Source organism: Paraglaciecola sp., assembly GCF_051252315.1.
GTDB lineage: Bacteria > Pseudomonadota > Gammaproteobacteria > Enterobacterales > Alteromonadaceae > Paraglaciecola.
This window is the reverse complement of sequence record NZ_JBPOFP010000013.1, coordinates 1-57,671: the sequence shown is the minus strand read 5'-3', so window position 1 is coordinate 57,671 and position 57,671 is coordinate 1. Positions and strand designations below refer to the sequence as shown.

The window sequence follows — 57,671 nt, the reverse complement described above, 5'->3', positions numbered from 1 at the left end:
TAAAAATATATCTAACCAATCTTGGAAATAGACACCGAAGTCGTAAGTGATAACTGCGTGCAATTGCCCTGTATATGACAAACTATTTAAAACAAAACCTATTAGGTAAACACTGTAAAGGCCATATTCAGGTTGCTTGATAAAAATGTACAAAACGAGGTTATATAGGGCGAGGGCAAGCATAATTCCGTACAAAAAACCGTACTGATAACTTGCTGAAATGTCCCTTTTTATCGCATTATCTTGTGAGTTGAAGGCAATCGGTATCGCCATAGGCCCTTTAGATTCAACACGTATATAGATTTCGGTAACTCCGGGAGAAAAATCATATTCAAAAGCATAGAATTTATACGCCATGGGTCTTTCTTCGAAGGGATAACCATCACCCCCTTCAATATGTTGAAGAATATTTTTATCGTTTAATAACCAAGTATCGATATAATCTAACCAGGGAGTTTCAATGGACAAGCGGTATTTCTGTAGGTTGGTTTTGTTATTCAACACAGTGAACTTCAACCAAACTGGGTTAACACCAATACCCAAAGATATAGAATCACTTGCCCCAGTCTTTGTGGTTGAACTATTGAAACGTTTTTGAGCATCAGTCAGCGATAGTTTTTTGTCAGTTTCTTGAAAATACTCAACACTTTTGCCAACCGTTCCTCCATGAAATTCTGGTATAACGACAGGTGAGGCATTCAGGTTAAAGCTAAAAATAATAAAGAGTAAAGTTGAGATGAAGCGTGATGACTTCAAATTTAATCGTGGTATTAAAGACATTTCTTGATGTAACTCAGCAACAAATTGCAACGGTAGAAGAGTGTTTTTATTCATTGCATTAATTATAGCAGTTAATTATAAGTCAATCGATACCTGTGTTTCATGGGTAAAACATATACTCGGCGAGGATCAAGTTTGTTAAAATTATGCGAGATGTGATTGATCGTGCTTTTACAAAGAATAAAGTTACTGGTTAACTTTATTCTCAGAATCAAAAGTTTTTTAATCAGAAAAGAGGCGTTATGAATAGAGTTAATAGGGTTAATTTTAAAGCGACATATTTATTATTGTTCCTTATGGCCAACTCAGCATTTGGCAGTGAAAAAAACATATTGCTTGACGGTGATCTATCAGCTATTCACAACGATGCACAAGTAGGTAAAACAATTGATAAGCCCAAAGCCGCGGTGTTAATGATCCATGGATGGGCTAGTCAAATGAATGAAGTCGGAGATATGTATTTACACCTAGCTAATAGGTTAGCCGTTGATGGTTACGCCTCTCTGCGAATTAATGTCAGAGGTGAAAGTGAAGGTGTTAAAACTAATTTCAGACTCACTAGTTCTTTTAGTTCTCGTTTAGCAGATGCACAGGTTGGGTTTAACTACTTACAAAAAATGTATCCTGACACTCCCATCGCATTGGTAGGGTTTAGTTTAGGCGGCGCCACTGCTTTAGCTTTAACAAGTAATAATCCAACTAAAATTGATAGTATGGTTTTATGGTCGAGTGCGGGGAACCCTTCAGAATTGGTTGATTCGCTGCCTAAAGACGTCGTGAAAAAGGCCATGGATAAAGGACAAGCCAAATTAAAATTATGGACTGAATTAACCCTAACTCGTGAACATATTGAAGGCATGTTAGGCCACGATATTTTCCATGGGTTAACACAATATAATGGTGCATTATTATCTATTCGCGGCAGTGACGATTATCTCGAGCCCCAAGAATCAATCATTTTTAAACATGCGAATGCGACTCCAGAAGAATTTATATTGATCAATGGTGCCGATCATATTTATCATTCCCTGACTGCCGACGCTCCTTATGTTGAACAAGTGTTAAAACATACTGTTAATTGGTTCAAAGATACAATGCCTGTCCGTCAATAATCCCTTTTAAAGATAAAGAGTAGTAAGTGATATCAAAAAAAATACGTGAGCTTTTTTCATCCCTCATGGAAGCTCAAATAGATTCAACCCCAGTGACTTATGACCCAGAAACAGAGCAATACACTGGCTATTTTAATTCAACACTCGTTAATAAGTTTATTAGTGAAGGAGTGTTTGAGCTAGTTGCCAACGACGATGGTTTAATTTGTTTAATAATGAACAACCGAGATGATTTTTTAAGTGGATTCTCTTCTGGAGTAAACGAAGCTCGTCTTGGCCGAGATCAGTCATATGCCGATTACAATGCTAATCCATTCGCTTTCTCAGTGGGTTATGAACACTTTTTGTATCTTAATAAAAAACCCCGGTTATTAGTCGGTTACATTTGCCATGGTTTTATAAATGACGAAACGGGTGAGCTACATGTGCAATAGTTTTTTCGTGTCTGGCAGAAAGCGAAAGTTGGTTCAATTGTGCTAAACCAAACAAGTCAGTGGGCAGGGCAATATGAGGAACAAGGTTATTTTGTTGTTCGAAATTATTTCGAAAAAGGTGAATTGTCACTGCTTCGACAGACCATTTTAAAATTTCATCAAGGGTGGAAGCAGGCCAATCTCACTTTTTACCAAGAAGAAGCCTTTAACTCCTCGTTAATTACCGGTAGTGAGTTTCTAAAAAGCGAAGATAGGGTGAAGTTATTTAACTTTATTAGTTCAGCTAAAATGATGAAGGTGGTTCACGCATTAATTCCCAAGTCTCCTGCATTCATGAATACTCAGCTGTTCTTTAATCCAGTTCGTCCTGAGCAGAAAGATTTTTGGCACCGAGATTGTCAATATGATCATGACCTTGAAGGACAAAAAAAAGCGATTAAAGAAACCCAAGTCGTGCACCTGAGGGTACCTTTATTTGATGAATTAGGCATGGAACTGGTGCCTGGCACTCACAAACGCTGGGATAACCAAGAAGAACATAATGTTCGTCAAGAAGAAAAAGGTAAATTGAGTTGTGACGATCTGTCTCTAGGGGAAAAAATACCATTAGCAGCAGGGGATTTGTTAGTCTTTTCTGCAGATATGATCCACCGCGGATTATACGGTATGGATAGATTAGCCTGGGATATTTTAGTATTCGATCCATCAGGAGACTTTGTTGATTACGTGGATGACGACTGTTTGCCCAATGCCGAAATGCTTAGTCAAATTACAGACCCAAGCTTGTTCAATAATATTCTGCGATTGAAGTCTTTAGCGCAAAACTCAGGTTAGTTTTCGCTAGATATATTTTGTTTAACTCTCAATTATTTTTGGCGAAGTTTTGGATTAATTGTATTTTTCACATACGATACTCGCTGGCTTAGGTGCGCTTTTAGCAGAAAGAATGTGCTGAAAAGTATCTTGTATATTCGCATCTTCAGGGGTTAACGTTAACGCTTGACCAATTACCCTAAGAGCCGCTTGATGGCATCCTACATTAGACAAAGCGTAACTATAATTATTTAGATAATCTGGTTGGTTTTGTCCGTATTTAGCCCCTTTGTAAAACCATTCAACCGCTAAAGTAGGGTTATTTTTTAAATAATAATTCCCTAGCAAGAAGTAGCTTAACCATTTTTCTGGCCATTGAGTGATGGCACTTTTTAAGCTGGTTATTGCCATCTGGTGTTTGCCTACTTCCATCAAGTCGTGGGCTGCTTTTATATAAATATGAGGCTCCAAGTTGGAATTGGCCATGTTTGTTGGCAGTGGCACTAACATCCAGTATCCGCTGCGTTGCCAGGTGCGTTCAAATAATTCAAAACTCATACTATGATTTTCCGTCACTCCGGTATTCAGTATCAGTTGTGATTTAGCTAAGTTGTATCCTTTTACTACTGCGTAATGCCACATAGGAAACAATGGGATTGAGTTATTCTGTAAAACGATGACGGGGATGCCAGCAGAGACTAAACGAATAACTTGTTCTAGAGACCCTCGTTGTGAGTATGGAACAAAGCCAAATTGACGGGTTGTGGAAACCATTTCTAATTGCAAACTGCCTTCTCTGTCAGGTATAAAAATATTAGGTGCAACAGACTCTGGTGTGACATTTCTACCGAAGTAATTATATACCTCAGCTAAGGTTGTTGGACCACAATAAAACTGCTCTTGGGGATAAAAAGGCAGTGTTTTAATACTCATTACTGGTGGAATGTTTTGTGGTGGATATAAGTGTAATTTTTGTGTTTGAGGGAGAGACTGACAAGAATGTAAAATGAAAAAAGAGCTAACGATGAGAACGCTTTTTAAGACATTAAAAAAGTTTTTCACTCATTAACTCTGTTGTGGTTTATAAATGCGGTTTAATTAAATAGGGCGAATAAATGGATATACGTCCGTTAATCCCATTAAATCTAACACTGCAACAACTACTAAAACAGTGACTACCGTACCTACAATACCACCGGCTGGGGCTTCGTTTAACTGTGTGTTTAGGGATTGAATTTCTTCTGGTGTCATATTATTAATTCGATTGACGGCATCGACTTTATTCACTCCTAGCTTAACCAGTTTGTCTTGGACTTCTACAGTATCGACCATCTTTAGTATTTGATGTTTTTGATAAGTGGTATTTTGAATTTGCATAACACTTTCAGATGACACCACTTTCGCTGACACAAAGGTAGAATTAACCAATAAAAATAGTGTGGCTAGACTTAATATTTTAATAAATTTCATAACTGACCTTAATAAAATTGAGCATTGTTAATTAACATTAAACTAGAATTACGAAGTTAAATGTTATGTTCACCATAACAAATATATGCACATTATTGTGCAATTAAAAATATAAGTGAGTAATAGCCGTAAACTTGAGCGGTAATTTAACCTTAATAATTCCACATGGTACCGTCTTGTAATCTAACTACTGGATGATACCTGCGTTCATAACTATAACGTTGTGCTTGATTCTCATCAAAATCTACGCCTAATCCCGGCGCGTCGCTTATATGGAACATGCCATTTTTATAGTGATGGTCAGAAGGGAATAATGCATCGCATTCTGGTGTACCTAGTACCAAATATTCCTGAATGCCAAAGTTCGGTGCCCACGCATTTAAATGTCCTTGAGCAGCCATTGAAATAGGTGAGTGACTTGGAGCGCCATGAAACCCCGTTCTTACATTGTGGATGTGAGCTAAATCCACAATTCGTTTGGTATGGGTTATGCCACCAGCATAGGTTGCAGAAATACGGATGAAGTCGATAAGTTCATCTTGGATCATTTGTTTACAATCCCACAGTGAGTTGAATACCTCACCAATGGCTATGGGGATCGTTGAGTGCTGTCTAATTAATTTTAATGCGGATTGATCTTCGGCAGGCGTCGGATCTTCGAGCCAATACAGATTGTATTGTTCGAGCTCTTTAGCAAATGCTGCGGCTTCCCTGGGCAGTAACCTGTGGTGAACATCATGCAGTACTTTTAAATCATTTCCGAAACGTTCTCGAATTTTTTCAAAAACAGTGGGCATAAAGCGTAAGTATTTATCTGTATCCCAAATTTCTTCTTTGGGTAACTCTCCATATTGAGTAATAAAGTGATTTGCATCTTCACCGTCACCCGCCACGCCATATCCATCTTTAGGCATACCAGGAATACCACATTGCACTCTTACTGCTTGGTAACCTTGCTCCTGGTGATGTGCAATAGAATCTAATAGTTGTTCAATATCACCGCCCGTTGTATGGGCGTATACCATAGCGCCTTCGCGGCTTTTTCCGCCAAATAATTGATGTACCGGCAAGCCTGCTATTTTTCCTTTGATATCCCATAAGGCCATATCGATGGCACCTATGGCTGTCATTGCTATTGGGCCACGGCGAAAATAAGCTCCGCGGTAGAAAAAATTCCAAATATCTTCACTGTTTCGCGGATCTTTACCAATAAGGCAAGGGATCAAATAATCTTGTAAATATTTGGCAGGTAAGGTTTCTCTATTATTTAGTGTGGCATCACCTAAACCATAGATACCTTGATCGGTCATTATTTTTAAGGTGACATAATTTTTACCGGGCCCGCCAACAAAGACTTCTGCACTAGTGATTTTCAATGTGATTCTCCGCTTATAAATAACGTAACGTTAGGACTTTGATCTGGCTTAGTATTTGCCATCAAACAACCGGTTTAAACCTAGCTCGTTATCATCTCTTAACTCATTTGGTAATAGTGCTGCCGGCATATCCTGATAACTGACTGGACGTAAATAACGCAAAATGGCTGCACTGCCGACTGACGTCGTGCGACTGTCTGAGGTCGCAGGAAATGGGCCGCCATGAACCATGGCGTGACAAACTTCAACACCTGTGGGATAACCATTGCAAAGGACTCGACCGGCTTTTCGTTCGAGTATTGGGAGTAACTTGTGTGCTAATTCAGTATCTTCGTCATCTAACTGCATAGTTGCGGTTAATTGACCTTCTAAATGTTCAGCAACACTTAACATTTCTTGTTCAGATTGGCAGCTAATTACTAAAGACGTAGAACCGAAAACTTCATCTGTTAAACCAGGGTCGGCAAGAAAGCTTTCAGCAGTAGCTTTAAATATTTTTGCCTGACAGCGGTTGGGTTCATCGGATTGAATACCGTTAGCAACAGAGCTGACATGTTGGTTTGTTTCGAGTTGATTTGTTCCAGATGTGTAGGCTTTATGGATACCCTCTGTCAGCATAGTTTGGGCGGGTGCATTCGTTACATCAGATTGGGTTTGTATAATAAATTGATCAAGGGCATCACTGGCTAAACCTATGACTAAACCTGGGTTGGTACAAAATTGGCCGGCGCCTAATGTTAACGAGCCAACAAAACCAGTGGCTAAGCTAGTTGCGTTTTTCTTTAATGCATTAGGTAATAAGAATACAGGGTTTATGCTGCTCATTTCTGCATAAACAGGAATCGGTTCAGGACGATTAGCAGCAATATTCATAAGAGCTAAACCACCGGCACGGGATCCAGTAAAGCCAACTGCCTTAATTGCAGGGTGAGCAACGAGTTCGGTCCCAATTTCATTGCTACTGGCAAATAACAAGGAAAAAACGCCTTCAGGCATGTTGCACTTATTTGCTGCTTTAATAATAGCTTTACCGACTAATTCACTGGTACCGGGGTGGGCAGAGTGCGCTTTCACTACAACCGGGCAACCAGCGGCTAATGCCGAAGCAGTATCACCACCTGCTACGGAGAATGCTAAAGGAAAGTTACTTGCACCGAAGATTGCAACAGGTCCTAAGGGAATATGGCGTAAACGTATATCAGATCTTGGCAACGGAGTGCGATTAGGAAGAGCTGGATCAATGCGTGCGTCAACCCAATTACCTACTCGAACAACGCTCGCGAAAAGCTTTAATTGGCCCATTGTACGTCCGCGCTCTCCTTCAATACGCATTTGTGGGAGACCACTTTCTGCCATGGCTCTTTGCACGAGTGTGTCACCTAGAGCCAAGATTTCATCGGCGATACATTCTAAAAAGTTCGCACGTTGCTCCAGAGCAATATTTCTGAAGGTATCGAATATGCTTTCAGCCAATTTACAGGCCTCAATAACGTCTTTTTTAGAACTGCCATTAAATGCAGGTTCTATTTGTTCGCCGGTTGCTGGGTTGGTTGCATAAATTGCAGAGTTGGAACCTGATAACCTTTGGTTACCGATCAACATTTCGCCATTAATGTTCATATTTATTTCACTTTTCTTAAGTTACTTATCGCACTAAATATATACTAAGTGCAAATCTAATATATTACAAGTGGGTGTATCATTATTCATTTATCACTTGCGCGATAGTAGGCTATTTATAAGCCTTTAGCAGTTTCATTAGGTAGTTTACAATTTGTTATTAGTGCTAATTACGTAGCTAGGTTTAGTGCTTCGGACATAATATTTTTAAAAGATAAACTGGTATATTAGTTTTGTTTGTAATATATTTTAATGTAGGTGGTGAATTATTGTTCACTCTATGGTTACGCATTATTTAATAAATTTACGAACTAAGACCTCTTTATAGGAACGCAAGATGAATTCTGAAATCAAACAAATTCTTATCAAAACCAGTACGGCGTCAATTGCCACATTGCTATATAAACGTGGTTTACGAAACCAATTCATACAAGGTGTTTCTCGTCTTGGAGAGAAAGCCAAAAGAATGGTTGGCCCCGCTTTTACCCTGCGATATATCCCCGCTCGTGAAGATTTAAACCCACTAACCGTATTTCGTGAACCTGATCACCCGCAACGTGTAGCGGTAGAACAGATCCCAGAAGGACATGTGTTAGTTATGGACTGCCGTCAAGATGCCAGTGCGGCATCAGCGGGCTCTATTATTGCGACACGCCTTCAAATTCGTGGTTGTGCAGGTGTTGTGACTGATGGCGGTTTGCGAGATGCTGATGAAATCGTTTCTTTAGATATGCCTTCGTTTTGCGCAAAACCATCGGCGCCAACGAATTTAACCAAACATCAAGCTTTGGACCTAAACGTACCGATTGGGTGTGGAGGAGTGGCTGTTTTCCCTGGAGATATAGCAGTAGGAGACGGTGATGGAGTGATTGTTATTCCAGCTGAGTTGGTTGAAGAGATTGCACTAGAAGCAAAAAGTATGGAGCGTTATGAAGCATGGGTTATTGAGCAAGTTCATGCAGGCGAGCCCATAATAGGTTTATACCCAATGAGTGATGAAACGCGTGCTCGTTATGACGCCATTGTTGCCAAAGAAAATGTATAACTAGTAGAGAGGCTCAGCTATAAAACTGCAGTTTTGTTTATATTTATCAACACATTTAGTGAAAGCAAACGGCAAGTGATTAAGCTTGCCATTTTCGTTTATTGCGGCCTTTTCGCTGAGCATTTAACAGTAAGTTGAAAGACTCAATGGATTGCAGAAATAACGGATTTTCAGAAATGGCAACCATCTCTTCGTCAACCCCACCAATATGATAAATCATGGCGGCTTCGGCTTGTTCAGGTTCGCGGTCGATAATCGCTTGAAGGATTTTCGAATGTTCTTCAATCACTGCTTTACTTCTGTGAATGCCAAGCATTTTTTTCAAATGCCTGACGCGATCAATTTCAGCTTTAGCACTGTTAAGTAATGACCACGCTCCAGAAAGACCGGCGTATTCGAAGAAAGTTTTGTGAAGTAACTCATCGACCATAAAAAACGGTTGGTAATCTGTAGTGTTACCATCCAGGATTTGTTGTTGCTGGGTGATAATAGAACGCAAAGTGACTTGTTCGGTCATGCTTAAGCCTTTTTCAGCTAAGCGTTTTACGCAGCCTCCTTCAAGACTCACGCGAATGAAACAGGCTTCTAAGTAGCGCTCAATACTAATGACGGCTACATAACTGCCGCTTTTGGGAACGATAGTAACAAGGCGGTCGTTGGCTAAACGTATTAACGCTTCTCTTACAGGAGTTTTACTGATGTTAAAAATCGCTGCAATTTCTTTTTCTACCAGTGGCATTTCTGGTGGCAAAGTAAGGTTAATGATTTGTGCTCGAAGTACAAAATAAATACGTTCAACTAAGCTGCCTTCATCGCCAAGATCAGCGCTAGAGATAACTTGGTCGATACTTTGTACTTTAAAATCGATTTTTGTCATTAGTTTCGTATTTTAGTTGCGTAATAGATATATTAGATTGTATTGTCACCGGCATTGCAAGTTAAAGTCGCTTAAAGCAAAAATTATATAAGCCCGAATAAAGGATACCTGTGAGTCAAACGCCCAATTCTTATCTACGTGTTAATTTGTCATTAGCTTGGCCTTTGGCGGTAAATGCATTACTGACTCAGGCCATGATCATTATCGATACTTTGCTCGTGTCGCCCCTAGGTGAAATATCTCTTGCTGCAATGGGCATTGCAGGCACCATTCTTAGTTTCTTTTTAGGCCTGCAGCTGGCTTTGGCGAATGGTAGTCAATTGGCAATGGGAAAAGCTTATGGCGCTAATGACCAAAGCAAACTAGTACGCTGCTTTTATTATGGTCTGACGATTAATATAGTTGCGACCTTAGCGTTTATTTTAACTCTTTCACTGTCTGGAAATTATCTCGTCTCGCTGTTAACCGATGACGCAATACTTGCTGACCAAGTACAAAATTATCTGAGTATTAGCCAGTACATATTGCTGGTTAATGCCATTACGCAAACCATTACCGCTTTATTAAACGGACAAGGTAATACCAAAACCGCTTTACATAGTTATCTGTTAGAAGTGCCAATTAATATTGTGCTCAGTTATTGTTTGATTTTTGGTGTTGATGGTTCTGCATTTGGATACGAACAATTTTCATTCTCTGGGCTAGGCTTGGAAGGGGCGGCTTTTGGTAGTTTGTTTGCCGTTATTATTCGCCTCATTTATTTGTCTAAGTACTTAAAAAAACAGAAACAATTATCTCGGCAACATGAAACACAACTGAAGGATTGGAATGGATTAAAAGCGCATTTTGTAGAAGTGTTACCCATTGCCACTAATTACCTAGTGTTGGCTATAGGCAATACCATTTATCTGTTGTTGTTTGCTCAGTTAAATATTTATTCATATGTGGCCATAACATTAATTTTTCCTTGGTTACGTATTGCCACACAATTCATTGTTGCTTGGGCTCAGGCGAATGCCATTACGATTACCCAAGCCATGGGTAAACAGCAGTATGGAGAAATTAACCCTATCATCAATAGTTGCATTAAGGTCGGCATGTTAATGGCCTGCTGTGTATCGTTAGCCCTGTATGGTCTAAGTCTATCCTTAAGCATTATCTATCCTAACATTGAACCCCCCACAATTATGGCGCTGGCGAGTATTATGCCGCTTTATGTGTGTTTACCTTTAGTGAGAACGTACAACACTATTGCCGGCAATTCGTTACGAGCGGTAGGTAAGAGTGTGGGTGTACTCAATGTGCATTTTTTTACTCAGTGGTTGGTGGTTTTACCCTTGTGTGCTCTGTTTGTGCTTGTATTAGAGTTACCTGTTTTTTGGGCCTTTGCATTATTACCAATTGAAGAATTAATTAAAGTGATCCCCTTTCATTTAATGTTGAAAAATATCAAGTTACCCGTGTCTCAGGTAAAGAAGTTCAAAGAAAACTCTAGTTAAAACGTGCTTATACAAGCCTAAAACTAAAATACCAATAACCAGTCTAATATATTACTTTATTGTTTGCTATATTTGAGCTAAGTTATACTTATGTCAAAAAGTCATTCAGTTTGTTCGTGTATTTTTTTAAGTATGTGAGCGCGAAAAGGTAATTTGAGTAGGTTATGGATTTAAATACATTAATAGTCATTGTTTACTTTATCTTCCTAATTGTTATTGGTTGGGCATTTAGAAATCTAGCGACCAATACCAGTGATTACTTTCGAGGTGGAGGTAATGTTCTGTGGTGGATGGTCGGTGCTTCTGCTTTTATGACCCAATTTTCATCTTGGACCTTTACCGGTGCAGCAGGAAAAGCTTATACCGATGGCTTAGCAGTCGCGTTTATCTTTGTTGGTAATTCAATAGGCTTCTTTTTCAATTATTTGTATTTTGCTCCTAGGTTTAGGCAAATGCGGGTTGTGACCGTAGTTGAAGCGTTACGTTTGCGATTCGGCAACAAGAACGAGCAAATCTTTGCTTGGGTCAATATGTTTACGACTTTGATCAGTGCAGGTATCGCCTTGAACGGCTTAGCGATTATTACCTCAACGATTTTCGATTTTGATATGGAAACCACCATTATTGCCACAGGATTGGTGGTGCTAATCATGTCTGTCACAGGTGGGGCTTGGGCAGTAATTGCATCAGATTTCATGCAAATGATAGTGATTATGGCGGTAACCATCGCCTGTGCCGCAGTGGGTATTTATCAAGCTGGTGGCATCATGCCTATCGTTGATAATTTTCCAACGGATTTTGTTTCGGGAACAGAGCTTAACTATATGTCTATCTTCTATATTTGGGCATTTAGTATCTTTTTGAAACAAATTGGATTGACCAACAATATTTTATATTCGTACAGGTACCTCACCGCAAAAGACTCTGAACACGCACGAAAAGGCGCATTGTTAGCCTGCATTTTGATGACCCTTGGACCTATTATTTGGTTTATTCCTTCGTGGTTTATGGCAAGTTCAGGCGTTGACTTAGCGGCCATGTACCCTGAGTTAGGAGCTAAATACTCAGAAGCTGCTTATCTTGCCTTTGTTAAAATATACATGCCAGCGGGTATGATTGGCCTGCTGATCGCAGCTATGTTTGCCGCGACAATGAGCTCAATTGATTCAGGTTTAAACCGTAATGCCGGTATTTTTGTCAAAAATTTTGTTCAACCAATTATTGCACCTAATATTTCTGAAAAGAAACTTATGCTGGTATCGCGTATTGCTACCATTGCTTTTGGCACCTTGATCATAGGCTTAGCACTGTTTTTAAACTCTTTAAAAGAATTAAGTTTATTCGACGCCATGCTTTATATGAGTGCACTTTTGGGCTTCCCTCAAATGTTACCCAGCTTTTTAGGTTTCTTCGTACGAAAAACACCAGACTGGGCAGCTTGGGCCACGTTTTTAGTTGGGGCCTGTGTGTCTTATGTGATTGCTGTGGTATTACAGCCTGCACATGTAGAACAATTGTTGGGATTAACAAACGAGCTAACTAAAAGGGAGTGGACTGACTTAGTGGTGTCTATTAGCTTAATTAGTCACATTGTAATTACCGGAGGCTTCTTCTGTTTAACCACCTTGTTTTATAAGGGGTTACCAGAAAAACGAGAAGAGTCGGTTGAGCGCTTCTTTACTAATATCAATACCCCCTTAGTGAAAGAAAAAGGCAGCCATGTTCACTTGGATAATCGTCAACGTATTTTGTTAGGAAGAATGATCGCTATTGCTGGTATTTTAGTCATGGCAATGATGGCATTGCCTAATCCATTGTGGGGTAGGTTGGTCTTCTTAATTTGCGGAGCCTTTGTTTTTGCAGTTGGTTTTATGTTGTTTTCTGCAACAGAAGTCGCTTTGCCAGACCATGATGATGATAATGATGACATTGATGACGGCAGTGACTTGTCTGTTAAATCATAGTATTCAATTATTGAGTGCCTTGAAAAAGGTGCTCAATAAAACGTCGTATATTCAAAGCTTAACCTATGGCTTTAGTATTCCAATTAGATCTGTTTTTCTTCTTATTTTTATAATTTATATCGTTGACTAAAATCAGCGGCGCTTTATATTTTAGTCAGCAAATTAATTTCGTTATTTTTAATACAAAGTGATACAAATGTTTGCTAACAAATTGGAATGTATTGGCAATACACTGTGTAAAAAATAATAGGAAGTTATATGAAAAATATTATATTGGTCATTAGTTTATTTTGGGCTACCTGCGCGGTATCAGCTAATAAACCACTGTCAATTCAACCTGATGTGCAAACGGCGGAGTGGGCAGTGAAATGGTGGAAGCCACGTCACCAAGAAAAGTTACAGCTCAAAGAGCAAATGAAGCAAGTTGATTTGGTGTTTTTAGGTGATTCCATTACCCATGCGTGGGATAAAAAGGGTAAAGAGGTTTGGCAACAAAGATATGCCCCACTTAATGCACTCAACATTGGTTTTAGTGGTGACAGAACTGAGCACGTTTTATGGCGCTTACAACATGGTGCAGTTGATGGCATTGATCCCAAATTATTGGTGTTGATGATAGGCACAAATAATACTGGGCACAGACAAGACAAACCGGAAGATACCGCATTGGGTATTCAACATATCTTGGATCTTTTAGAGACTAAGCTGCCCAATACTAAGATATTGTTATTGGCTGTTTTCCCTCGTGGCGCTACTGAGGACGATCCATTACGTCAGATTAACACTAAGGTGAATCAGATCATCAAAAACTACCATGACGGTAAACGTATTCATTATCTGGATATCAATTTTGTCTTTTTGGATGAAAAAGGGAATTTAAGCCCAGCAGTGATGAAGGATTTACTGCACCCAAATAAAGATCAGTATAAAGTCTGGGCTGAAGCGATTGAGCCTAAAGTTTCTGCGTTAATGCAGTAATATCATTTAATTTAGTGTTCATTAAACCACCTTTAGGCTCATTCGTTTTAATGGATCTTTACTCGTATGATTCTATTAGTACTACTTTGATGGATAAGTAAATCACCATTTAGGGCGGGGCGCATGTGTCGAATAATACCAGCAAACACACTGCCTGAAGGGATTGGCCAACTTTGAAAGGTTTCAGTTTTAGGATCAAATCGTACTAATGGGTCAGGGCGCATGCCAGACTCGTTGTACCATACAATATCGTTCACAACCGCAATCGCATATGGGTGAGACTTTGAACCACTGGGCGATGGCCATTCTTTGATGTCACCAGTTTTAGGTGTATAGCGCCCAAGTTTTCCTTGTGAGGAATTAACGTACCAAATGCTGCCGTCGTTCGCTATGTCTAAACGGCGCACTCTAGTGGCTGAATTGGGTAAAATTATTTCAGTTAACTGCATAGTATTTGGGTTAACTTTGATTAAACAGTTGTTACCGTTACATGCCACCCAAGGAAACCCATTCGCATCTATTTTGATCCCGTAAGGTTTGGATTTGGCTCTGGGCAAGGTTACCAACTTAACCATGCCAGTAGTGGGATCTAATCGGCCTATAAAGTTACTGTGTTGAGCGGTAAACCAGAGTATTCCTTTGGCATCAAATACTGCTGTATGAGGATCTCTAGCATTTTTATCTGGCATATTAAATACTGTGACATCGCCAGATACAGGGTCGACTTTTCCAATCGAGCCATTTTTATTACCTGTGTACCAAATATTTTGGTTAGGGCCTACTGTCACGGAATGAGGCATAGAATTAGCAGGTAAAACATACTCACGCATTTCACCTGTTTTGGGGTCGATACGGCCAATTAAGTTTTTTCTTTGCCCTGCCCACCAAATACTTCCGTCTGCAGCTTCAACCGGATCACGGGATCTTTGGCCTAGTGTAGGGGTTTGCCACTGTGTAAAGCTTACTTTTACATCACCAGCGATTAGCGTTGGCACGCGTCGAATATTGACGGGATAATTAGCTGCTAGATAGCTCATTATTTTCTGTTCGATGTCAGGTTGAGACGACAAATCTAGCATGGTTCGGGTTAATGATTTCCAACCAGCAAAGTCGTAGCCAGAACTTCGGCTAATTTGGTTTAACCCATGACAACTTACACACACTTGTTCAACTAACTGTTTACCTTCCATATTTTTATGATCAGGTTTTAATTGAGTGGCTGATTGTTGAGCAAAAACATTGCCAGACAACACACCACAGGCAATTATTAAGACAACCGAATAAAATTTAAGGCAACGCATAGGAAAATTCTCTACCAAGAAGAGTAAAAGTGCTGTCTTGATGGTAGCAAATTTTAGTTAACCTGAGTACTGGATAAGAAGTATCGACTAAGTGAGATTATAACATTGTAATTCAATGGCTTAGTGACACCTGGCCAAATTACTCCGCTGAATTATTAGGCATAGTATAAATCAGCTTATATCTGTCTGTTACAGTTACAAGCCTACTGCTCATTCTTGACAAAGTGACATCATTCCAGTCTTTAGGACTATCTTTAGTGGGGCCTTCTACCCAAAACTCTAACTGGTCAACTGCGTTAATCGCTTACGTACATCAAATAATATTTTTATGGGAAAATTTATGACACATGTGTATTCTAGCCATTGGTTATTAAAACAATAATCTTTTCGTAAAAATTATTATGTTCAAGGATCGAAACTTCATGAAGTTCAAAAGTATTATTTTCGCATTGCCTCTCATTCTTAATTCTAACGTTTTTGCTAAAAATCTTGTCAATATAGATGATTTTCCACAGTGGTTTAAAGACTCTGTTCAGCGTTCAATTGAAATTGAGCAAACAAGCAAAATTAAAATTAAACCTTTTAATGTAAATAGTGAAATGTTGGGTGATGCCAAACTAATTTCCGATGAAGAAGGTACTTGGTATTATCAAGTCGATATAGGGACTGCTTCTCCAGTGGAGTGTTACGTTTTTAGTGAATTTGACGGCACATCCAATTCTCTCTATTCCGTCGTAGATTACAGTTTATCTGGAGTGGAGACTCTAAATAAAAAGTCCCTTTCAGGTAAGTTCAATTATGCCATTGATGGTGGTGTTATCGAAAATACTCCTTACATGTTGCTTGATACTCTTTATACACTTGGAGAAGGTGACGAAAAAATATCTGGCATTATTAAAGCCGTTTCAGCCCAAACGAGTGATAGTTTACAAATGTGTTTGCACAATGAAACAGGCTACTCCAAGGCTTTTTTTAGAGTGTTTGAATCTTTTGTGAAGGCTTTTCTCGTGAATGAGGAAAAACCAGAATTTTTTGAAGTTGTTTATCAAATGACACTGAATGAAATGCCCATTGGCTTCGCTAGAGAACAATATGTAGTAGACGCGGAGGGAGACATAAGTATTAAACAAACCTCGGCTATGTTAGTTCCGGTTGACGCCAGCTCTGTGTCACGTAGCGATGACGCTTCAACTTCATGGGGCAGAGCAGACGGTTCATTGATTAACGGCACAAAATATACAATCGAAAATGGAGTGATGTCGTCAAATTTCTCTATTAGTTCGAAAGAGGGAAAATGGCATGTTGAAGGAGAGCTGCAAGGAAAAGCGGTCACTAAAACGTTAATTCATGATACTTGGTTGCAGAGTGACTACGGTTATTACATCGACAGTAAAAGTTTACTTGAGTCGCAAGATAAATCTAAAGAGTTTCATATGTGGCTTCCAGAAGCTGACCCTACGTCTGCCATTAAGGTGGTAATGACTAAAATTGAAAACGATCCTAAGGCTAATCTTGAATTTGATATGGGCCCGCTTAAATTAAAATCTTTGTCTGATAAAAATGGAGTTTTAAAACGTGGGGTTGTGCAGCAAGGCGCACTAGAGATACAAATGAAATCTGTCTTTGTTAAAGGGCTACCGAGATTACAATGAGGGCGTTCTTATTAGTTTGGGTATTGACTCAGGCAACAGTTTGTTTTGCTCAAGAAATACCCTCACTTGCCTCTATTCCTATTGAGTTAGAAGAAAATGTTACTTTTCCATTAAACGCTCAAATTCGCTTGGAGTTTTCATCTTCTCATGTGAATGATGTTGAACAAGGGTTAATAAACTGGAGCGACATTGCAGCCAAAAAAAGCGATAAAGAAGTGTTAACGATCGTTATGCACGCCCAGCCTAAATTTAAAGGTAGTGTTAAGTCTGATTATCTACAACATAGTTTTGTTATTGATATTGAAGAAGATAGTACTCAAAAATTTATCGATGGGTTTGTGGGCGAGATTGCGAAATCGTGGAAATTAGACCATCTAGTAGAATATGTTAATACCTATATTGAAGACCCAACCTATATTCATGGGTTTAGTATTGCTTCTGTAGTGGCCAATCAGCGCAGCGGAGACTGCACAGAGTATGCTGTTTTAACAACTACCCTTGCCAGGGCATTAAACATTCCAGCGCGAATAATTCTTGGAACCGTCATATATGAAGAACACCAGCAAGTGTCTGCTGTTGGTCATGCATGGACTGAGGTATGGAAAGACAACCAATGGCACATTTTAGATGCAGCATTATACAGTTCTGAAGTGGAACAATATTTCTATTTACCCGCTTCAGAGTTGAATAACGAAGGTCCAGGATTTTCTTGGGGAATGGCGCAAGCAATAAAATTAATGCCAAAGAAATTAAAATTAATGTCAGACCTTTAACTGGCTAGTGGTTCTTAGTTAATATTATTTGGTGATTGGGAGATGACACTTTACCTGCTACCATGCCTCCGCTCATAAAGTCAGAGTTTAACAATTTACAAATAATAAAAAAGGAAATAGTAATGACCGCAGTGTTTTTTCGAAAGATTAATTTTAATCCTTTTAAAGCATGTGTTTTTATCTGCTTGATAAGTCTCATTCAGGTGGCCAAGGCAGAGCAAGATGTTTATTTTGGTACTGGCTCTAAATTAGGTGATGGTATTTACCATGCTAAGTTTGACGATGCCAAAGGCAAAATGTCTGAGCCTAAAAAAGTGGCAGATATAAAAGCTCCGGGGTTCTTAGCTAAACATCCTAAACTTGACGTTATTTATGCTGTGGCTTCAATTAATAAAAAGCCTGTTGTAGCTGCTTACAAAACTGTAAAAGACGGCGGATTAACCTTTATAAATTATACAGAAATTGGTGATGGTGGCGGTGCTCATATTGCGGTCCACTCATCGGGTAAGTTTTTGTTAACGGCTCAGTATGGTGGTGGTTCGGTAGCGGTATTTCCGTTAGGAAAAAAGGGGGCCGTTCAAAAGCGCAGCCAATTAATCGACCATCAAGGTGGCTCAAAAGTTTATTTAAATCGTCAAAATAGTCCTCACCCCCATTGGGTTGGATTTTCACCAGATAGTCAGTTTGCCTTTGTTCCTGATTTAGGTATGGATACCATCATGATTTATCGTGTTTTGGCAGATGAAGCAAAATTAGTAGAACATAGCCGAGCTGATACCGTACCAGGTGGTGGCCCACGTCATATGCGTTTTTCAACTAATGGTGATTACATCTATTTGTTAAATGAATTTGCATTAAGTGTGAGTTCTTTTGCCTATAACAAAGAATCTGGCACGGCTGAATTAATCAGCGTTACCCCAACTTTAGATGAAGGACTAAAAAGACAAGAACTGTTTAATTCAGCGTCTGAAATATTAGTGCATCCTAATGGGTTATTTGTTTATTCGGCTAATCGAGGCCATGATTCTGTAAGTGTTTATCACAATAATGAAGTGAGCGGAAAATTGGCACTCCAAGAACATGAATCTATTCGTGGTTCTTTCCCTCGAAACATCAATATGGATAATAGTGGAAAATGGTTGTTTGCTGCTGGGCAACATTCCAACACTGTCTCTGTGTTTGCCATTGATCAAACCAATGGTTTATTACAGTACCAAACGGGTAACACGGTAAACGTGCCAGAGCCGATTTGTATTTTGTTTAAAGACTAGCTCCCCTTTAAGTACAAGAAAGTACAAGGTAAAAGTAGAGTGAGCCGAGAATACTCGGCTCTATTTTTCTTAACTTACTTCCGTTTATTCTTAGGCACATAATTTAAAATAGAAACGGGTACCGTCTTTTTAACCTCAAAACCTTCAAATGTTTTTCTGTTAATCACATGGCCAAGACGACTTTCGATGGCGCATAGGTTTCTAAAGTTGTCTTTTGCGACTAATGAAATGGCTTCTCCGCTGGCACCAGCACGACCTGTTCTGCCTATTCTATGAATATAATCTTCAACTTGGTCGGGTAAGTCGTAATTAACCACACGTGATAAGTTTTGAATATCTAGGCCACGGGCAGCCACTCCGGTTGCGACTAAGAACTTGATTTGACCTGATTTAAAATCAGCTAATATTTTTTCACGCATGGACTGGGTTCTGTCGCCGTGAATGCTTTCGGTAGGGATCCCGCGTTTTTCTAATTGGCTAACTAATTTAGCCGCACCTTGTTTAGTTTCAATAAAAATAAGCGCTTGATCCCATTGCTGTTCTTTAATCAGGTGGCTTAGTAAAGCTGATTTATTGCTTTTATCAACTGTGACTAACCACTGTTCAATTTTGGCTGCAGACTCTTTATTTTGTTTTATTGAGATTTCAACAGGCTTGTAGATCGAACGTTTTGCTAGCGCCCGTACTTCGTTTGAAATCGTCGCTGAAAATAACAGGTTTTGACGGTGTTCGGGTAATCGTTCAATGATTTTATTAATATCGCCAATAAAACCCATATCTAACATTCTATCGGCTTCATCGAGTACTAATATTTCAAGCTCATCAAAATGTAATGCGCGCTGATGGGCCATATCGAGCAATCTACCTGGCGTTGAGACTAAAATATCGACCCCGTCGATTAAACGTTGTTTTTGTTCAAAGGATTGAGTTCCGCCATACATTGCCATAGAGCTAAGAGTTAGATTTTTTCCATATTCGGTAATGCTGGTTTCAACTTGAACCGCTAACTCTCTGGTTGGCACTAAGATAAGTGCTCTGATACGTTTACCACGCAGTTTGCGATCTGTGTTCAGCAATTGCAGGATCGGCAACACAAAACTTGCCGTTTTACCTGTACCTGTTTGCGCAGCGGCAATAATATCCTTGCCAGACAACACCGCTGGTATCGCCTTCTGTTGGATTGAAGTTGGCGTTGAATAATTTAAATCGGATAAGGCATTGAGCAGAGGTTCGCATAAATTAAGGTTTGAGAATGACATGTATGGACTCGTGCTGATTGGCTGCAAAGCGGCAGTGTATAAAGGCGTGAAGTATAGCAGTAATCCATTTATGGATGTGGCATTCATTAACGTTTAAATAAAGCGGTTACGACTGTTTTTCTCCCTAGGGATTAACATAAACTGTTAATAATATTGGTAAGTAACCCGAACTCTGGTTAAGCTGCGCCTCTCAATAACGCTCTTTTTCTTCCTAACTGTGTTGGTTTTCCTAGTAATCGCCAGCTATTACTTACGAAAAACCGTCTTGTTAGGTACAAAAATTTCGTCACTGAGTAATAAATTATTTAAACTTCAAAAGGAAATGCAAAATAACCTTTTGATATTTATATAAAAATCATAGTTAAACGACACCTCTTACCCAGAGTTCGGGTTAAGTATTAATCGGTTAAATGTAAGAATGAAAAATAAAAACTCCCCCGAGCTAGAAGCTGATGCCTTAAAGGTCGCTAAAAGCACCCAGAAACCAGGGCAAACAAAAGAACAAACTAAGCTCATTGCTAAAGGAATAGAGAAGGGCATTGCTGAATATAAAAAACAGCATAGTAAAAAACTGCGAGAGATGGACAAACAACGTAAACAAAAGCTTAAACAACGAGAGTTGGATAATGGTGATCAAGAAAATGAAATTAGAGACACCAATAATGTCTTTAAGCTTTATTTACCTTGGGTATTGTTATCTGTGAGTTGGTTAGGCTTTATTGGATATACTGTTTTATAAAATTATTGGGAGACAATTTTGAAAATTGAACATTTTGCGTTTAACGTTGAAGATCCTGTGGCTCAGGCTAAGTGGTTCTGCGAACATTTAGACTTCACAATTAAATTTGCGATGTCACAACATCCATTTACACACTTTATTGCTGATCAAACAGGTCAAGTCATGTTAGAAGTTTATAACAACCCTGTAGATGAAGTGCCCGATTATCACAATCAAAATCCATTGATTATGCACGTAGCGTTTGTTTCTTCTGAACCCTACGAAGATTGCGCTCGTTTGGAAAAAGCCGGGGCCAAAAAAGTAGATGAAGTCAATCTACCCGATGGCTCATTATTGATCATGATGAAAGATCCATGGGGTGTATCACTGCAACTATGTCGCCGTGGAAAACCCATGATTTAGGTCTGGTGGGGCAATTATGATAGGTAACTAAGACAAGTGGACAAATTGCCCTCCTCAACCCGTACATACTTACTTTGCCAAGTTACTAAGTTGACTTGGTTTGTTTAGTATTATTCTGTTCAAGACATAGCCCCAAGGTACTGCCAATATGGGTAACACCACAAGTGAAAAGGCAAAAGCAGTTTGCTCTACACCAGAGCCAATCAATTTGTCTTTCTGCCATAAAGGGTAAGCCACTAATATAAGCCACAAAACTTTATAGACAATTTCTAACAATAATAGAGGGATCATTTGGATCGTTCTAAAAATACCTAAAAAAGCCAAAACCGAAAATGCAGCCCAAACACTCCATGCAACAGCTTCGTTTTGTTGCCAGACTGCACTGTAAGAAAATATGTAGCCCCATACATCTGCGCCTAATACAAACGCCATTAACACGTAAATCAGACGCATAAAGTAGATATTAATCGGCCGAATGCCATCGTATTTACTATTTGGGATAAACAAGCTTTTAATCACAATACATACCTTCTTAGCGAATTAAGATGAATGGTATTAAGTATTCGTGGCGCAGACACGCCAGGCAAACATCAAAGTGTTACCAAATTTGAATTTTGTAACATACTTGCGTGAGTGATTAACCATAACTCCGGTTAATTAGGCATGGCCCATATAGATTTAACGTCTAGTGGGCCACTATTCACTATTGTTGAATCGAGATCCGTCCTATCAAAACTTGAAGCTGAAAATATCAGTTCAAAGTTGGATTTGTTTTTTACCAATTTTTCATAATGTTGCAAAAACTCTGCAGATTCGAGTTTGTTGATGTTGGTTAGGTACTTTGCCATTTGAATAATTGAAGCATCAGAAAATCCTGCTAATAAGTAAACCTGATTTCCACTTGGCCCAGCAAATTTAGCAAATGATCCAAAGTCGGTATATTCCTGCTGTAAGTTGCCAGTCATGGCATAGCTTATATCGCGAGTATTATGTTTGAGTGATGGTGGAGACTCTATTATATGGAAGTTCGAACCTTGAAAATAAGCATCTAATAAACCAAGGGATTTATACAAACCAAGATAAATTAAATTGTAGTCACGCAAATCAGAAGGGGAGAGGTTGCTTGCTAGTCTAATTGTGACCTCGTGCGGAGAATTAAATAAAGGCAGAATATGTTGCAGTGAAAACACGCTATTTTTTAGCAAAAAGGCGCTGGCAGATTTACCAACCGTATCCCGTTTTTGCGGATAATTAACAAAGTACTTTTTTAAGTCAGTCTCGTTGTTAATGCTAAATTCTCGTATCGCTCTAGGCCGATTCGTTTGTGGATCTTTTTCGGTGATCATATATAAGTCACCAATCACAATGAGTGTAGGTTTTTGATTAGTAAATAGAGGCTGCCAAAATGAATGCTGTCGAATAACAGCTTCTTGGTTAGTAGTTTGGCTTACAAACAACCATAAATTTAGTAGTAAAGATAAACTCAATATTGCCACTATCCCAATGGCTGATCTTTTTGATAACCAGTGATTTGTGCTTGGTGAAAATGAGGTCGTTAATGTATTTTGGGGGGGGGACGTCAATTGTTGCTGTGGAATTTCTGAAGCCACTGTAGCCGTTACAATATTGTCAGTTACTTGTTGTTTTTGAACAACGAACTCAAGGCCATAACCACCAGGTGGGATGGTAATTTGAAAATCTTCATCTATCCCTTCAGTTTGATAATAGACATCCAGTTTTTTTCGTAAATTAGATATATATACCCGAATCGATGCGTCTTCTGCAGGATTGAAGTCTTCACTTTTATCTAAAGCCTTAGTGGCAATCTCTATTTCCTTGGGGGCTTTAGCTTGTCCATCTTGCGCTAGGTTGTCTAAATAATAGTCCACTAAATAGTTAATTAGTTTACGATTAATTTTAGAACGGCCTAAAACATGACTTTGATTGATCCGTTCTAATTGCTCAAGAATGCTAGATTTACTGGGGTAAGTATCTGATTTAAGTGGGTTATTCATGTTTTATAACAGTTATAAACTCTCCGATTTACTGTTAAATCTTTATTTTTACTTATGCTGTACGATTCATTAGCTTAAGATTTCCTTAGTGTATTGAATTTCTGCTTTATGGGATAGGTGTTTATTGTGAATAAAAAACCTTTGTATTTAAGTATTTTGTTTTGGGTAGCTATGAGTTTGCTTTTTGTCGCGTCTGCTAACACTGCATTTGCTAACATCGTATCAGGCAAAAACGCCGGGGAGAAAGCATTTAAGGCTAATTGCCAAGCGTGCCACTCCATTGACCGATTTAGCACGGGTCCTTCCCTTGTGTACATTCGTGATAATTACCCTTTAAGTCATCGCCAAGCATTTTTAAATTGGTCAAAAAATCCTGGTAAAAAAAATCCTGACACCATTCAAATGCCACCTATGGGTCATGTTGGTGAGCAAGGATTAACACAAATTCATGATTACATTTTGTTTGTCAGTAAACATATCATCGAGCGAAAAGCTAAACCTAGGTTTAAACCGTTTCGGGCTCCTTCTAAGCCATACCCTTATGTTAAACGTACCTATTTACCTTTCACGAGTCCAGCGTCTATCAGTGTGTTTTTAAGTAAAGAGTTAACGGTTGTTTGGGATACAACAATCGGCTCGGTGCGTTTTGCCTACCCAAGCCATTTGCATTTTAATGGTGAAAAAAAACGTGAAGAAGTGCGGCCAAAAATTTTGTATACCGAAACGGCTAATCAACCGCTTTCGTTGATGCAGAATAACAAAGTTGATTACCTAGGATATGACTTAGTGCAGGGCAATCCTGAGTTTATTTATTCTGTGGGTGAGGTGCAAATTCGAGAAAAGATTACTATTGGTGAAAACAAGCGTAGTTTTGTCCGGCACTTTAAAATCAAAGGTTTATCAGAGCCGCTGACGCTAGATTTTAGCCATCATACTCAAGCTGGAAAAACTGCAGCCATCAAGGTGAGCCAAGGCACGCTAAGCAATAACAAATTGACATTGTCTCCAAATCAAACTGCAAAATTTTCTGTTGAGGTGAGCTTGTAATGACTATCTTAAAATTTACCTTGTTAATTACGTTAGCAATGACTCTTGTCAATGCCAGTAACAGTTTTGCTGACCCAACTAAGTGGCAAGATTATTATAATATTGAAAAGGTTGAATACCCAAAAACCGTAGACCCACAAATTGGCGGGTTAACTGCCATGAAAGACGGGCGTCTTGCCTTAACTTTGTATAACGGCGACTTAGTGATTTTTGACCCAGATAAAAATACTTGGTCTACCTTTGCAGAAGGGTTACATACACCACTAGGTATTGTACAAGACAGTGATAACAGTTTTGTTGTGATGCAAAAGCCTGAATTAACTCGCATTGTTGATAAAGACGGTGACGGTAAAGCAGATTCCTACCAAGCCCTTTATGATGAGTTTGGTATGACGGGGAATTATCATGAATTTGCCTTTGGACCGGCTGTGGATAGCAATGGTAACTATTATATTGGTCTAAACGTGGCTTCAAACTTTGCCGGAATCTACCAATACATTCGTGGTGAATACAGCAAATTTTGTGCACCCGAAGACAAAATGCGTGAATGGCACGATTCACCTAAGTGGCGAGCTGGCTATCGCAAAAAAGTTACACGTATGTTTTCTTGTGCGCCTTATCGAGGCTGGGTGATGAAAATTACTCCAGATGGACAAGTCACTCCTTTTGCTTCAGGTTTCCGTTCACCTGCTGGACTACATATCGATCCTCAAGACAAGTTATGGGTCACTGATAACCAAGGGGATTGGATTGGCACCAGCCCGCTTCATCAAGTTAACCAAGGGGACTTTGCCGGTCATCCCGCTTCTTTACATTGGCTAAAAGGTTGGAATAAAAAACATTGGGACGTGACTCCCGCAGATCTTATGGATATTCGTAAACCTGCAGCGGGTTTATTTCCTCAAGGCGAGCTTGCCAACTCTCCTACGCAACCTTTAGCAACCATCAGCCCAGATTTATTTGGATTACCTGAAGGCGAACTCTTGGTGGGCGAAATGAATACTCACCATCTTATTCGATTTTTACCTGATAACGAGGGAGACACTGCCCAAGGTACGTTTATCCCATTTATAGCTGGGCAAGACTTAGGTATCGGAAATTTCCGTATGGACTTCTCTGCTGACGGCGCCTTGTGGGTGGGGAAAATTCACCTCGGTTGGGCGGGTGATGAAGGCCTAGTTAAAATTACCAAAAAGGATAAGCCGATTTTTATTGTGGATGGTGTTAGCCAAGTGAAAGATGGCTTTAAAGTAAGCTTTAATCAAAGCTTAGTATCTATTCCATCTAACATCGAAATTACTCGGCATACTTATCACTATCATGCCAAATATGGATCTGAAAAAGTGGATTTAACCACAGTTCCGATTAGTAAAAGCGGGTTAAATCAAAAGGGAGATGAACTCATTATTCATTTGCCTGAGCTCAAACAAGGACAGTTATATACCATCAATTTAGCCAATGTCACCGACCAAAGCGGCCGTCCATTAATGGGGCATATATTGCGCTACAACTTAAATAAAAAGAACTATAAATAAGGAAAGTAAATCATGAGTAAAACCTTTGTAAGGCTTATCACTGCAGTAAGTTTATCTGCCAGTTTGTGTGGTATTGCCCAGAGCGCTAATCAGCAGAAACAAGATGTGTTTGGTTATACCAATACGCCCATCATTCCGGGGACTCAATGGCATGTGCATGACCCAAGACGCCCGCAACCTGAAGTGGTCACACCTAAATCAGCGGTTGTGCAACAAGCACCAGCAGACGCTATTGTACTGTTTGATGGCTCCAATATGGATGCCTTCGAACGTAGCAAAGACAGTAAACCCGTGCAGTGGTTAATAGAAGATGGTGTAGTCACGATCCAAAAAGATCCTAAAACGGGTAAAAATCAAAGCATACGCACTAAAGAAAAGTTAGGTGATATGCAGTTACACATAGAATGGCGCTCCCCGGTAAAAACCGACAAAAAACGTCAGCAAAAGGGTAACAGTGGGCTGTATATTATGGGCCGTTATGAAGTGCAAATTTTGGATTCATATCAAAACCCTGTTTATCCAGATGGCCAAGCCGCAGCACTTTATGGGCAGACTCCACCACTAGCCAATGCGTCTTTACCTCCAGGAGTATGGCAGTCTTACGACATAGTATTTGAAGCACCAAAGTTTGACGACAAAGGAAAACTGACTAAAAAAGCCCATGCGACTGTGTTCCACAATGGTGTACTGGTTCAGCACAGAACTCCTCTGAATGGCCCGACCGGGCATAAATCAGTGAAAGAATACCAAGCTCATGGCCCATCACCACTGGTGATCCAAGATCACAGCTCTCCAGTATCTTTTAGAAATATCTGGGTGAGAAAGTTAGGCAATTTGAACTAATACTCAGCTTTTTGTGGAAAACATGCAGTTACCCCAAGTAATTTTGTGGTAACTGCGACTGATTTAAAACCGCCACGATTAAGATGACCCCTTTTTCTTTGGTGAAATAGGCCATATGTTTCCCCACGGGAAAGTAAAACCCGTTGGCATATATTTCAAAGCAGAGCCTTCCAACGCTAGGGTTATCAGCTAGCAACTGAAAACCAGATAGTAGTGTTGCTTTATAAGCTTGCCATTGCGGTTCACTAAAGTTTTCTATCCTATTGGCTTTTACTTTGCGTAAATGTTCCTGAGCCAAGCTACTCAGTTTGTATTGAGTGGATTTCATCTTGATGGTTATAAGGTTGATGGTTATAAGGAGCTAAGAAAGCTTTTACCGTCAACGACATTTTCTTTATATAACTAAGTGATAATTTCAAACTCACAATACCTAGGGATTATATTTGGGGTTTAAGGCAAACATCTATATCTGCCGAATGAACCTGAGTTAACTACCAAGGTCTGTTTTGCGTTTATTCGAAAAAGCTTTGTTTCAATAAGTTTTTAAAACAACGGGTGAAGCGTTACACATTTTACTTTACAATTCTCGGCCTTAATTTTTAGCACATCACTTTAGGTAGAATTCACTAACAATGGCTGCAATTGGTATAGATTATGGCACCTCAAATTCAGAGGTGGTTTATTTTGATGGTCAAGAGCACCATTTTATTAAGTTAGATCCCACCTTAGAAGACGCAAATAAAATTCGATCTTCGGTGTTTATTTATTACGAACATGAGTTACCTAACCCTCCTGTTGCAATAATTGAAGCTAAAGTCGCTCAAATAAAACGCAGCATTACCGAGCAAATTGATAAAGCTAAAGACAGTTATTACGAGGCAAAAGATCCTCGTGAGCAGAACATTTATAGCGACAAAATATCAGATCTAAGGTCCGAGTTTCATAACTTACCTGAGCTACAACGCCGAGCGATTCAATTGTTGCTAAAAGATATGACGGTACAAGATTTGTCTTTGCAGCAGTTAGCAGAAACAGGCAAATTTGCCTTTGGCGAAGAAGGATTTAGACGATATTTAAAAACACCCGAAAAAGGTCGTTTGATTTATTCGCCTAAAAACTTTTTGGGGGCCAGTTTAGTGGCCGGACAACAACAAGCCTTTGTTGGCATTATTGCCAAACAACTGGCCTTTTTTAGAGCCAGTGCAGAAACTCAATTGCAACAAAATGTGGATACAGCTGTTATTGGACGACCTGTAAAGTTTCACGGAACTAGAGGTGAAGCCGGTAACAACCAAGCCATTGAAATAATGACTCAAGCTGCTAAAAAAGCGGGGTTTGTCAAAGTTGAGTTTCTTGAAGAGCCTATAGCAGCAGCTTATAAAATTGAACAAACATTGGATAAACCGACCAATACCCTAGTCGTAGATATTGGTGGTGGTACCACAGACATCTGTTGTATCCGTTTGTCTGCAGATAAAAATATTAGTCTTGATCGCCAACAAGATGTTTTGTCGGTGACAGGTACTCGATTAGGTGGAATGGAATGTGATAAAAATCTAATCGTTAAATCTATCGCTCCTACTATGGGAATGGGGCAATTGATGTCCAATAACTTGCCTGTTCCACCTACTTATTTTTCAGATATGTGTGCGGTAGATAATATTCCTAAATTGGATAACTTTTTCTCAGATGATTATGGTTTAGAAATTGCGCAAACCAGATGTATGATGAAAGATCCAAAATTATTATCGCGCCTGCAAACGGTTCAAGAAGAAAAACTCTCAGCCAGATTAGTCAACTCGTCTCGATTAGCCAAAGAAATGTTGTCGTCAAAGAAACAGATTACGCTGCCATTACACTACATTGAAGCTGATTATAATGTAGACATCAGCTTAGAAGACTTAAATCGTTCCATGCAATCTTGGTTACGCCGAGTAAAAAGTTTAGTGACTGAGTGTTTAGATAACAGCAGCGAACCGCCAGAAATGTTATTTGTGACAGGAGGCATGAGTTTGTCGCCAATTGTACAAAAAGAAATTCAGCAAATTATGTTAGCCGACCTTCCTCTATTAGAAGGCGATGCCTTTAATTCGGTATGTGAAGGCTTGGCAATTCAAGCGTCTAATTTAGCTAATTCATAGGCTGTCATTGTTAGTTTTTAGACCTAAAATTTACCACGACTAATAAAATTAGGGGCTTAGTCCCCTACGTAACCAGATGTGATGGCATTTCTGCTTTAGCATTTATCAAATCCATATTTCTTGCACATTGTTTGCACCTTCTATTTATAGGATCAGGGCCTAGTTAATTATTTATGCAAGGCAGGCCTATGCAAACTCATCTTCTTTTTGTTGCTTTAACCCTTATTGGCGGGACATTACTTTCTGCTTGTGGCGGCGGAAGCAGTGACAACTCTTCAAATGACACGCCTGGAGAGGTCACACCTACCGAACCTTCAACACCAGTAGTAACTACTTCTAAAGTGGTGGTGAACGAGATTGTTGCCAAAGCAAGCGATGACCAAACCGACTGGATTGAACTTTACGTGGTAGACGGTGAAGTTAACTTGTCGAATTATAGTTTGGTGGATGATAGCGAAGGCCGAGAAGCCCAAGCCTTACCGGATGTCACCGCCAATGCCGGTGATTATGTGGTGGTGCAAGCCATTGATGAAGAAGACACACCTCCTGAAGAAGGGTATTACGTAACCTTTAAATTAGGCAGTGAAGACTCTGTCACCTTATTTGAAAATAACGTGCAAGTTGATCAATTAGCTTGGACTGATGGAGACGCGGCTGAAGGCAGCAGTTACGGCCTGTATACCGATGGTAGTGGTGAGGCTCAAACGTTAATGCCTACCCAAGGTGCGGCAAACCAATTGGCCAGCGAACCTGTTACGCTCGATCAAATTGTGAATGAAAACGCTGAACTGCGCATTAATGAAGTGGTCGCAAAAGATAGTGCTGGTGGAGCGGATTGGATAGAGTTTTACGTGACGGGCACTGCATCTGTGTATTTAGGTGATTACAGCATTAAAGATGAAGATAGCGAACTCGTTTCGTTACCCGAAGTCACTATAAATTCAGGCGAGTTTTACCGTGTATTTGCCACTAATGATGAGTCCGAATTAGCTAACATTGTTGCATTTAAATTAGGCGCAAGTGACGAGCTGAGTTTATTTAAGGCAGACGATTTAGTTGACACGCTTAAATGGAATAAAGGACAGGCGTTAATAGGGCATAGCTACGGACGTTTCCCTGATGGCAGTGATGGCACACATATTCTAACACCATCAGTAGAAGCTCAAAATAGCCAAGCAGAACATGGTCCACTGATTATTAATGAAGTTGTGGCCAGCGATATTGATGGTGGCAATGATTGGTTTGAACTGTATAACGTTGGAACAGGCAGTTTGCAATTATCTGACTACCAAGTGATTGACGAAAGTAACGATATTGACCCCGTTAGCCTACCTGATATTTCGTTAAACCCAGGAGAGTATGTGGTGATCTATGCCACTGATGAAGATCCTGGTGATTATTACGTCCCTTTTAAATTAGGAAAAACCGACGAGTTGAGTTTGATTTTGCAAGACGAAACTGTTGATTTTATTGACTGGGACGACAGTGACGTGATTGCCGGTTTTAGTTACGGTATTCAATCAACCTCAGACATTGCCAATGATTGGGATAAAGGTTTCTTGTCCCCCACACCCGGAACAGAAAATACACTTGCCAGCGCTTTTGATCCCCAAGTTGTGAGTAATTTGTCAATTGCTATTAGTGACGAAAACTGGCAAAACATTTTAAATAATCCTCTTGATGAAGAGTATCACCAAGCGGCTATTAGTTTGAATGGTGTATCGTTAGACAGTGTGGCTATTCGCACTAAAGGTGGTTCGAGTTTGCGCAGCGTGGCTCAATCGGCAAGCGATAGATACAGTTTTAAAATTGATATTAATGAATATGTGGACGGTCAAAAGTTTTTTGGTTTAAAGAAGTTTACTCTGCAAAATTCGTTTAACGATCCTTCGTATATGCGTGAAGTAATTGCATATCAATTATTAGATGAAATGGGCGTGGCTACACCCGAACATGCTTATGTAAATGTGTATATCAACGAAGAACTATTCGGCTTTTATTTGATGGTAGAAGCAGTGGACGGTGAGTTTTTAGAAAAACATTTTGCTAATGAAAATGGTGATATGTACAAGCCAGATGGCGTAGGCAGTGACTTGAATTGGCTCGGTGACAACATAGCGAGTTATAGCGATATTAATTTACAAACTAACGAAGACACTACCGACAATGGTGCTTTCATAAACTTTGTTGAAAAGTTAGCTCAAGGTTCAACAGACGTGATTGAAGTGGACAGTTTACTGCGTTATTTATCGGTAAGTGTGGCCTTGTCTAACTTGGATAGTTTTCACGGTACCTTGGCGCATAATTATTATATTTACGAACAAGATGGTGTGTTTAGCTTATTACCTTGGGATTTGAACGAGGCATTTGGTTCGTTCGCAATGGGTTGTCGCTCTGATGTGCGAGAGTTATACATTGATGAACCAACAATGAATGCACTGGCAGACCGCCCTTTAGTGGCGAATGTGTTCGCCCATCAAGCATATCTTGATACTTATCATACCTACTTGTGGGAGCTGATTAACGGACCTCTTACATCTGTTAATTTTGCGGCTAGAGTGGCTGGCATTGCTGACTTGATCCGTGAGCATGTAGCCAACGATCCTAGTGCTTTTTATGGCGTGTCTAGTTTTGATACCAACCTCGATTCAACGTCTAACCGTTTCTTTGGTTTGACAGAATTCATCAATTACCGCGTAGACAACATGACCAAACAATTACAAGGCACATTACCTTCTGCCGGTAATGGTTCTGGTTTTTGTAATTAACCAAATCTGAGAAGTTTTATGATCTGCCAAGAAGTTAACCATTCAAATCGAGTTTATGCTGCTAGCGGTTTAATCAATCATGCAGCAGGATTTGAAGATATCGTTAAACGTTACAAATTGACTGCTGAACAGAGGCTTGAAGACGCGTTATCTGGATTTGAAAGCTACCGGTTAGATGAACTGAATAACGCTAATTTAATGGATCGTGTAGATAGTAAGTTTTTGTTACCTATTAGCTTTTTACCCACTTTATTAGAGCAGCTGCAAGGGCATTACAAAGTTTTAAATATTGCGGGTCAAAGGTGTTTTACTTATCACAATCAATATTTGGATACACCAGACATGGCTATGTACCAAGCCCACCATAATGGCAAGTTAAACCGTTTTAAAGTAAGACGAAGACATTATGTGGATACGGCGACCGAGTTCTTAGAAGTTAAATTTAAGAACAACCAAAAACGTACCATTAAAACCAGAATTAAGTTGTCTGGCGAAGAAGAGCAACAACCTGATATTCATGAATTTATTCAAGACCAAATGGGTGATGAACAGCTTGATCTTAAAGTGGTACAGCGCAGTGGTTACAAACGCATCGCATTGGCAAACGAAGAGAAAGCTGAGCGATTAACCTTGGATTTTTCTCTTTGGTATCAAGACGAACAAGGTCAAAATGAAGTGACTTTGCCCAAGTTTTTTATTGCGGAGCTAAAACAACAGAAAAAATCTAAACGTTCTGTTTTTTACCAATTAATGAGCGCAAACAATATTTTTACCACCTCCTTTAGTAAATATTGCATTGGCTGCGCTTTGCTTTTCCCTACTTCCTTGAAATCGAATCGGTTTAAATCTGTGTTAATGCAGTTAGATCGCCTTCCTAAACCCTTTTCTTATTAGAGTAATTATTATGACTGAGTTAGATATTGCCTTTGTTATCCGTTTTATTGTGAACATATTTTCAATCAGTGCGCTTTGTTATGGCTGTTATTACCGTGTGAGCAAAAATGCATCCGTAGCAGGGGCTTTTGTATTGTTTGGCGTAGGTGTGTTTATCATTACTCACTTACTCCACGGGGTAGACATGTCCATGGAGTTTGCCTTTGGTTTGTTTGCAGTTTTTACCATGCTTAGGTACCGCACTGAGTCGATTTCTATTAAGGAAATGACCTATCTATTTTTGGTTACCGCGATTGCTTTGTTAACCTCAGTAGGACAGATGAGTACTGTTGATTTGATTACGTTGAATTTAATTATTTGTGTGATTGCGCTGGTTATTGATTCTAGATTAATTGGCAACAAGTACTGTACGCAAAGTGTCTGTTATGAACGTATCGAAAATATCAAACCAGAAAACAGAGATAACCTGATTGCAGACCTAAAATTACGTACAGGCCTTAATGTGGTTGAGGTTGAAATAGAACAAATTGATTTTTTACGAGATACGGCACAACTTAATGTGAGTTATTTGCCCTACGAACAAAACAATTCACTTTCTCAGGTTAAGTCTAGCCATAAAGTAGATGTACCATCATGATCCCGCGGAATGAGGCATTTATATGCCGAAAACTGATTCTATTGTCACTGGCCTGCTTAGTGGTCAATACCAGTGTTTTAGCTGAATCCTCATCAAGTAGTTTTGATGTCAGTGGTTACCTGATGCTGGATGCCGATGCTTATGAATCTGTGTTTTTGGAAAATGGTACAGAATCCGATTCTTCAATTGATGTTCGCAGGGCGAGAGTCAGTGTAAAAAGCAAAATTTCGAAAAACTGGAAAGCTAAAGTTCAACTCGCTTTTGAAGATGGTGATATCGAGTTAAAAGATGCCTACCTACAATATAAGGGCTGGAAAGGGTTTGATGTCACTTTAGGACAAGAAAAAGAGCCATTTGGTTTAGAAAATCAAATGAGCGCAAGAAACTTACTTCAAATAGAAAGAAGCCTGCCTAGTAACGCTCTGTCATTAGGGCGCTCGTTAGGCGTAAGTTTGGCCGGAGAACAGTCTGCTATTAATTGGAAGCTTGGTTATTATCAACCAGATGAAAGTGAATCAAGTAAAGCGATTACTGGCCGCGCTACGTCGGTCTTGTGGAAACAAAATAAAAACTTACTTCACCTTGGTTTGTCTTTTAGTCAACGAGATTACGCTGGCAGTGATTTTCGGATTAACCAACCGTTAGAAGTGCAGTTTGCAGATTCGTTATTTGAAGGCGAAAAACTAAATCTTGATCGTGCATCATTTCAAGGTGCTGAGTTATTGTGGAAGCAAGGAGGGTTTACCTTGTTAGGCGAATGGATGCAGTCTGACATGGTTGATATAAACCAAACTAAATATACTTATGAAGGCGGGTATATTTCGGCGAGTTACTTGTTATCTGGTGGTCATAGAAAATACAAAAATGGCGAATTGGGCGCACCTTCTAAAAAGGGATGGGAGTTCACTAGTCGATACAGCCAGTTCAACTTAGATCAAGAGAATGTGCAAGCTAAACTCTTTTCTGTGGGAGCCAATTACACCGTAAATAAACAATTTAAGTTGATGGCTGACGTGACCCGTGCGGACTACTCAGAAAGTCTTGAAGATTCTCATACAGGCAATGCAGTTTCGTTACGGGCTCAGTATTCTTTTTAATTTGTTGAGGTTAATTAAGTGATGTTAATCGAGTGATACGGCGACAGGCGTTTAACTCTGTCGTCGTATTGTTGAAGGCAATTTGGTGCTAAGACTAAGATTAAGAGTTAGCGACAGGTCAAATTGGCAGTCAACGCCTGTGTTACGGCTAGGTATTTTTGTGCGGAATTTTTCACTTTTTCTTCGCTCATGGTTTCAGAACCTTTATGTACTTTTTCTAACTCTACGGCTGCGGTGGCCAGTTCTGTTTGCACTCTTTGCACCGCAACTTCCAAGGTATAAGTGAGTTGATGAATTTTCGCCATAGCGTTGGGGCTTAGTGGCTTGCTAGTGATTGTTTTTAATTGGGCATCAAATTTTTGTAAGTTACACAATGCTGAATGCAAATCCGGTGAAGGCTGACCTTTAAAGTGACTGACGTCACTCGCTTCACTATTTAAGCTGGTTAATGATATTAGTAATGCGACGGATATGAGTATTTTTATACTTTTCATTTTTTCTACCATGTTGTTTTTATTGATTTGAGTTGTAGCAAATCTCACTGAAAATAGCGAAATTTGACTGCTATTTTATTCTGGGTTCACTTCTAATGTGGTGAACAAAGCCCAGCGGTCTGTGTCGATACCTTCTTCTGTTGAAGGTAAGACTAACTCAGCTTCAACTAGGTACATGCCTGCTTTAGCAAAGTCGACCTTAAATTGATTCGATCCTTTTAAAGCAAAAGTTTGTTGCTCTCGTTCGTTACGATAACGGGTTCCACCGCGCACTACTTGTACTTCTAGTTCTTTATCTAGCGGTTCACCATTAAACAAAATATTGAATCCGGTGGCTTCACCTGCAAATAAATCATTAGGGTGACCATCTGCTACTAACTCTAACCCAACTCCGACACAAACATTGTTCCTGTTGGGCTAAGTCCGTATGATTGATTTTACGACTCTTCTAAATGAAAATTTTATGTCAGATACTAATTTACCAACCGCTGATTTTATGGCTCACATTAAAAGCACCCAAACACTGTGGGCATTACAGGATAAAACCAGTGATGGCTGGGTGATCCTCGATTCAATAAATTTTGAAAATGCTGATGTGATGCCTTTGTGGTCTAGCTTAGAGTTAGCTAAACAACATTGTATAGACGAATGGGAATCATACCAGCCAATGGCCATCAGTCTTGCTGATTGGTTAGAGTTTTGGGTTGAAGATCTTGCTCAAGATAACGTTATGATAGGCGTGGAATGGTTAGATGGTGGAGAGTACTTAGAGGTAGAGCTCGCCGACTTTAGTCAGATGTTGGCTAAAATAGAAATCTTGTAATTTCATTTAAGCTATTGATGAACCAAGTTGACCTACTGGTACTACCTGTGAAAGTATGTGTTTTTGAATTCGACTAAAAGTTTGGTTCTATGGAATTTTCAGAAGCATTAAAATCTCGCCGTAGCATTCGTGCCTTTTCCGATAAACCTGTGCGTCAGCAGGTTATAGATGAAATCTTATTAGATGCGCTCGAGTCACCATCAAGTTCAAACACTCAGCCTTATAAAGTGGCTGTGGCCCAAGGTGATGTTTGCCAACAATTGGGACAAGAGTTGTTAAGCCGATATTACAAAATCAACAAAATTCAACGCCAACCATTACCCATTAAATTATTTAAAGCGTTAACCAGTAAGGCTATGCCAGACGGAGACTACAAGCCCATTCTTGGCAAATACCCAGGGATATTTCAAGACCGCAGAATTGCCACTGGTAAAGGTTTATACAAATTGTTGGGTATTGGTCGCGGAGATAAAAAGGCTCGTGACGAGCAAATGGCCAAAAACTTTACTTTTTTTGATGCGCCTGTGGCCATTTTTATCTTTATTCACCCAGGAATGAAATACACAGCATTGGTGGATTCTGGGATCATGATGCAATCGTTAATGTTGGCCGCCACCGATAAAGGTTTAGGGACTTGCCCACAAGGCGCATTAGGCATGTGGCGAACACCACTAGAAAAACATTTTGATATTCCTAATGGGTATAAATTGGTGTGTGGTTTAGCTTTAGGTTATCCCAAAGAAGATGAAATCGTGAATCAATATCGTCCAGATAAACTCGATTTAAATGAGTTTATTATTTCCACTAAAAAATAAGTAATTTTCTTATTGAGTAGAAGAAAATTGCTACAGAAGTATTAACTTGTATTTCGCCTTTACTGCCGATATAAACTGATAGGAACTTGGGAGTCCTCAGTATACATAGTGCCTTGTAAAACAGTACCGTTGGCATTTAAGGTTAAGTCGGCTTCAACATCTAAGGTCATCACAAACAAGTATGGTTCAGTCCAGTTTAGTTCTACTTGATTGCCGTTAATATAACCAGAACCATTACCCACATTATTATTAAAGCTATCGTATTCTTGTATGGATAATTGATTTTCGTTTTGTTCAATCACAAAGACGTAGGTGCCAACTTGGTTGGTTAACGTCCAATTACCCGATACGTTTGGCGTGGCATTTTGATAGTTACCTTGCTCTTGTGAATGAGAGACAACAGGATTTTTGTTCGTTTGATTTAATTGGGCTTTAAGTTTTGCGATTTCTTGTTGTGCTAATAAATTGTTTTTTTCTTGTTGGATACGTAGGTCGTTAATTTCTTTTTGACGTTTTAGGCTTTGTAATTGCTCCAATTGATCTTGTTCCGAAACGATTGATTTTTGGTTGTTTGACGGTTCAGATTGCCCAAAATTAAAACCATCAGTTGCGGCATATAAGCCGGTTATGGCGACGATAAGTGAGGCAATGGCGGTAATCATGCCTGTAAAAGTATGAAAAAAGGATTTAGGGTGCTCGCTCATAATTTTCCGTTCCCTCGTTATTCACTAAATATTGGGATAACAAACAAGTGTATAAAAAGTATACACTTGATACGTGGATCAGCAAATAGCTAGTGTTTATAATGTTGATCCTGTTTAATCGAAGCCAACATAAAACATTCAAAATACTAAACTAGAAAATAATACATTGTCTGTTATATTAAAATTTATGATATTGAAATATTATCTAGCGGCTATTATTTTTGCCTTTATGAACGTCAATAATTGTCTTGCAATAGACAAGGTTATTTCCATCGGCGTGGCAAATTTTCCTCCCTACAGCATTGTAAAGGATGGCAAAATCTCTGGTGTTGAAGTCGACATTGTTCACGAAAGTTTATCTAAGATGGGTTATAAGGTTAAGTTTCTAAGTTACCCCTACGGCAGGTTACCTTTTGCGTTTAGTAGTCAGAAAGTTGATGGTACCATCGTTACCTTAAAGAATTTCCCCAAACTTGACGTGTATTATTCTGAAATAGTGTTACCGGAATACCAAACCATCGCGGTTCATCTTAAGCAAAATAAACTGCAAATTTCTGCCATTAAAGATTTAAAAGATAAGTCAATTTTGGCTCATCAAAGAGCTAGTTTATTTTATGGTGAAGAATATCGAATCATTTCAGAGGCCAACCAAAAACATTCGAAGTATCAAGAAACTGCACGACAAGAGTCGCAAATATCTATGTTATTTAAAGATAGGGTTGATGTGATTGTCTTAGCTCACGAAATATTTGCTTATTATAAAGCGCGTTCAGATTATAAAGATACAGCCCAAGAGTTTGTCGTAGCTAAGATATTTGGACCGAAATTTGGTTTTCATAATGTGTTTTGGGACAGGGAAGTGCGGGATGCATTTGACAAAGGGCTAGTCGAAATTAAAGAAAATGGCACGTACAATAAAATATTAGAAAAATACCTTAAATACTTTGAACCGGTGATCCAACTAAATACAGAGCATAACTTACCTTCTAGTTAATCAGATTTCTGAATTTAGAGAATCTAATTCTGTCCTTGTCTACGTATTAAATCTCTGACCAAAAATCGATTTGGATTAAGGGCATCTAACAATGTGTTGTTTAGTGGTAGAGCTTGATTTGTAATTTGGCTGGCTAATATCTCAGCACACAATGGTGCAGTGCTTAAACCTCTAGATCCTAAACCACTCAATACATACAGGTTGGAATGATCGATTGGCTGTGGGTAGCGATGTTTTGGCAAGGCTTTATATAATTCTTTGTATTGTTGTTTTTGTTCATCAACATTAGGTACCGCTCCTACCATGGGCAGGTGGTCTGGCGTGCTAGCACGTGTAGCCGCGCGGCCTAGTTCTTTAGCCTCAATTTGATGTATCCAATTACACTTTTCCAATGACTTTTGATGCATAGCCAAATTGAGTGCTTGTTCGGATGGTCGATAAACACAATTTCTATCTTCTTTTATGTAAGTTGAGCCTAATGCATGTTGCCCTTGCCAAGCAGGTGTTAAATAACCTTTATGACATAACACGCTAGAAAGTTTACTGAGGGTTTCATTTGTAGGAATGGCCTCAACTTGCCCCCTTACCAATCGAAATGGTAAGTCTTGTAAATGAGGCATATCGACACTGTCGCTGCCGGTGGCAAATATCACGATATCGGCGTAACTCGTTGACTTATCTTGCCAGTTTAATTGCCATTGTTGGCCTTGTTTTTCGATGCAATCTAGTTTGTGCTCAGTATGCACCTTAGCCTTGGCTGCAGTGGTAAGAGCTTGGGTTAATTCAGGAGGGTTTATCCAACCTGCGCTTGGCACAAATAAACCTGGGTAGGGGAGTTCTATATTCGCAATTTTGCTTGCTTGCGTTGAGTTAACCCAGTGGATTAATGAGTCAGGCCAAGTTTGATTGGCTACCATTTTTTGGTAACGTGCAGTGACCTTTTCATTAAAAGCAACGAGTAAAGTACCGCACCAATCGTGACTAAAATCAAATCCGTCAGCGAGTAACTTTTTATAAAGTCTAGCGGCAAAAGTGAATGCGTTGACATGAATTTGACTAGACACACTTGCTTCGGCATTAAGCTGCGGATAAAAACCGCCTTGAGGATTACCTGATGCCCCTTTTGCCAAACTAGCCTCTTTACAGTAAATCTGTGCAGACAGTCCTTTTTTAGCCAAAGCATACGCTATATTAGCGCCCGCTATGCCACCACCTATGATGGCGACACTTGGGCTGACTGAAGAGTTTTTTTGAAATGCCTGAGCTGAATGTCGCAGAAAATAAGGTGTGCGAATAGGGTTGTTAGCGGTTTTTGAAATATGTCCTGCTAACATCTCTCTTTTGCGCCCATGACCCGGACGTTTTTGTACTTCGAAGCCGGCTTGAATCAGTCCTCTGCGAACAAAACCTGCAGCAGTAAAAGTAGCAAAGTGACAATTATGTTTCGCCAAATTAGCCATGTGTTCAAATAAATCTTGAGTCCACATATCTGGGTTTTTACTCGGCGCGAAGCCATCTAAATACCAAGCGTCGACTAAACCTTGGGGTGTATTTTCAATCTGTGGTAACACTTGATGAACATCACCTAACCATAAATCTAAGGTCACACGATTATTTAAAAAGTTGAGCCGATGGCAGCCTGCTATAGGCTCTGGGTATTGATTGAGTAACTCATCACTTAAGGTTTGTAATTCGGGATAAATACTTAAGGCTTGTTTAAGATCTTTTTCACTAATTGGAAACTTTTCAATTGATATAAAGTGCAGGTGGAACTGACACTCTGGGTGCTGTGTTATAAATGTGGCGAAACATTTTAGCGTAATTAAAAAGTTTAAACCGGTACCGAACCCGGTTTCAGCTATGGTGAAATTGTTTTTCTGCCAGGTTTCCCAGCGGTGTGGAATAGCATTGTTTAATAAAAAGACATGGTGGGTTTCTTCAAATGCACCAGCGTCGGAAAAATAAATATCAGCGAATTCAGTAGCAACAGGGGCTCCTTGTTCGTTAAATTCAATGTTTGCTTGTTTAATGCTCAATTCGAAACCTTATCTTGCCAATACCAGCACGGATGCTTTGTTGGGCGTATTTTGAAGTGGCTTTATTTTGATTGCAACTAGTGGTATCTCAAAGCATTTTAATTTAAGCTAACACCTGTACGCTCAAAGCAGACCAGTTGAGTCAATAAATTCATTAAAATGTGCGCAAAATTATCTTTGAAGGGTAAATCATGAGAAGAGCGGTAATTACTGGACTAGGCATTGTATCTAGTATTGGTAACAATAAAGAAGAAGTAACAGATTCCCTAAAAGCAGGGCGTTCAGGTATTACATTTTCTGAAGAGTTTTCAGATGCAGGCATGCGAAGCCAAGTTTGGGGTAAAGTTGATTTAGATATCAAAGAACACATCGATCGTAAAACCTTACGTTTTATGGGAGAAGCAGCCGGTTACGCCTATATTGCTATGCAACAAGCGATAGAAGATTCAGGTTTAACCGACGATATGGTGTCAAATGTTAGAACCGGTATTATCGCAGGTTCTGGTGGTGCATCATCAAAAAACCAAGTCGATGCGATTGATATTTTACGCGAAAAAGGCGTTAAACGTATCGGTCCATATATGGTAACTCGCTGTATGGGTAGCACTGTATCTGCTTGTTTAGCGACACCGTTCAAAATTAAAGGTGTGAATTATTCAATTAGTTCAGCTTGTTCTACTAGTGCTCACTGTATCGGTAATGCTTTAGAGCAAATTCAATTAGGTAAACAAGATATTATTTTTGCTGGTGGCGGTGAAGAATTGCATTACACCTTATCAGCAGAATTTGACGCTATGGGCGCCATGTCTACTAAATATAACGATGATCCTACTAAGGCTTCTCGTACCTATGACAAAGACCGTGACGGATTTGTTGGTGCTGGTGGTGGCGGTATGGTGGTTGTTGAAGAGTTAGAGCATGCTCTTGCTCGTGGTGCTAAAATCTACGGAGAAATAGTAGGTTATGGTGCTACATCTGACGGAGCAGATATGGTTGCTCCTTCTGGTGAAGGTGCAGTGCGTTGTATGCAGCAAGCTATGCAAGGCGTTGATGCTCCTATTGAATATATTAATACTCACGGAACATCTACTCCTGTTGGCGACGTAAAAGAGTTATGGGCCATAAGAGAAGTGTTTGGTGATAAGACGCCAGCTCTTAGTGCAACCAAAGCTATGACAGGTCACGCTTTAGGTGCTGCTGGAGTAAACGAAGCGATTTATACCATATTGATGATGGAAAATGACTTTATTGCTCCTTCTATCAATATTGAAAACCTTGATGACGAAGCGCAAGGCATGGATGTGGTGACTGAAACTCGTGAAGGTGCAATCACTACTGCTATGTCGAATAGTTTTGGTTTTGGTGGCACAAACTGTACCTTGGTCATGCAAAAATATCAGGGTTAAGCGATAAACCTGTTTATAATTTAGAAGCCAGCAATTGCTGGCTTTTTTGTTCCTAACTTTCCGATGCTCAGGTAAACATATGATAAAAATTCAAAATAAAGCGAGTTGGTGGCAGGTGTTTAAAAGTGTTGCTGCCAGTATGTTGGGCGTGCAAAGTGAGGCAAATTATAAGAGCGACTTTGAGCAGCCTTCCATTCTGCCCTATATCGTTGTAGGTATTATCTTTGTACTGGGTTTGATTGGGCTGTTAGTGCTAGTGGTTAATTTGATTTTGTAAAAACAATAAGGCTAGCTATTCCACACTAACCGTAAAATTTTTACTCCCGCTTTGAAGTGGAGGTGGATCTAGGTTTAGTGAAACATGAATAACCCTAACTATTGGTACCAATTCTGTATTTAGGTTTACCTTCACAATAGGCTACTCCACTTGCACTCGGCCATTTTGTGTAATTACGGATCTTTCTTTGTTTATAACTTGCTCGTGGAATTGCGTAATGAGTTTGATTAGTACTACTATCCGAAGCATATGAAAATGTGTGACTCTTTTCCGAGTAACTAGTGTAATTGCTAGGTCCTCTATAATAACGATTATTACTTATTTTGATTCTTTTGGCAGAGCCTTGATAACTTCGGGCTTTCGCAGTAGAAAAATAGTTTGAATGGCCACATAGTTCAGTTGCGCGCAGGTGCCATAAGTCTAAAGCTATGTGTTCTGGTGTCGCTGCATTTACCTTGTACAAAATTTGAAAAACCCCAGGTTTCAATTTTTTGTCTTGGTAACCTAAACCGTCTAACATACTTTTGGCTCGGTATGAGGTTTGACAACTCGATAAAATAAATACTACCGATAAACACAAAGTAATAGTTTTCATGGATGATCCTTCAACAATTATTTAATGGAATGGTATTAATAGTATTTTGAATATAAATTCTCTAAAAGAATATTATAATATAATTAATATGGGTATAACTTTAGATTAAATTTTTTACCTAGTAAAGGTGAGTGTTATTTTTCATTATGTCAGTTTTATTTACAGTTATGTTCTTACGGTAAACTCAGTAAATTATAAGACCTTAATAACCATAGGGATTTATTTTATGGCATAAATTATGCTTTTGATAATCGTAGTTGTTTATTTAAGGAAGGGAATAAAATGAATAAAATTAAATTTACTAGCACAATATTGGCTTTGATAGTTTGTAGTTTCAGTCATGCAAGCCAAATTCCGGTTCTAAGTAATGACAATTGTTCAATGGATAGTGTCCAAATAACGAGTATCACAGACATCGCACCAGGTGGAGTGAATGTTGTAGCTTCCCCTATTAGCTCTACTTCCTGTTTGGGGTTTGTTACTACACCTGATAATGACTGGGGAAATAATCCTAACCCGAATATGGGGGGACTTTATGATGGTTTGTTAAATGGTCAGATTGTGGAAGGTCAGGGTCAAGATAAGGATAATAGCTATTATGTACCTGGCGATTATTTTTTAACAAACGATAAGGACTCTATGGTTGATCTGGATGGTAATGGTGAAGCCACTGACCCAGGTTGGATTCGTCTGGGTGGTTCGGAAACAAAAACAAATGGAGAATGGGATTTCGACTTCGACTCTATTGGAGGGAATGACCTAGGATCAGTACTTAAGATAAAGTTTTCTGATGATGGAACTTGGTCATTAGAAATGGATCCTTTAGCCATTGATTTTGGTACAAACGCATTGGGTCGTCCAGTTATTTTTGATCACTTAGCTTTTGTATTGAAAGGACCGAATAATACAGATGAATCATGGGCTATTTTTGATTTCAATTTCCATGATTTGGTTGATGATGGTTTAGATATTAGCTTTGGTGATACTCTATATAAAATTGAAGGAGAGTGGGATACAGATCTCTTTGTAAACGACGATGCTCTGTCACATTTTAGCATTTGGGCTCATGATCCACCATTAACTCGCGATGTTCCTGCGCCTTCAACATTTGCTTTATTGATATTGGGTATGTTGGGTTTGGCGTCACGTAGGTTTAAGAAATAAGCTAAAAGCAGCTCCACTGTTAAATTCAGTTGTTGATTGCAGTGAACCTGACTCAATCTACATGACTAATACCGTAAAGCATCCACCTATTAAGTGGATGTTTTTTATATCTAAAAGCTAGATTAAAGTTGTAGTGTTCTAATATTGGTAACATAGATGTGCAATATGCATTAAATCTATACAATCTAAGTGTAGATAATTTAGGTTTAATCGTAATGTTTTGCTTGAAGTCAACGGTAGCGCTTTGACTTTATTGCACAAAGTTTATCTTCACTATTGTTAAAAGTTATCAGCTTTATTACCTTGCTAATAACTTTATTTTTCACTCGTACTTTGTCGTTAATTCCAGCCTTCGATTCCTTTCATATTGGGTAATTGGTGGGCAATACCTTTATGGCAATCGATGCAGGTTTTATCGCCGCCGGCCAAAGAAGTTGAATGTTGCTGAACAGCTCGTTTACCTTGGGCCGTAAAGTCCATGTATTCAAAGTTATGGCAGTTTCTACACTCCAAAGAGTCATTGGCTTTTAATCGTGCCCATTCATGTTGCGCCAATCGTAACCTGTGTTCTAAAAACTTATCACGTGTGTCTATAGTACCAAATATCTTTCCCCATACTTCTTTACTGGCCTGCATCTTACGGGCGATCTTATTGGTCCATTCGTGTGGTACGTGACAATCTGGACAAGTGGCCCTCACGCCTGAACGATTGGTGTAATGAATAGTGGATTTAAGCTCTTCATACACGTTGTTTTCCATTTCATGGCAGCTGATACAGAACTCTTCTGTATTTGATACCTCCAGTGCTGTGTTAAATCCTCCCCAAAAAATGATGCCGGCTATAAACCCGCCTAAGGTTAAAAAGCCTAAGCTAAAATGCACGCTGGGCTTTCTAAATATATGCCAATACTTAACTAAAAATTGTTTCATGGCTTTTCCTTATTTGGCACTTTGGGCTTTGATGGCGATGAGCTTTTTCATGTCAATAAAATCATTCTCAATCAAAGGTTTAGTATCTTTCTGCGTCACGTGGCACTGTGTGCAGAAATACCGCCTTGGTGACACGTCGGCCAAAAAGTTTCCGTCTCTGTCCATATAGTGGGTCACGCTCACCATTGTGGCTTGGCTTTCACTCACCCGGTTTCGGCTGTGGCAAGAGAGACATTTATTTACATTCAGATCCACCTGATAGTCCCTAATATTATGAGGAATAATCGGAGGTTGCATCGGGTAGTTACGACCTACCTTAATGTCGTCGGTAATAGGTTTAGGAATAGGCTGAGATTTTTCTTGAGTAGAAATATCTTGGCCATTTCTTAAGGTGCCAATGTCATTGGCAAGGGCGATGTTGGTTGTTAATAAACATACAAAAATAAATAGAGCCTGTAGTTTTTTCATCTTGTTATGCCTTCTCTAATTTAACAGCGCATTTTTTAAAATCTGTTTGTTTAGATATGGGATCCGTAGCATCTAGAGTGACTTTATTAATCAAACGGCTGGCGTCAAACCAAGGTACAAAGACTAAACCTTTAGGTGGTTTATTACGCCCTCGGGTTTCGACTCGGGATTTCATTTCACCGCGTCGAGAAATGACTTTCACTTCGTCTCCCCGTCTAAAACCGCGTTTACGTGCGTCATCAGGATTCATATAAATTAGCGCGTCAGGTACGGCTTGATACAACTCAGGAACACGTTGGGTCATGGAGCCTGAATGCCAATGTTCTAATACTCGGCCAGTAGATAACCACATATCGTATTCTTCATCAGGAGATTCCGCAGGTGGTTCATAAGGCAAGGCAAAAATTACTGCGCGGCCATCAGGTTTGCCGTAAAACTCCCAGCCAGAACCTTCTTTAACATAAGGGTCTGAGCCTTCTTTAAATCGCCACTGAGTTTCTTTGCCATCGACTACAGGCCAGCGTAAGCCCCGTTCTTGATGATATCTGTCGTATGGTGCAAGGTCATGGCCATGGTCGCGACCAAAGGTTGCGTATTCTTCAAATAAGCCCTTTTGAACGTAAAAGCCAAAGTGTTTGGCATCATCATTCAAATGCTCTTGGCTGATTTCATCAATACCAAATTCATTCACTTGACCGTTTTCAAATAATACTTGGTACATGGTTTTATTTTTATATTCAGGTGATTTATCTAGTAGCTCTTGAGGCCAAACCTCTTCCATTTTGAAACGTTTAGAAAACTCCATTAATTGCCAAAGATCAGATTTTGATTCACCTGGGGCACTCACCAATTGATGCCAGCTTTGAGTTCTACGCTCGGCATTTCCATAGGCACCTTCTTTTTCAACCCACATAGCAGTAGGCAAAACCAGATCGGCTGCTTGTGCGGTGACAGTGGGGTAAGCGTCACTGACCACTATAAAATTATCTGGGTTACGGTATGCAGGTAAACCCTCTTCGTTGATGTTTGCCGCTGCTTGCATATTATTGTTGCACTGTACCCAATACACATTCATGTCACCGTCTTTCAGTTTTCGGTGATGTTGTACTGCGTGAAATCCAGGTTTTGGCGGCACTGTTCCTTCTGGTAACTTCCAAATTTTTTCAGCGTACTTTCTGTGTTTAGGATTGGCCACAACCATATCGGCAGGAAGGCGATGACTAAAAGTGCCCACTTCACGAGCAGTACCACAAGCAGAAGGTTGGCCTGTCAAAGAGAAAGGACTATTGCCTGGTTCTGATATTTTGCCGGTTAATAAATGGATGTTATAAACCAAGTTGTTTGCCCACACTCCGCGGGTGTGTTGGTTCATTCCCATAGTCCACAAGGACATGACTTTTACCTTAGGGTCTGCATACATTTGGGCTAACTTCAGCAGGCGACTTTCTTCTACACCACTTATTTTGGATGCATATTCTAGTGTGTAATCGCTAACAAACTTGGCATATTCTTCAAATTTAATCGGGGTTGAACCACCGGCCTTATCGGCATTTTTTGCTTGTTTTTGTTTAGGGTGATCATCTCGCAGGCCATAACCAATATCGGTGTTGCCTTTAACAAAATTGGTGTGTTTATTTACAAAGTCCCAATTAACTTTGTCATTTTGAATAATGTAATTGGCAATAAAGTTCAAAATGACCAAATCAGTTTGTGGTTCAAACACCATAGGTACATCGGCCAAATCAAATGATCTATGGGTGTAGGTAGACAATACCGCTACTTTTACATGTGGAGCGCTTAGTCGGCGGTCTGTTAATCGCGTCCATAAGATGGGGTGCATTTCTGCCATATTCGAACCCCATAAAACAAATGCATCAGCCGCTTCAAAATCATCGTAGCAACCCATAGGTTCGTCTATGCCAAAGGTACGCATAAATCCACCAACGGCTGAGGCCATACAATGGCGAGCATTAGGATCAATATTGTTTGACCTAAATCCGGCTTTCATCAATTTTACTGCGGCATAGCCTTCCATTACAGTCCACTGGCCCGAACCAAACATGCCGACAGACGTAGGGCCTTTTTCTTTCATGGCTTTTTTATATTTTTCTGCCATCACATCAAAAGCGGTGTTCCAGCTCACTGGCGTAAACTCGCCGTGTTTATCAAACTTGCCATTACTCATACGTAACAAAGGAGTTTGTAATCTGTCTTTGCCATACATGATTTTAGATAAGAAATAACCTTTTACACAGTTAAGCCCTTTGTTTACCGGGCTTTTAATATCCCCGTGAGTAGCAACAACTTTGTTGTCTAGTGTGGCGACATTTATGCTGCATCCCGTTCCGCAGAATCGGCAGGGTGCTTTGTCCCACTTTAAGCTAGTTAATTTACTATCTGTGACTAGGTTACTTGCCTGAACTGGAATATTCATGCCCGCTGCAGTGGCTGCAGCAGAAACTGCACTGGCTTTCATAAAAGCGCGTCTATCAAGTGTCATTTTCTTGGTCCTTACATTTCTGCATCTGGGGTATATTCGTGATATACCGCGGCCACATCGACTACCTGAGGCATATCTCTTATTAATTCTGTAATATTTGAAACAGCTCGGTGGGAGAATCCCTCCGCGGTCACTATCAATTTTCCTGTAGGTTCAAACTCATGGACTTCAGCGCCTTCAATTTGATTAATTTTCTCTACATTCTTTGTAACGTGTTCTTTATGGCAACGTACAATAAAGCTTGAAATGTGATATTCACTCATCTGCTTGATCACTTATATGTTTGTCAGAAATTTGGACTTTGTTTAATGAAATGGCATTGGCTGGGCATGCTGAAACACAAGCACCACATTGTGTGCATAAAGCTTCATCAAATTCGGGTTTAGGTATTGTGGATTGCCTGAAATTGAATTTTATGGCTTGAGGCTCACACTCATCACGGCAAGTTTGGCAAACGATATTACGTTCAGGAAAACACTGATTGTTTATGGTTAATTTTAATTCCCAAGCTTGTTTTTGTGCTGTATCAAACAGGGACTCTGGGCAATGTTCGGCGCATTTTTGGCAATAGGTACATTCACCTAACCTAAAGTCTACGGTGGGATATCCGCCATCTCCTTTATTTATGACGGATTCAGGACAATGTTCGATACATTTTTCACATTGTGTACAGTTATTTAAAAAGTGATCTGCACTTTTTAAATAAGGTAAATGAATATCTGAATTTACTTTTTTAGTTTGCCCCGTCATAAAAAAAGCACGGCGCTTAAAATCTACTGCCATGGGAAATCTATTGTCCAGGTAATCCAAATAACATTTGGCTGATCCAAATTGTGAATCCTAATCCACCCACAATAACCACAGACAAAATAGGAAAAAGAAATACAGCGATTAATAAAAACGCTTTAAATTCTTCTTTTTTCGATGTTTCCATCACTAATTCCAAATAACCATTTATATAATGTGGTTATTAATAACAGCAATAAAGGATAAATACCAATACTTTTAGTAAGGTTATTTTAGTTTGCAAATAGATGCAGGAAATAGGGCAATAAAAGTGCAGGGATGTAGTCAAATAAAATGGAGTTAGCACAAAACTGACAATTTGTGAGCACTGTTGAGAAAAGTAACGAATTAGAAAAAGCTAAGCAGCTAATTAACCTGAGCTAGGGTTAATTTTTAACTAACCCAAACTCAAAGTAAGAAGTTGTTTTTTTAAAGCTCTAATAACCTTAAAGAAATAGCTGCTGCAGACGTGCGATTATCGACGCCTAATTTTTTAAATATTTGTTCTAAATGTTTATTCACTGTGCGCGGGCTCATTTCGAGGATCTGTGAAATTTCCCAGCTGGTTTTACCAAAAGATACCCAGTATAAAACCTCGGATTCACGTTTGGTAACAGGTAGGTTTTCTTGTAAACATTTTGCTGTTTTTTTCTGCTTGTTTTCAACTATATGTAATAGGTGCTTGTCTTCCTGTTGGCTTTCATAAAAAACTTCAATAGGTTGAGAAAAGCAGTTTATAGTCAAATTTTTTGAGGTATCAGCTTGTAACCATTTTTCTAATTCTGTGGCGATGTTCGCCCAAGGGATCGGGTTGTCACTGGCAATCTTATCGACAATTTTATGTACTTTTGGGGTTGCCCAAGAAAGTCTGCCTTTAGTACTGACACAGAATACGTTGGCACCAGAATGATCTAATGCTTCTTGAGCACTGAGAGCTAATTTAGCCGTTTCGATATGAGTCTTAATTCGCGCAATGACCTCGTTAGGCGATATCGGTTTTGTCACATAGTCAATGGCGCCCGCTTCAAATCCTCTGACTACGTCTTCAGAATCACTTAGGCCAGTCATAAAAATGATTGGCGTATTGGGCAGTTGTTCTTTCAATTTATGGCAAGCTTCAAAACCATCCATTTGAGGCATCATGGCATCTAATAAAATCACTGCAGGTTGGACTTTTTCGATAATGGCTAAGGCTTGCAGGCCATCAAGGGCGACTAAAGCTGTATATCCTTGGCTGTTTAATGCGGCATTTAACATGCCCAACGACTCTGGAGAATCATCCACTACTAAAACTACATCGCCTAGGTTACTGCTCATGACATATCTCTTCTAAAAATTTTATAATCTGCGGAAAATTACACAGTTCAACATACTCGGATAACTGAGAGAGTATATCTGCTGGAATCGTATAGTTTTCAGTAATTTTAGATAATTCTTGGTTAAAGCCAGACAAATAGCCGATTTCTGCTAATGCAGTTAATGCCTGGTATTGCTCTGAACCTGCTAGAGGTTTACTGCTAATAGTCGTTACTTTACTATTTTTATTAGTGGGGGACGTTGCCCCTTCAACTTGAGCCGGTTCTTCTTCTAAATATTGCCAATGAATTGGTAATAGTTCACCAATTTTTCCTAATAATGCATCCAAGTTAACCGGTTTGGCTAGATAGCCATTATGGTACCCCTTAGCCGAAAGGCTTGCGTCAGCGTCTCGCGCATTGGCTGAAATCATTAATACAGGTAACTTGTATGACTGTTTACGTAATTGTTCTACCATCTGCCAGCCGTCGGTTTCTGGCATGCGCACATCTAACAACATTAGATCCACATGGTTATTAGCCAAAATGCCTAATCCTGTTGACGCATCTTGTGCCTGTAAAACCTTAAAGCCTATTGGCTTTAAAAGGTCTGTCATGAGTTGTCTTTGATTTAGATCATCGTCAACCACTAATATGACTTGTTCATCGCCAGCATAACTTTTTACATTTTGCTTAGTATGTTCTGGCGCATTTTTGTTGTTAGCGAGTTCGACTAACATCAAACGCAGGTTAAATGTTGTGCCTTTACCTAATACGCTAGACAAGGTTATTTCGCCGCCCATTAATTCAGCTAATGACCGCGCTATGGTTAAGCCTAAACCAGTGCCACCAATCGCTTGAGTATGGTTATTTCGAATTTGTTCAAAGGGTTTAAATATCAACTCTTGGTTGGCTTCTGAAATTCCGACGCCCGTATCAATCACACTAAAATTAGCCACTTGATTACGGTAGCTAATTTTTAAGGTTACCGAGCCTTTGTTGGTATATTTGATCCCGTTTGAAATCAGGTTGATCAATATTTGCCTAAACCTTTGTTTATCTGTGGCCACAATATCGGGTAAGTTGGCACAGGGTTGATAATGAAATTCTATGCTTTTTTGTGCGGCGATCATTTGAAACATTTCAACCAGTTGTTGCAGAATCGCTTTTAAATTGAACTCATCTTTTTGCAATGTAAGGCGACCCGCCTCGATTTTAGAGATTTCTAATAAACCTTCTATCAAGTCAGTTAGATGTTCACCGTTACGTTTTACAATACTTAAGTTATGTCTTTGCGGGCTAGGAATTGCTTGGTCTTGGCTCAATAGTTGAGCATACCCCAACATAACGTTTAGGGGGGTGCGTAATTCGTGGCTCAGTCCTGCTAGATAACGGCTTTTGGCTTCATTGGCTGATTCGGCAATGACTTTTGCATCTTGTAGCGCTAAGGAGGTTTTTTCGTGGGCACCGACTTCTGTCGCCAAGGTTCGAGTGAGAGATCGTAACTCTTTTAGTGCAGAACGATTGCTGTTGCGGGCTAATATAAATAACCAACTCACGACACCTATAATGATCACTAATAAGAAGAATATTTTGATAAGTGTGACGGAGAATACTTGTTTAATTTCTGCACTTTCCAATGGTACTTGTAAATAGATTAAGAAGAGTATGCCAGCGCCGGTCAAACTCATGCCCGCAGTAACTGCCACAAACTGTGCTACTGGAGTGGTTAAAGAGCGTAATAAGCCAGTGGTCAAAAAACGATTAAAAAAGTGTTGGGATTGATTGGCTAACGTAGCTCCTGGGCGACATAGATCACCACATCTCACATCTAAAGAACAACACAAAGAACAGATAGATTTTTGATAAGCAGGGCAGTGGGTCATATCCTCTGCCTCAAACTCATTCTCACAGATATGGCATTTAGTAATACCCGTGATCACAACGGTCTCTTTGTCGACTAAATAGAATTTTCCTTTGGTAAGGTAACCAATAAGAGGCACGGTAATAAAAGGCAGGCCACATGCGATAAAAGAGGCGAGTGCTTTGATTGTTTCGCCGTACCAGCCAAAATGTGCAGTAAAACCGACAAAACTAGCAATAATCATTGAGCCCACACCCACAGGATTTATGTCGTGTAGGTGCGAACGCTTAAATTCTATGTGTTTAGGACTGATCCCCAAGGGTTTATTTATGATGAGGTCAGCCACAACAGAGCTTAACCAAGCTAACACTAAAACAGAGTAAACCGTTAACATGCTTTCTATGGTTTGATAGATACCTAACTCCATCAATAACAACGCAATCACAACGTTAAAGACCATCCACACCACTCGACCAGGATGGTTACGGGTTACCCGTGAGAAAAAATTAGACCAAGCTAACGAGCCTGCATAGGCGTTAGCCACATTGATTTTTAATTGAGAAATGACAACGAAGCTACAGGCCACAATTATGGCAATGGTTGGGTTTTCAAATACATAGCTAAAAGCTAAGTTATACATATGAGCGGGGTCATCAGCTAGATCTAATGCCACACCTTGTTGTAAGGCAAAGTAGGCTAAAAATGAGCCTAAAAATAATTTAAGTGCGCCAAATAATATCCAACCAGGGCCTGCTGCTATGAGTGCTGCCCACCATTTCCATTGACTTGATTTGGGTTTTTCAGGTAAAAATCGTAAAAAATCTACTTGCTCGCCAATTTGGGCAACCAATGACAACAGTACGGCAGATGCACCACCAAATAAAATTAAATTAAAACTGGCGCCTTGTTCTCCGCTAGTGCCCGTAAAATTTATCCACTCATTTAATTGGCTATCAGGATGACTAAATACAAAAAATAATGGCAAGAGTTGCAGGGCTAACCAGATAGGTTGTGTCCATACCTGAAAGCGACTGATGTATGCAATGCCGTGAGTCACCAATGGTAATACGGCTAATGCACTGATCACATAAGCGAGTCCTAAAGGGATACCAAATAGAATTTGCAATGCCATCGACATAATCGCCGCCTCAAGGGCGAAAAAGATAAAAGTAAAAGAAGCATAAATAAGAGAAGCGATGGTCGAACCTATATAACCAAACCCGCTACCTCGACTGAGCAAATCTATGTCGACACCATACTTGGCAGCGTAATAACTGATAGGTAAACCAGTAAAAAATATCACACCGATAACGGCTAGAATTGCCCAAGCAGAGTTCACAAAACCAAAATTTAAGGTAATGGCACCACCAATAGCTTCTAGTACCAGAAATGAAACAATACCTAGGGCGGTGTTGGCGATACGATTTAATGACCAAACCCTTGCACGCTTGGCAGTAAAGCGCAGTGCGAAGTCTTCCATCATTTCATTGGCTACAAGTTTATTGTAGGTACGACGGGTAGGTAATATTTTTTCGTTTGAATGCATGGTGTGTGGTCGACTGCTCTTATTTACTTTGTAAGTATTTTAACTTGCGCTGCTTTTTCAAATCGCGCAGCTAATTCAAGCCGCGCGGCTATTCGAAGTCGCGCAGCTAGGATATTACAGAATTTTTTAAACAGTAGGTATGCGTATATTTACTTAGGCAACAGATTGGGCAAGCTTTTTTATAAGGCTAGTATTAAAACCAAGCGTAAGCGCCAGAAATAAACATTCCAAGTAATGCTATAAAACTAATGCCAAAAGCAGTGCTACGAAGAAACTTTAGATCGAAGTAATAGAAAAACATGTGACCAATGCGGCCTACCAAATACATTAACGCACTATTATTTAACCAAGTAGGGTTAGCCGCAGATAAAATTCCAAATAGAGCAAATAAAACTAATATCCCCACACTTTCATTGCTGTTTGCGAATACTCTAGACGAACGAAACAAAAAACTATTGTGGCTTTGTTCTACCGAAAATCCAGGTGGGTGCTTCAGTTTAATCGACACCACGTCAGCAATAATTAGTTGTAACCAAAATAACAGCCCAGACAGCCCTAATACAAGAACAGTTAATTTGTACGGTAAAATAAAGTCCATAAATTTTTCCTTTTAAAAACAGTTTGTACTCTAATGTTTTTAACAGAAGAGTGCGCTACTTTTCATGAAGAACACCAACAAACGAAGAAAATATAGAATAAATATATCTTATTTTACACTGACCCCTTTTATTATAATTTTGATCCCGCCTTGGCAATAGAAGCCAGGTGAGGCAATATCATCACATAACTATCCTAAGTTGAAAGTGACATCATGCTCTTGCGCAAAATAGCTAAACACGTGAAGGATCAAAACTGGTTTGCGGTTGTCCTTGACTTTATTATTGTGGTGATGGGTATTCTTATCGCATTCCAGATTACCAATTGGAATGACACACGACAGTCTAATGAGGCAGAGCACGTGTTAATTGGAAGTTTTATCACTGAGTTTAGTTCCTTGGAGGAGGTTCTCAAACAAAGACTTGAGCGCGCAGAGCAATTAATCAGTAACAGCGCTGATTTAATTATGCTAATTCGAAGCAAAAAGGAACCCCAGGATCATCAAGCAGTTAAAACGCTTTTAATGTTAGCAACCCGATACAACGCGCCAGTAGCGATGCCAACATCCTTCTCTGATGCGCTGCAATCAGGACGTGTTAACAGTCTACGCGATAAGAATCTAAGAATTGCGCTTAATGGTTATGTAATATCGAGGGATTGGTGGGGAGTCATCGAAGGTCCGGCAGAACCACAAATTGATCCTAATTCTAAATTAACTGAAGCGATAACTTGGAGTATTCATCAAGAACTTTTCAAAGCACTGCGGCAACAGGTCATTGATTACAACTGGACACTAGTTTCTGATGCTGAACAAGAGCTGGTCGCGATCCATCGCAAGCAAATTCTACAAGCCGAAGCATACAGGCTAGAACTAATAGAAGTGGAAAAAGTCTTAACCACGTTAAATAAAGTATATTAATTACAACGAAGACGATGGGGTAGCGATTAAACGATCCCTTCGTGCGTCATTTCAGAAGTTTAATAAATAATATATCTTATTTGACACTACCCCCTTTTATTCCTAAAAGCATGCAGGAATGACGTTGTTGGACGTTTCAGATTTTATCTTTGTGGCAACGCCATACTTTTGATTTCTTCGCGACTCCAATTTCCCGTATTCAAAATAGTCTTGTCAGATGTCCAAACATGGACGTTTGGACAAGGCGAATCGCTTTACAGGGATGTTACCTTTCGCCGCTCTGGCATTGAAGACTATTTTCAATATGGATTAGAAATTGGTTGGAGAAAATGACCTTTTGGTTACTTTTGAGTCTTTTTAAAAGTAACTGGTGCGGCAGGGATGCCGTATCAAAACCGCAATGGATTGCGGTAAACGAAGTGCATAATCTCAGTCGCGAAGCGATATCTCAGTGTGCGTAGCACATGTTTGTACGCATGGTGAACGAAGTGAATAATCTTAGTACGCGTAGCGTATACCCAGCGGCGCAGCCACATAGATTTCAGCGCGCGCAGCGCATAAGTGGCGTAGCCATACCTAGTGCACGAAGTGCATCCTTCTAGCTTTTGTTAAATTTGCAATCAAAACCCCAAACTACGTAATTCTGCGTAGTCCGTTGCGTGCTTTTGCGAATATTACTCCTTGCCCAATCAATAGATACTCATCCCAGCTGCAATTAGGCTTTAAAAAAATAAATATAAAAACCACATTACTAACAATTAACACTGGGTAGAAATAAATGAAAACTTTCGCAAAAATTACTCCTATAGCAGCTACTTTAGCGCTTGCTCTTACCACTTCTACTGCTCAAGCTGATGACAAATTATCAGTAAGCGGTTTTATCGATATGTCTTACTACTCGGTTGATACTGATGATGCAGGTTCTGTACACGAGTCTGGTGTTGACCAAGTTGAATTAAACTTAGGTTATGACTTCGGTAACAAATTAACTGCAACTGTAGACGTTGAATATAAAAACTCTACTGATGGCGCAAATGTTGAACAAGCTTTTATTAGCTACGCTGTTTCAGACAACCTAAGCATCAAAGCAGGTCGTTTCTTAAGCTACTCAGGTTGGGAAACTGAAGAACCTACTGGTTTGTTCCAATACTCTGGTACTGGTTATGCTAAATATTTCTACGGCTACTACCAACAAGGTGTATCTGCTCTTTATAGCGGCGACAAATTTGCCGTTGCGGTTTCTGTAGTCAACGATTTAGCTGGTCCTCAATCTACTGATTCAGAGCACCCTGGTATCGAAACTATGGTTGCTTTCATGCCAACCGAAAACTTCACAGTAAAAGGTTTTTACTCTGTAGATGGCGACACAACTATGGTTAACACTTGGGCGGCTTATTCTGTTGATAGCTTAACCTTAGCAGCTGAATACAACACTTCTGAAGATACTGCTGGTGCTGGAAGTGAAGCAGACGGTTATTTGTTAATGGCTAACTATGGATTTGAAAGTGGTTTAGCTCTAACTGTTCGTTACCACGCATTTGAAGTTGAAGATTCAGTCGGTACTCAACTTGAAGATGCTAGCGCTATCACTATTTCTCCAAGTTATGCAGTAAACGACAACTTACTAATTGTGACTGAGTACCGTATAAATTCTGATGAAATATTCGGCGATTCAGACATGATCGCTGTTGAAGCACTAGTTACTTTCTAATACGGCATTTCTAAATAACGCATTTACAAATTTGGAGGGGAATTTCCCCTCTTTATTTGAATACATTTAATACCAAAATAAATAGGAAATAATGATGAAATTGAAAAAGTTTATCGCTGCTAGCTCTATCATCGCTAGTAGCTTGGTAGCCCAAGTAGCTATCGCAGCAGACACTATAAAGGTAGGTGTTTTACACTCTTTATCAGGCACAATGGCTATCAGTGAAACGACACTGAAAGACACTGTACTTATGATGATCGAAGAGCAAAACAAAAAAGGCGGACTTCTAGGTAAGAAGCTTGAGCCTGTTGTGGTTGACCCTGCGTCAAACTGGCCTTTGTTTGCTGAAAAAACTCGTGAATTATTAGCTAAAGAAAAAGTAGACGTTATCTTTGGTTGCTGGACTTCAGTATCACGTAAATCTGCATTGCCTGTACTTGAAGAATTAAACGGTTTGTTGTTCTACCCAGTACAGTACGAAGGTGAAGAGTCTTCTAAAAACGTATTTTATACAGGTGCTGCGCCAAACCAACAAGCGATTCCAGCTGTTGATTATTTAATGAATGACATCGGTGCGACTCGTTGGGTATTAGCCGGTACTGATTATGTTTATCCTCGTACAACTAACAAGATCCTTGAAGCTTATTTAAAAGCTAAAGGTGTTAAAGACGAAGACATCATGATCAACTACACTCCTTTCGGCCACTCTGATTGGCAGGGTATTGTATCTGAAATCAAAAAGTTTGGTTCTGCTGGTAAGAAAACTGCTGTTGTTTCTACTGTAAACGGCGACGCAAACATTCCTTTCTACAAAGAATTAGGTAACCAAGGTATTTCTGCTGAAGATATCCCTGTTGTTGCTTTCTCTGTAGGTGAAGAAGAGTTATCTGGTTTTGATACTAAACCTCTTGTTGGTCACTTAGCTGCTTGGAACTACTTCCAAAGCGTTGAATCAGAAGCAAACGAAGAGTTCATCGCTGCTTGGAAAAAATTCATCAAAGATGACAAACGTGTAACCAATGACCCGATGGAAGCGACATATATCGGTTTCCAAATGTGGGCTAAAGCAGTTGAAAAAGTAGGAACCACTGACGTAGACGCTGTTGAACAAGCAATGATTGGTGTGGCTGTTCCTAACTTGACTGGCGGTACTGCAGTCATGAACGCTAACCACCACTTGTCTAAGCCTGTACTAATTGGTGAAATCCAAGAAGACGGTCAATTAGAAGTAGTTTGGGAAACGCCTGATACAGTAATTGGTGATGCTTGGTCTGACTTTTTACCTAGCTCTAAAAACCTAATATCTGATTGGACAGCGCCAGTTAGCTGCGGAAACTTTGACGTAAAAACAGCTAAATGTTCTGGTCAAAACTTCTAAAATAGCTAGTGAAATCTAGTATTAAGT

Annotated in this window: 53 protein-coding genes and 1 pseudogene (1 of these 54 running past the window's edge); 29 read left to right on the top strand and 25 right to left on the bottom strand. The window is 39.6% G+C overall.

Annotation, left to right across the window (positions count from 1 at the left end; genetic code table 11):
• Positions 1-834, bottom strand: partial view of a sensor domain-containing diguanylate cyclase gene (locus tag ACSHXM_RS04315; RefSeq protein WP_435687501.1) — the 5' end (the start) only. 975 nt of this gene lie to the left of the window's left edge; the window shows 834 of its 1,809 coding nt (coding positions 1-834); its start codon is at positions 832-834; the stop codon falls past the left edge of the window.
• Positions 835-1,022: 188 nt separating this feature from the next.
• Here ACSHXM_RS04315 and ACSHXM_RS04310 point away from each other — a divergent pair, with 188 nt between their 5' ends.
• The 3 genes from ACSHXM_RS04310 to ACSHXM_RS04300 are packed head-to-tail and all read left to right on the top strand — an operon-like array spanning position 1,023 to position 3,160.
• The gene (locus tag ACSHXM_RS04310) at positions 1,023-1,892 is read left to right on the top strand and encodes an alpha/beta hydrolase (RefSeq protein WP_435687500.1); all 870 of its coding nucleotides are present in this window, start codon (positions 1,023-1,025) and stop codon (positions 1,890-1,892) included.
• 26 nt (positions 1,893-1,918) lie between these two features.
• A complete protein-coding gene (locus ACSHXM_RS04305; RefSeq protein WP_435687499.1) occupies positions 1,919-2,326 on the top strand; it encodes a hypothetical protein in 408 nt (135 codons plus the stop codon).
• A 39-nt stretch (positions 2,327-2,365) separates the two neighbouring features.
• Entirely contained in the window at positions 2,366-3,160 is a 795-nt protein-coding gene (locus tag ACSHXM_RS04300; RefSeq protein WP_435687498.1) for a phytanoyl-CoA dioxygenase family protein, read from the top strand.
• Positions 3,161-3,214: 54 nt separating this feature from the next.
• Here ACSHXM_RS04300 and ACSHXM_RS04295 read toward each other — a convergent pair whose 3' ends face one another.
• From ACSHXM_RS04295 to ACSHXM_RS04280, 4 genes are all read right to left on the bottom strand, one after another.
• A complete protein-coding gene (locus ACSHXM_RS04295) occupies positions 3,215-4,072 on the bottom strand; it encodes a PA2778 family cysteine peptidase (protein ID WP_435687497.1) in 858 nt (285 codons plus the stop codon).
• A gap of 165 nt (positions 4,073-4,237) precedes the next feature.
• The gene (locus tag ACSHXM_RS04290) at positions 4,238-4,609 is read right to left on the bottom strand and encodes a PA2779 family protein (RefSeq protein ID WP_435687496.1); all 372 of its coding nucleotides are present in this window, start codon (positions 4,607-4,609) and stop codon (positions 4,238-4,240) included.
• Between the two features lie 152 nt (positions 4,610-4,761).
• On the bottom strand, positions 4,762-5,985 hold the full coding sequence (gene manD / locus ACSHXM_RS04285; RefSeq protein WP_435687495.1) for a D-mannonate dehydratase ManD: 1,224 nt from the start codon (positions 5,983-5,985) through the stop codon (positions 4,762-4,764).
• 48 nt (positions 5,986-6,033) lie between these two features.
• Complete coding sequence (locus tag ACSHXM_RS04280; RefSeq protein ID WP_435687494.1) at positions 6,034-7,605, bottom strand: aldehyde dehydrogenase (NADP(+)); 1,572 nt, start codon at positions 7,603-7,605, stop codon at positions 6,034-6,036.
• A gap of 337 nt (positions 7,606-7,942) precedes the next feature.
• Between ACSHXM_RS04280 and ACSHXM_RS04275 the strand changes: the two genes are divergently transcribed.
• Positions 7,943-8,650, top strand: coding sequence for a ribonuclease activity regulator RraA (locus ACSHXM_RS04275; protein WP_435687493.1), 708 nt, complete (start codon positions 7,943-7,945; stop codon positions 8,648-8,650).
• A 79-nt stretch (positions 8,651-8,729) separates the two neighbouring features.
• On the opposite strand, the gene ACSHXM_RS04270 is transcribed toward ACSHXM_RS04275, so the two are convergent.
• Entirely contained in the window at positions 8,730-9,527 is a 798-nt protein-coding gene (locus ACSHXM_RS04270; protein ID WP_435687492.1) for a GntR family transcriptional regulator, read from the bottom strand.
• Positions 9,528-9,637: 110 nt separating this feature from the next.
• Here ACSHXM_RS04270 and ACSHXM_RS04265 point away from each other — a divergent pair, with 110 nt between their 5' ends.
• The 3 genes from ACSHXM_RS04265 to ACSHXM_RS04255 all read left to right on the top strand — a co-directional run bounded on the left by ACSHXM_RS04265 (position 9,638) and on the right by ACSHXM_RS04255 (position 13,968).
• The gene (locus ACSHXM_RS04265) at positions 9,638-11,026 is read left to right on the top strand and encodes an MATE family efflux transporter (RefSeq protein ID WP_435687490.1); all 1,389 of its coding nucleotides are present in this window, start codon (positions 9,638-9,640) and stop codon (positions 11,024-11,026) included.
• A 164-nt stretch (positions 11,027-11,190) separates the two neighbouring features.
• Positions 11,191-12,990 carry a sodium:solute symporter family transporter gene (locus ACSHXM_RS04260; protein WP_435687489.1) on the top strand — a complete coding sequence of 600 codons (1,800 nt, stop codon included), beginning with the start codon at positions 11,191-11,193 and terminating at the stop codon, positions 12,988-12,990.
• A gap of 258 nt (positions 12,991-13,248) precedes the next feature.
• Entirely contained in the window at positions 13,249-13,968 is a 720-nt protein-coding gene (locus ACSHXM_RS04255; RefSeq protein WP_435687488.1) for a GDSL-type esterase/lipase family protein, read from the top strand.
• Positions 13,969-14,015: 47 nt separating this feature from the next.
• Here ACSHXM_RS04255 and ACSHXM_RS04250 read toward each other — a convergent pair whose 3' ends face one another.
• A complete protein-coding gene (locus tag ACSHXM_RS04250; protein WP_435687487.1) occupies positions 14,016-15,269 on the bottom strand; it encodes a Vgb family protein in 1,254 nt (417 codons plus the stop codon).
• 422 nt (positions 15,270-15,691) lie between these two features.
• Between ACSHXM_RS04250 and ACSHXM_RS04245 the strand changes: the two genes are divergently transcribed.
• The 3 genes from ACSHXM_RS04245 to ACSHXM_RS04235 all read left to right on the top strand — a co-directional run bounded on the left by ACSHXM_RS04245 (position 15,692) and on the right by ACSHXM_RS04235 (position 18,965).
• A complete protein-coding gene (locus ACSHXM_RS04245) occupies positions 15,692-16,921 on the top strand; it encodes a hypothetical protein (RefSeq protein ID WP_435687486.1) in 1,230 nt (409 codons plus the stop codon).
• Complete coding sequence (locus ACSHXM_RS04240) at positions 16,918-17,694, top strand: transglutaminase-like domain-containing protein (protein ID WP_435687485.1); 777 nt, start codon at positions 16,918-16,920, stop codon at positions 17,692-17,694. Before ACSHXM_RS04245 ends, ACSHXM_RS04240 begins: the two co-directional genes overlap by 4 nt.
• A gap of 122 nt (positions 17,695-17,816) precedes the next feature.
• Positions 17,817-18,965 carry a lactonase family protein gene (locus ACSHXM_RS04235; protein WP_435687484.1) on the top strand — a complete coding sequence of 383 codons (1,149 nt, stop codon included), beginning with the start codon at positions 17,817-17,819 and terminating at the stop codon, positions 18,963-18,965.
• Positions 18,966-19,039: 74 nt separating this feature from the next.
• On the opposite strand, the gene ACSHXM_RS04230 is transcribed toward ACSHXM_RS04235, so the two are convergent.
• Complete coding sequence (locus ACSHXM_RS04230; protein ID WP_435687483.1) at positions 19,040-20,224, bottom strand: DEAD/DEAH box helicase; 1,185 nt, start codon at positions 20,222-20,224, stop codon at positions 19,040-19,042.
• A gap of 418 nt (positions 20,225-20,642) precedes the next feature.
• Between ACSHXM_RS04230 and ACSHXM_RS04225 the strand changes: the two genes are divergently transcribed.
• Both ACSHXM_RS04225 and ACSHXM_RS04220 read left to right on the top strand, forming a co-directional pair.
• Entirely contained in the window at positions 20,643-20,963 is a 321-nt protein-coding gene (locus tag ACSHXM_RS04225; protein ID WP_435687482.1) for a DUF2956 domain-containing protein, read from the top strand.
• Between the two features lie 18 nt (positions 20,964-20,981).
• A complete protein-coding gene (locus ACSHXM_RS04220; protein ID WP_435687481.1) occupies positions 20,982-21,365 on the top strand; it encodes a VOC family protein in 384 nt (127 codons plus the stop codon).
• A 69-nt stretch (positions 21,366-21,434) separates the two neighbouring features.
• Here ACSHXM_RS04220 and ACSHXM_RS04215 read toward each other — a convergent pair whose 3' ends face one another.
• A complete protein-coding gene (locus ACSHXM_RS04215; protein ID WP_435687480.1) occupies positions 21,435-21,884 on the bottom strand; it encodes a hypothetical protein in 450 nt (149 codons plus the stop codon).
• Positions 21,885-22,018: 134 nt separating this feature from the next.
• Positions 22,019-23,380 (bottom strand): helix-turn-helix domain-containing protein, encoded by a 1,362-nt coding sequence (locus tag ACSHXM_RS04210; protein ID WP_435687479.1) that lies wholly within the window; start codon positions 23,378-23,380, stop codon positions 22,019-22,021.
• A gap of 126 nt (positions 23,381-23,506) precedes the next feature.
• Between ACSHXM_RS04210 and ACSHXM_RS04205 the strand changes: the two genes are divergently transcribed.
• From ACSHXM_RS04205 to ACSHXM_RS04195, 3 genes are read left to right on the top strand one after another with little or no spacing between them, the layout of a single operon-like run.
• Entirely contained in the window at positions 23,507-24,427 is a 921-nt protein-coding gene (locus ACSHXM_RS04205) for a c-type cytochrome (RefSeq protein ID WP_435687478.1), read from the top strand.
• Positions 24,427-25,962: a DUF7133 domain-containing protein gene (locus tag ACSHXM_RS04200; RefSeq protein WP_435687477.1), complete on the top strand. Its 1,536-nt coding sequence runs from the start codon at positions 24,427-24,429 to the stop codon at positions 25,960-25,962. The genes ACSHXM_RS04205 and ACSHXM_RS04200 overlap by 1 nt, the downstream gene beginning before the upstream one ends.
• 12 nt (positions 25,963-25,974) lie before the next feature.
• Positions 25,975-26,805 carry a 3-keto-disaccharide hydrolase gene (locus ACSHXM_RS04195; protein ID WP_435687476.1) on the top strand — a complete coding sequence of 277 codons (831 nt, stop codon included), beginning with the start codon at positions 25,975-25,977 and terminating at the stop codon, positions 26,803-26,805.
• Between the two features lie 28 nt (positions 26,806-26,833).
• Here ACSHXM_RS04195 and ACSHXM_RS04190 read toward each other — a convergent pair whose 3' ends face one another.
• On the bottom strand, positions 26,834-27,133 hold the full coding sequence (locus tag ACSHXM_RS04190) for a type II toxin-antitoxin system RelE/ParE family toxin (RefSeq protein ID WP_435687475.1): 300 nt from the start codon (positions 27,131-27,133) through the stop codon (positions 26,834-26,836).
• A 304-nt stretch (positions 27,134-27,437) separates the two neighbouring features.
• On the opposite strand from ACSHXM_RS04190, the gene ACSHXM_RS04185 reads away from it, so the two are divergent.
• The 5 genes from ACSHXM_RS04185 (at position 27,438) to ACSHXM_RS04165 (ending at position 34,342) form a co-directional block, all read left to right on the top strand.
• Positions 27,438-28,946, top strand: coding sequence for an Hsp70 family protein (locus tag ACSHXM_RS04185; RefSeq protein WP_435687474.1), 1,509 nt, complete (start codon positions 27,438-27,440; stop codon positions 28,944-28,946).
• 188 nt (positions 28,947-29,134) lie between these two features.
• Entirely contained in the window at positions 29,135-31,714 is a 2,580-nt protein-coding gene (locus ACSHXM_RS04180; protein ID WP_435687473.1) for a CotH kinase family protein, read from the top strand.
• A gap of 18 nt (positions 31,715-31,732) precedes the next feature.
• Positions 31,733-32,608, top strand: a complete 876-nt coding sequence (locus ACSHXM_RS04175; protein WP_435687472.1) for a polyphosphate polymerase domain-containing protein — start codon at positions 31,733-31,735, stop codon at positions 32,606-32,608.
• A gap of 10 nt (positions 32,609-32,618) precedes the next feature.
• Positions 32,619-33,245 (top strand): DUF4956 domain-containing protein, encoded by a 627-nt coding sequence (locus ACSHXM_RS04170; RefSeq protein ID WP_435687471.1) that lies wholly within the window; start codon positions 32,619-32,621, stop codon positions 33,243-33,245.
• On the top strand, positions 33,242-34,342 hold the full coding sequence (locus tag ACSHXM_RS04165; RefSeq protein WP_435687470.1) for an OprO/OprP family phosphate-selective porin: 1,101 nt from the start codon (positions 33,242-33,244) through the stop codon (positions 34,340-34,342). Before ACSHXM_RS04170 ends, ACSHXM_RS04165 begins: the two co-directional genes overlap by 4 nt.
• A 107-nt stretch (positions 34,343-34,449) precedes the next feature.
• Here ACSHXM_RS04165 and ACSHXM_RS04160 read toward each other — a convergent pair whose 3' ends face one another.
• Together ACSHXM_RS04160 and ACSHXM_RS04155 are read right to left on the bottom strand one after the other, a co-directional pair.
• Positions 34,450-34,836 (bottom strand): DUF6746 family protein, encoded by a 387-nt coding sequence (locus tag ACSHXM_RS04160; protein WP_435687469.1) that lies wholly within the window; start codon positions 34,834-34,836, stop codon positions 34,450-34,452.
• A gap of 75 nt (positions 34,837-34,911) precedes the next feature.
• Positions 34,912-35,220: pseudogene (locus tag ACSHXM_RS04155) on the bottom strand (DUF4198 domain-containing protein); the annotation flags it as partial.
• A gap of 79 nt (positions 35,221-35,299) precedes the next feature.
• On the opposite strand from ACSHXM_RS04155, the gene ACSHXM_RS04150 reads away from it, so the two are divergent.
• Positions 35,300-35,659, top strand: a complete 360-nt coding sequence (locus ACSHXM_RS04150; RefSeq protein ID WP_435687468.1) for a DUF2750 domain-containing protein — start codon at positions 35,300-35,302, stop codon at positions 35,657-35,659.
• 89 nt (positions 35,660-35,748) lie between these two features.
• Positions 35,749-36,474: a nitroreductase gene (locus ACSHXM_RS04145; RefSeq protein ID WP_435687467.1), complete on the top strand. Its 726-nt coding sequence runs from the start codon at positions 35,749-35,751 to the stop codon at positions 36,472-36,474.
• Between the two features lie 59 nt (positions 36,475-36,533).
• Here the strand turns inward: ACSHXM_RS04145 and ACSHXM_RS04140 are convergent, their stop codons facing one another.
• Positions 36,534-37,178 (bottom strand): hypothetical protein, encoded by a 645-nt coding sequence (locus tag ACSHXM_RS04140; RefSeq protein WP_435687466.1) that lies wholly within the window; start codon positions 37,176-37,178, stop codon positions 36,534-36,536.
• Between the two features lie 166 nt (positions 37,179-37,344).
• On the opposite strand from ACSHXM_RS04140, the gene ACSHXM_RS04135 reads away from it, so the two are divergent.
• On the top strand, positions 37,345-38,172 hold the full coding sequence (locus ACSHXM_RS04135; protein WP_435687465.1) for a substrate-binding periplasmic protein: 828 nt from the start codon (positions 37,345-37,347) through the stop codon (positions 38,170-38,172).
• Between the two features lie 23 nt (positions 38,173-38,195).
• Here the strand turns inward: ACSHXM_RS04135 and mnmC are convergent, their stop codons facing one another.
• The gene (gene mnmC / locus ACSHXM_RS04130; protein ID WP_435687464.1) at positions 38,196-40,208 is read right to left on the bottom strand and encodes a bifunctional tRNA (5-methylaminomethyl-2-thiouridine)(34)-methyltransferase MnmD/FAD-dependent 5-carboxymethylaminomethyl-2-thiouridine(34) oxidoreductase MnmC; all 2,013 of its coding nucleotides are present in this window, start codon (positions 40,206-40,208) and stop codon (positions 38,196-38,198) included.
• A 191-nt stretch (positions 40,209-40,399) separates the two neighbouring features.
• Here mnmC and fabB point away from each other — a divergent pair, with 191 nt between their 5' ends.
• Positions 40,400-41,614, top strand: coding sequence for a beta-ketoacyl-ACP synthase I (gene fabB, locus ACSHXM_RS04125; RefSeq protein WP_435687463.1), 1,215 nt, complete (start codon positions 40,400-40,402; stop codon positions 41,612-41,614).
• Positions 41,615-41,693: 79 nt separating this feature from the next.
• Complete coding sequence (locus ACSHXM_RS04120) at positions 41,694-41,891, top strand: DUF2970 domain-containing protein (RefSeq protein ID WP_435687462.1); 198 nt, start codon at positions 41,694-41,696, stop codon at positions 41,889-41,891.
• Positions 41,892-41,985: 94 nt separating this feature from the next.
• On the opposite strand, the gene ACSHXM_RS04115 is transcribed toward ACSHXM_RS04120, so the two are convergent.
• Positions 41,986-42,486, bottom strand: coding sequence for a hypothetical protein (locus tag ACSHXM_RS04115; protein WP_435687461.1), 501 nt, complete (start codon positions 42,484-42,486; stop codon positions 41,986-41,988).
• A 282-nt stretch (positions 42,487-42,768) separates the two neighbouring features.
• On the opposite strand from ACSHXM_RS04115, the gene ACSHXM_RS04110 reads away from it, so the two are divergent.
• Positions 42,769-43,650 (top strand): PEP-CTERM sorting domain-containing protein, encoded by an 882-nt coding sequence (locus ACSHXM_RS04110; RefSeq protein WP_435687460.1) that lies wholly within the window; start codon positions 42,769-42,771, stop codon positions 43,648-43,650.
• A 339-nt stretch (positions 43,651-43,989) separates the two neighbouring features.
• Here ACSHXM_RS04110 and ACSHXM_RS04105 read toward each other — a convergent pair whose 3' ends face one another.
• The 9 genes from ACSHXM_RS04105 to ACSHXM_RS04065 all read right to left on the bottom strand — a co-directional run bounded on the left by ACSHXM_RS04105 (position 43,990) and on the right by ACSHXM_RS04065 (position 53,637).
• Positions 43,990-44,580, bottom strand: coding sequence for a cytochrome c3 family protein (locus ACSHXM_RS04105; protein ID WP_435687459.1), 591 nt, complete (start codon positions 44,578-44,580; stop codon positions 43,990-43,992).
• Positions 44,581-44,589: 9 nt separating this feature from the next.
• Positions 44,590-45,048, bottom strand: coding sequence for a nitrate reductase cytochrome c-type subunit (locus ACSHXM_RS04100; RefSeq protein ID WP_435687458.1), 459 nt, complete (start codon positions 45,046-45,048; stop codon positions 44,590-44,592).
• Positions 45,049-45,052: 4 nt separating this feature from the next.
• Entirely contained in the window at positions 45,053-47,548 is a 2,496-nt protein-coding gene (gene napA, locus ACSHXM_RS04095) for a nitrate reductase catalytic subunit NapA (RefSeq protein ID WP_435687457.1), read from the bottom strand.
• Positions 47,549-47,559: 11 nt separating this feature from the next.
• The gene (locus ACSHXM_RS04090; RefSeq protein ID WP_435687456.1) at positions 47,560-47,811 is read right to left on the bottom strand and encodes a chaperone NapD; all 252 of its coding nucleotides are present in this window, start codon (positions 47,809-47,811) and stop codon (positions 47,560-47,562) included.
• Positions 47,804-48,331 carry a ferredoxin-type protein NapF gene (gene napF, locus ACSHXM_RS04085; protein WP_435687455.1) on the bottom strand — a complete coding sequence of 176 codons (528 nt, stop codon included), beginning with the start codon at positions 48,329-48,331 and terminating at the stop codon, positions 47,804-47,806. Before napF ends, ACSHXM_RS04090 begins: the two co-directional genes overlap by 8 nt.
• A gap of 7 nt (positions 48,332-48,338) precedes the next feature.
• Positions 48,339-48,482: a periplasmic nitrate reductase, NapE protein gene (locus ACSHXM_RS04080; RefSeq protein ID WP_435687454.1), complete on the bottom strand. Its 144-nt coding sequence runs from the start codon at positions 48,480-48,482 to the stop codon at positions 48,339-48,341.
• Between the two features lie 281 nt (positions 48,483-48,763).
• The gene (locus tag ACSHXM_RS04075) at positions 48,764-49,651 is read right to left on the bottom strand and encodes a response regulator (RefSeq protein WP_435687453.1); all 888 of its coding nucleotides are present in this window, start codon (positions 49,649-49,651) and stop codon (positions 48,764-48,766) included.
• Positions 49,641-53,039, bottom strand: coding sequence for an ATP-binding protein (locus ACSHXM_RS04070; protein ID WP_435687452.1), 3,399 nt, complete (start codon positions 53,037-53,039; stop codon positions 49,641-49,643). Before ACSHXM_RS04070 ends, ACSHXM_RS04075 begins: the two co-directional genes overlap by 11 nt.
• Positions 53,040-53,232: 193 nt before the next feature.
• Positions 53,233-53,637: an MAPEG family protein gene (locus tag ACSHXM_RS04065; protein ID WP_435687451.1), complete on the bottom strand. Its 405-nt coding sequence runs from the start codon at positions 53,635-53,637 to the stop codon at positions 53,233-53,235.
• 213 nt (positions 53,638-53,850) lie between these two features.
• Between ACSHXM_RS04065 and ACSHXM_RS04060 the strand changes: the two genes are divergently transcribed.
• The 3 genes from ACSHXM_RS04060 (at position 53,851) to urtA (ending at position 57,644) form a co-directional block, all read left to right on the top strand.
• On the top strand, positions 53,851-54,555 hold the full coding sequence (locus ACSHXM_RS04060) for a DUF6090 family protein (RefSeq protein WP_435687450.1): 705 nt from the start codon (positions 53,851-53,853) through the stop codon (positions 54,553-54,555).
• Positions 54,556-55,333: 778 nt separating this feature from the next.
• Positions 55,334-56,266 (top strand): porin, encoded by a 933-nt coding sequence (locus ACSHXM_RS04055; RefSeq protein ID WP_435687449.1) that lies wholly within the window; start codon positions 55,334-55,336, stop codon positions 56,264-56,266.
• 94 nt (positions 56,267-56,360) lie between these two features.
• Entirely contained in the window at positions 56,361-57,644 is a 1,284-nt protein-coding gene (gene urtA, locus ACSHXM_RS04050) for an urea ABC transporter substrate-binding protein (RefSeq protein ID WP_435687514.1), read from the top strand.
• Positions 57,645-57,671 lie beyond the last annotated feature (27 nt).

Excerpts from the sequence above, each read along its gene's own strand:
- ACSHXM_RS04295 (WP_435687497.1), bottom strand. The coding sequence starts at position 4,072 with ATGAGTATTAAAACACTGCCTTTTTATCCCCAAGAGCAGTTTTATTGT.
- ACSHXM_RS04280 (WP_435687494.1), bottom strand. The coding sequence starts at position 7,605 with ATGAACATTAATGGCGAAATGTTGATCGGTAACCAAAGGTTATCAGGT.
- ACSHXM_RS04120 (WP_435687462.1), top strand. The coding sequence starts at position 41,694 with ATGATAAAAATTCAAAATAAAGCGAGTTGGTGGCAGGTGTTTAAAAGT.
- ACSHXM_RS04080 (WP_435687454.1), bottom strand. The coding sequence starts at position 48,482 with ATGGAAACATCGAAAAAAGAAGAATTTAAAGCGTTTTTATTAATCGCT.
- ACSHXM_RS04290 (WP_435687496.1), bottom strand. The coding sequence starts at position 4,609 with ATGAAATTTATTAAAATATTAAGTCTAGCCACACTATTTTTATTGGTT.
- ACSHXM_RS04240 (WP_435687485.1), top strand. The coding sequence starts at position 16,918 with ATGAGGGCGTTCTTATTAGTTTGGGTATTGACTCAGGCAACAGTTTGT.
- ACSHXM_RS04190 (WP_435687475.1), bottom strand. The coding sequence starts at position 27,133 with ATGAAATCCACTCAATACAAACTGAGTAGCTTGGCTCAGGAACATTTA.
- ACSHXM_RS04070 (WP_435687452.1), bottom strand. The coding sequence starts at position 53,039 with ATGCATTCAAACGAAAAAATATTACCTACCCGTCGTACCTACAATAAA.
- ACSHXM_RS04075 (WP_435687453.1), bottom strand. The coding sequence starts at position 49,651 with ATGAGCAGTAACCTAGGCGATGTAGTTTTAGTAGTGGATGATTCTCCA.
- ACSHXM_RS04100 (WP_435687458.1), bottom strand. The coding sequence starts at position 45,048 with ATGAAAAAACTACAGGCTCTATTTATTTTTGTATGTTTATTAACAACC.
- ACSHXM_RS04200 (WP_435687477.1), top strand. The coding sequence starts at position 24,427 with ATGACTATCTTAAAATTTACCTTGTTAATTACGTTAGCAATGACTCTT.
- ACSHXM_RS04245 (WP_435687486.1), top strand. The coding sequence starts at position 15,692 with ATGAAGTTCAAAAGTATTATTTTCGCATTGCCTCTCATTCTTAATTCT.
- ACSHXM_RS04230 (WP_435687483.1), bottom strand. The coding sequence starts at position 20,224 with ATGTCATTCTCAAACCTTAATTTATGCGAACCTCTGCTCAATGCCTTA.
- ACSHXM_RS04250 (WP_435687487.1), bottom strand. The coding sequence starts at position 15,269 with ATGCGTTGCCTTAAATTTTATTCGGTTGTCTTAATAATTGCCTGTGGT.
- ACSHXM_RS04145 (WP_435687467.1), top strand. The coding sequence starts at position 35,749 with ATGGAATTTTCAGAAGCATTAAAATCTCGCCGTAGCATTCGTGCCTTT.
- ACSHXM_RS04275 (WP_435687493.1), top strand. The coding sequence starts at position 7,943 with ATGAATTCTGAAATCAAACAAATTCTTATCAAAACCAGTACGGCGTCA.
- ACSHXM_RS04055 (WP_435687449.1), top strand. The coding sequence starts at position 55,334 with ATGAAAACTTTCGCAAAAATTACTCCTATAGCAGCTACTTTAGCGCTT.
- ACSHXM_RS04175 (WP_435687472.1), top strand. The coding sequence starts at position 31,733 with ATGATCTGCCAAGAAGTTAACCATTCAAATCGAGTTTATGCTGCTAGC.
- ACSHXM_RS04090 (WP_435687456.1), bottom strand. The coding sequence starts at position 47,811 with ATGAGTGAATATCACATTTCAAGCTTTATTGTACGTTGCCATAAAGAA.
- ACSHXM_RS04255 (WP_435687488.1), top strand. The coding sequence starts at position 13,249 with ATGAAAAATATTATATTGGTCATTAGTTTATTTTGGGCTACCTGCGCG.
- ACSHXM_RS04180 (WP_435687473.1), top strand. The coding sequence starts at position 29,135 with ATGCAAACTCATCTTCTTTTTGTTGCTTTAACCCTTATTGGCGGGACA.
- ACSHXM_RS04110 (WP_435687460.1), top strand. The coding sequence starts at position 42,769 with ATGAATAAAATTAAATTTACTAGCACAATATTGGCTTTGATAGTTTGT.
- ACSHXM_RS04165 (WP_435687470.1), top strand. The coding sequence starts at position 33,242 with ATGATCCCGCGGAATGAGGCATTTATATGCCGAAAACTGATTCTATTG.
- ACSHXM_RS04270 (WP_435687492.1), bottom strand. The coding sequence starts at position 9,527 with ATGACAAAAATCGATTTTAAAGTACAAAGTATCGACCAAGTTATCTCT.
- ACSHXM_RS04185 (WP_435687474.1), top strand. The coding sequence starts at position 27,438 with ATGGCTGCAATTGGTATAGATTATGGCACCTCAAATTCAGAGGTGGTT.
- ACSHXM_RS04170 (WP_435687471.1), top strand. The coding sequence starts at position 32,619 with ATGACTGAGTTAGATATTGCCTTTGTTATCCGTTTTATTGTGAACATA.
- ACSHXM_RS04235 (WP_435687484.1), top strand. The coding sequence starts at position 17,817 with ATGACCGCAGTGTTTTTTCGAAAGATTAATTTTAATCCTTTTAAAGCA.
- ACSHXM_RS04310 (WP_435687500.1), top strand. The coding sequence starts at position 1,023 with ATGAATAGAGTTAATAGGGTTAATTTTAAAGCGACATATTTATTATTG.
- ACSHXM_RS04105 (WP_435687459.1), bottom strand. The coding sequence starts at position 44,580 with ATGAAACAATTTTTAGTTAAGTATTGGCATATATTTAGAAAGCCCAGC.
- ACSHXM_RS04060 (WP_435687450.1), top strand. The coding sequence starts at position 53,851 with ATGCTCTTGCGCAAAATAGCTAAACACGTGAAGGATCAAAACTGGTTT.
- ACSHXM_RS04115 (WP_435687461.1), bottom strand. The coding sequence starts at position 42,486 with ATGAAAACTATTACTTTGTGTTTATCGGTAGTATTTATTTTATCGAGT.
- ACSHXM_RS04195 (WP_435687476.1), top strand. The coding sequence starts at position 25,975 with ATGAGTAAAACCTTTGTAAGGCTTATCACTGCAGTAAGTTTATCTGCC.
- ACSHXM_RS04210 (WP_435687479.1), bottom strand. The coding sequence starts at position 23,380 with ATGAATAACCCACTTAAATCAGATACTTACCCCAGTAAATCTAGCATT.
- ACSHXM_RS04150 (WP_435687468.1), top strand. The coding sequence starts at position 35,300 with ATGTCAGATACTAATTTACCAACCGCTGATTTTATGGCTCACATTAAA.
- napF (WP_435687455.1), bottom strand. The coding sequence starts at position 48,331 with ATGGCAGTAGATTTTAAGCGCCGTGCTTTTTTTATGACGGGGCAAACT.
- urtA (WP_435687514.1), top strand. The coding sequence starts at position 56,361 with ATGAAATTGAAAAAGTTTATCGCTGCTAGCTCTATCATCGCTAGTAGC.
- ACSHXM_RS04140 (WP_435687466.1), bottom strand. The coding sequence starts at position 37,178 with ATGAGCGAGCACCCTAAATCCTTTTTTCATACTTTTACAGGCATGATT.
- ACSHXM_RS04065 (WP_435687451.1), bottom strand. The coding sequence starts at position 53,637 with ATGGACTTTATTTTACCGTACAAATTAACTGTTCTTGTATTAGGGCTG.
- fabB (WP_435687463.1), top strand. The coding sequence starts at position 40,400 with ATGAGAAGAGCGGTAATTACTGGACTAGGCATTGTATCTAGTATTGGT.
- napA (WP_435687457.1), bottom strand. The coding sequence starts at position 47,548 with ATGACACTTGATAGACGCGCTTTTATGAAAGCCAGTGCAGTTTCTGCT.
- ACSHXM_RS04160 (WP_435687469.1), bottom strand. The coding sequence starts at position 34,836 with ATGAAAAGTATAAAAATACTCATATCCGTCGCATTACTAATATCATTA.
- ACSHXM_RS04260 (WP_435687489.1), top strand. The coding sequence starts at position 11,191 with ATGGATTTAAATACATTAATAGTCATTGTTTACTTTATCTTCCTAATT.
- ACSHXM_RS04225 (WP_435687482.1), top strand. The coding sequence starts at position 20,643 with ATGAAAAATAAAAACTCCCCCGAGCTAGAAGCTGATGCCTTAAAGGTC.